This is a genomic window from Chryseobacterium sp. 22458, from assembly GCF_052044975.1.
Taxonomy (GTDB): domain Bacteria; phylum Bacteroidota; class Bacteroidia; order Flavobacteriales; family Weeksellaceae; genus Chryseobacterium.
Window position 1 is genome coordinate 114,358 of the sequence record NZ_JBQEOA010000007.1, and the last position, 47,952, is coordinate 162,309.

42 protein-coding genes (1 of these 42 only partly in view) are annotated in these 47,952 nt (G+C 36.3%); 30 read left to right on the top strand and 12 right to left on the bottom strand.

The window, feature by feature from the left end:
• The 8 genes from ACTJJF_RS20265 to ACTJJF_RS20300 form a co-directional block, all read right to left on the bottom strand.
• Positions 1-692: the 5' portion of a UDP-N-acetylmuramate--L-alanine ligase gene (locus ACTJJF_RS20265; RefSeq protein WP_312302698.1), read on the bottom strand. 646 nt of this gene lie to the left of the window's left edge; 692 of the gene's 1,338 nt are visible here — the first part of the coding sequence; it begins with the start codon at positions 690-692; the stop codon falls past the left edge of the window.
• A 6-nt stretch (positions 693-698) separates the two neighbouring features.
• Complete coding sequence (locus ACTJJF_RS20270; RefSeq protein ID WP_312302700.1) at positions 699-1,136, bottom strand: hypothetical protein; 438 nt, start codon at positions 1,134-1,136, stop codon at positions 699-701.
• 16 nt (positions 1,137-1,152) lie between these two features.
• Positions 1,153-1,959 carry a lysophospholipid acyltransferase family protein gene (locus ACTJJF_RS20275; protein WP_047098495.1) on the bottom strand — a complete coding sequence of 269 codons (807 nt, stop codon included), beginning with the start codon at positions 1,957-1,959 and terminating at the stop codon, positions 1,153-1,155.
• 27 nt (positions 1,960-1,986) lie between these two features.
• Complete coding sequence (locus tag ACTJJF_RS20280) at positions 1,987-2,616, bottom strand: NUDIX hydrolase (RefSeq protein WP_440700823.1); 630 nt, start codon at positions 2,614-2,616, stop codon at positions 1,987-1,989.
• Between the two features lie 150 nt (positions 2,617-2,766).
• Complete coding sequence (locus tag ACTJJF_RS20285; protein WP_440700824.1) at positions 2,767-3,234, bottom strand: OsmC family protein; 468 nt, start codon at positions 3,232-3,234, stop codon at positions 2,767-2,769.
• Between the two features lie 214 nt (positions 3,235-3,448).
• Positions 3,449-5,008: a ribonuclease E/G gene (locus ACTJJF_RS20290; protein WP_312302712.1), complete on the bottom strand. Its 1,560-nt coding sequence runs from the start codon at positions 5,006-5,008 to the stop codon at positions 3,449-3,451.
• Between the two features lie 369 nt (positions 5,009-5,377).
• Complete coding sequence (locus ACTJJF_RS20295) at positions 5,378-5,668, bottom strand: HU family DNA-binding protein (RefSeq protein WP_002984212.1); 291 nt, start codon at positions 5,666-5,668, stop codon at positions 5,378-5,380.
• Between the two features lie 283 nt (positions 5,669-5,951).
• Positions 5,952-6,623 (bottom strand): response regulator transcription factor, encoded by a 672-nt coding sequence (locus ACTJJF_RS20300; RefSeq protein WP_276160842.1) that lies wholly within the window; start codon positions 6,621-6,623, stop codon positions 5,952-5,954.
• Positions 6,624-6,803: 180 nt separating this feature from the next.
• Between ACTJJF_RS20300 and tssO the strand changes: the two genes are divergently transcribed.
• The 26 genes from tssO (at position 6,804) to polA (ending at position 37,108) form a co-directional block, all read left to right on the top strand.
• Complete coding sequence (gene tssO, locus ACTJJF_RS20305) at positions 6,804-7,340, top strand: type VI secretion system TssO (protein WP_312302718.1); 537 nt, start codon at positions 6,804-6,806, stop codon at positions 7,338-7,340.
• Positions 7,341-7,351: 11 nt separating this feature from the next.
• Positions 7,352-7,876 carry a type VI secretion system transmembrane protein TssO gene (locus tag ACTJJF_RS20310; RefSeq protein ID WP_312302721.1) on the top strand — a complete coding sequence of 175 codons (525 nt, stop codon included), beginning with the start codon at positions 7,352-7,354 and terminating at the stop codon, positions 7,874-7,876.
• A 54-nt stretch (positions 7,877-7,930) separates the two neighbouring features.
• A complete protein-coding gene (locus ACTJJF_RS20315; protein WP_065400751.1) occupies positions 7,931-8,842 on the top strand; it encodes a PKD domain-containing protein in 912 nt (303 codons plus the stop codon).
• A gap of 47 nt (positions 8,843-8,889) precedes the next feature.
• Positions 8,890-11,295 (top strand): type VI secretion system protein TssR domain-containing protein, encoded by a 2,406-nt coding sequence (tssR, locus tag ACTJJF_RS20320; protein WP_312302726.1) that lies wholly within the window; start codon positions 8,890-8,892, stop codon positions 11,293-11,295.
• 417 nt (positions 11,296-11,712) lie between these two features.
• Positions 11,713-12,126 (top strand): type VI secretion system tube protein TssD, encoded by a 414-nt coding sequence (gene tssD / locus ACTJJF_RS20325; protein WP_312302728.1) that lies wholly within the window; start codon positions 11,713-11,715, stop codon positions 12,124-12,126.
• 180 nt (positions 12,127-12,306) lie between these two features.
• A complete protein-coding gene (locus ACTJJF_RS20330; RefSeq protein ID WP_440700825.1) occupies positions 12,307-14,235 on the top strand; it encodes a type VI secretion system Vgr family protein in 1,929 nt (642 codons plus the stop codon).
• Positions 14,236-14,244: 9 nt separating this feature from the next.
• Positions 14,245-16,086 (top strand): hypothetical protein, encoded by a 1,842-nt coding sequence (locus ACTJJF_RS20335; RefSeq protein WP_440700826.1) that lies wholly within the window; start codon positions 14,245-14,247, stop codon positions 16,084-16,086.
• Positions 16,087-16,201: 115 nt separating this feature from the next.
• Positions 16,202-17,299, top strand: coding sequence for a hypothetical protein (locus ACTJJF_RS20340; RefSeq protein ID WP_440700827.1), 1,098 nt, complete (start codon positions 16,202-16,204; stop codon positions 17,297-17,299).
• 38 nt (positions 17,300-17,337) lie between these two features.
• Positions 17,338-17,946, top strand: coding sequence for a hypothetical protein (locus ACTJJF_RS20345; protein ID WP_440700828.1), 609 nt, complete (start codon positions 17,338-17,340; stop codon positions 17,944-17,946).
• Positions 17,947-18,131: 185 nt separating this feature from the next.
• Entirely contained in the window at positions 18,132-18,347 is a 216-nt protein-coding gene (locus tag ACTJJF_RS20350) for a hypothetical protein (protein WP_440700829.1), read from the top strand.
• Between the two features lie 461 nt (positions 18,348-18,808).
• The gene (locus ACTJJF_RS20355; RefSeq protein WP_312302746.1) at positions 18,809-19,480 is read left to right on the top strand and encodes a hypothetical protein; all 672 of its coding nucleotides are present in this window, start codon (positions 18,809-18,811) and stop codon (positions 19,478-19,480) included.
• Between the two features lie 229 nt (positions 19,481-19,709).
• Positions 19,710-22,205: an ATP-dependent Clp protease ATP-binding subunit gene (locus ACTJJF_RS20360; protein WP_440700830.1), complete on the top strand. Its 2,496-nt coding sequence runs from the start codon at positions 19,710-19,712 to the stop codon at positions 22,203-22,205.
• Between the two features lie 77 nt (positions 22,206-22,282).
• The gene (locus ACTJJF_RS20365; protein WP_312302751.1) at positions 22,283-23,149 is read left to right on the top strand and encodes a lytic transglycosylase domain-containing protein; all 867 of its coding nucleotides are present in this window, start codon (positions 22,283-22,285) and stop codon (positions 23,147-23,149) included.
• 80 nt (positions 23,150-23,229) lie between these two features.
• A complete protein-coding gene (locus tag ACTJJF_RS20370; protein WP_440700831.1) occupies positions 23,230-23,781 on the top strand; it encodes a YdcF family protein in 552 nt (183 codons plus the stop codon).
• Between the two features lie 365 nt (positions 23,782-24,146).
• The gene (gene tssD, locus ACTJJF_RS20375; RefSeq protein ID WP_047097882.1) at positions 24,147-24,560 is read left to right on the top strand and encodes a type VI secretion system tube protein TssD; all 414 of its coding nucleotides are present in this window, start codon (positions 24,147-24,149) and stop codon (positions 24,558-24,560) included.
• A gap of 200 nt (positions 24,561-24,760) precedes the next feature.
• Positions 24,761-26,932: a type VI secretion system Vgr family protein gene (locus ACTJJF_RS20380; protein WP_440700832.1), complete on the top strand. Its 2,172-nt coding sequence runs from the start codon at positions 24,761-24,763 to the stop codon at positions 26,930-26,932.
• Positions 26,933-26,939: 7 nt separating this feature from the next.
• A complete protein-coding gene (locus tag ACTJJF_RS20385) occupies positions 26,940-28,010 on the top strand; it encodes a LysM peptidoglycan-binding domain-containing protein (RefSeq protein WP_312302760.1) in 1,071 nt (356 codons plus the stop codon).
• Complete coding sequence (locus ACTJJF_RS20390; protein ID WP_312302763.1) at positions 28,003-29,373, top strand: PAAR-like protein; 1,371 nt, start codon at positions 28,003-28,005, stop codon at positions 29,371-29,373. Before ACTJJF_RS20385 ends, ACTJJF_RS20390 begins: the two co-directional genes overlap by 8 nt.
• On the top strand, positions 29,373-30,011 hold the full coding sequence (locus tag ACTJJF_RS20395; protein WP_312302765.1) for a hypothetical protein: 639 nt from the start codon (positions 29,373-29,375) through the stop codon (positions 30,009-30,011). The genes ACTJJF_RS20390 and ACTJJF_RS20395 overlap by 1 nt, the downstream gene beginning before the upstream one ends.
• Positions 30,012-30,013: 2 nt before the next feature.
• Positions 30,014-30,466, top strand: coding sequence for a tetratricopeptide repeat protein (locus ACTJJF_RS20400; protein WP_312302766.1), 453 nt, complete (start codon positions 30,014-30,016; stop codon positions 30,464-30,466).
• A gap of 384 nt (positions 30,467-30,850) precedes the next feature.
• The gene (locus tag ACTJJF_RS20405) at positions 30,851-31,303 is read left to right on the top strand and encodes a hypothetical protein (RefSeq protein ID WP_312302768.1); all 453 of its coding nucleotides are present in this window, start codon (positions 30,851-30,853) and stop codon (positions 31,301-31,303) included.
• 292 nt (positions 31,304-31,595) lie between these two features.
• Entirely contained in the window at positions 31,596-32,159 is a 564-nt protein-coding gene (locus ACTJJF_RS20410; RefSeq protein WP_312302769.1) for a hypothetical protein, read from the top strand.
• Between the two features lie 97 nt (positions 32,160-32,256).
• Positions 32,257-32,709: a hypothetical protein gene (locus tag ACTJJF_RS20415; protein WP_440700833.1), complete on the top strand. Its 453-nt coding sequence runs from the start codon at positions 32,257-32,259 to the stop codon at positions 32,707-32,709.
• An 86-nt stretch (positions 32,710-32,795) separates the two neighbouring features.
• On the top strand, positions 32,796-33,338 hold the full coding sequence (locus tag ACTJJF_RS20420; protein WP_440700834.1) for a hypothetical protein: 543 nt from the start codon (positions 32,796-32,798) through the stop codon (positions 33,336-33,338).
• Between the two features lie 310 nt (positions 33,339-33,648).
• Positions 33,649-34,062, top strand: a complete 414-nt coding sequence (gene tssD, locus ACTJJF_RS20425; protein ID WP_065400753.1) for a type VI secretion system tube protein TssD — start codon at positions 33,649-33,651, stop codon at positions 34,060-34,062.
• 211 nt (positions 34,063-34,273) lie between these two features.
• Positions 34,274-37,108, top strand: a complete 2,835-nt coding sequence (gene polA / locus ACTJJF_RS20430; RefSeq protein ID WP_440700835.1) for a DNA polymerase I — start codon at positions 34,274-34,276, stop codon at positions 37,106-37,108.
• A gap of 107 nt (positions 37,109-37,215) precedes the next feature.
• On the opposite strand, the gene ACTJJF_RS20435 is transcribed toward polA, so the two are convergent.
• Entirely contained in the window at positions 37,216-37,953 is a 738-nt protein-coding gene (locus tag ACTJJF_RS20435) for a protein phosphatase 2C domain-containing protein (protein ID WP_440700836.1), read from the bottom strand.
• Positions 37,954-38,043: 90 nt separating this feature from the next.
• Positions 38,044-38,442 carry an immunity 22 family protein gene (locus ACTJJF_RS20440; protein ID WP_312302781.1) on the bottom strand — a complete coding sequence of 133 codons (399 nt, stop codon included), beginning with the start codon at positions 38,440-38,442 and terminating at the stop codon, positions 38,044-38,046.
• Positions 38,443-38,622: 180 nt separating this feature from the next.
• Between ACTJJF_RS20440 and ACTJJF_RS20445 the strand changes: the two genes are divergently transcribed.
• Entirely contained in the window at positions 38,623-39,270 is a 648-nt protein-coding gene (locus tag ACTJJF_RS20445) for an MgtC/SapB family protein (RefSeq protein WP_440700837.1), read from the top strand.
• Between the two features lie 66 nt (positions 39,271-39,336).
• Here the strand turns inward: ACTJJF_RS20445 and ACTJJF_RS20450 are convergent, their stop codons facing one another.
• Positions 39,337-39,834 (bottom strand): copper resistance protein NlpE, encoded by a 498-nt coding sequence (locus ACTJJF_RS20450; protein ID WP_440700838.1) that lies wholly within the window; start codon positions 39,832-39,834, stop codon positions 39,337-39,339.
• 297 nt (positions 39,835-40,131) lie between these two features.
• On the opposite strand from ACTJJF_RS20450, the gene ACTJJF_RS20455 reads away from it, so the two are divergent.
• The 3 genes from ACTJJF_RS20455 to ACTJJF_RS20465 all read left to right on the top strand — a co-directional run bounded on the left by ACTJJF_RS20455 (position 40,132) and on the right by ACTJJF_RS20465 (position 44,417).
• Positions 40,132-42,270 (top strand): S46 family peptidase, encoded by a 2,139-nt coding sequence (locus ACTJJF_RS20455; RefSeq protein ID WP_440700839.1) that lies wholly within the window; start codon positions 40,132-40,134, stop codon positions 42,268-42,270.
• Positions 42,271-42,342: 72 nt separating this feature from the next.
• The gene (locus ACTJJF_RS20460) at positions 42,343-43,344 is read left to right on the top strand and encodes a polysaccharide deacetylase family protein (RefSeq protein WP_440700840.1); all 1,002 of its coding nucleotides are present in this window, start codon (positions 42,343-42,345) and stop codon (positions 43,342-43,344) included.
• Entirely contained in the window at positions 43,341-44,417 is a 1,077-nt protein-coding gene (locus ACTJJF_RS20465; protein ID WP_440700841.1) for a GNAT family N-acetyltransferase, read from the top strand. The genes ACTJJF_RS20460 and ACTJJF_RS20465 overlap by 4 nt, the downstream gene beginning before the upstream one ends.
• A 41-nt stretch (positions 44,418-44,458) precedes the next feature.
• Here the strand turns inward: ACTJJF_RS20465 and ACTJJF_RS20470 are convergent, their stop codons facing one another.
• Complete coding sequence (locus ACTJJF_RS20470) at positions 44,459-47,326, bottom strand: M16 family metallopeptidase (protein ID WP_440700842.1); 2,868 nt, start codon at positions 47,324-47,326, stop codon at positions 44,459-44,461.
• Between the last annotated feature and the right edge of the window lie 626 nt (positions 47,327-47,952).

Sequence of the window (47,952 nt, forward strand, 5' to 3'; positions counted from 1 at the left end):
ACTACTTTCACTACCTCAGGGTCTTCTTCATTATAAACAAGAACGCCTCCTGCAGTAATGCTTGCCACAAACTTTCTGAACTGTTCAATATAATCATCAAAAGTTTTGAAAACATTGATATGATCCCATGCAATACCACTCATCAAAGCGATATTCGGCTGATATAGTAAGAATTTTGAACGCAGGTCAATAGGGGAGGAAAGGTATTCGTCTCCTTCCAGCACCATAAAATCATTATCCTGGGTAAGCTTTACCATACAGTCGAAACCTTCCAGTTGTGCTCCTACCATAAAATCCACATCTTTTCTGTGGAAATTCAGAACGTGAAGGATCATTGAGGTAATTGTCGTTTTCCCGTGAGATCCTGCAATGACAACTCTTGTTTTATTTTTAGACTGTTCGTACAGGAATTCAGGATAAGAATATATTTTCAAGCCCAACTCTTTTGCTTTTGCCAGCTCAGGATTATCCTGATGGGCATGCATCCCAAGAATGACCGCATCAATATCCGGAGTGATTTTTTCCGGGAACCAGCCCATTTCCTGAGGCAGTATTCCTTTTTTCTCCAGTCTTGATTTTGAAGGTTCAAAAATCGCATCATCTGAACCGGTAACCTGATATCCTTTATCTTTTAATGCGATGGCAAGATTGTGCATGGCGCTTCCGCCAATGGCAATGAAGTGGGTTTTCAATTGTATTTACTGTTTTTTAACATTAGTATTAATGATCTGCTGGAAAGCCTCAAGAATATTATTCCAATTGGTCTGATAGTTTGGAGTGATCATGCTGGCATCTGATTTACTGCCTTCATTAGGACCTTTCTTGATGTTGATAGACGTAGAAATATTGTCGTACAATTTTTGACGGTCTTCCTGAATTCTTCTGAAATTATTCTGAGAAAGAGTCTGATCCAGTTTCTTTAAATCTTCATCTGAAATTTTAAAATCCTGTTTGTATTTTTTTCCCTGGCCTTCAAAAGAATAATGGGCATTATTTCCTTTTATAAGCAGGTTTTCGTATACAGGAGCATAGCCTCCGCTTTTTGCATAGCTGATATCAAAATCCGAATATACTTTCTGGCTGTTGCATGAAACTAATACTATGACTGCGAATAAGATTCCAAGTATTCTGTTCATAATTTTCTTTTTTACTTTAATTATTTGAGTCCTTTTGTTCTAATTTTTTAGCTTTAAGTTCTTCATCATAACTGTGTAATAGGTTGAAGTCTTCAGTCTGCTCAATGGCAGTCATGATCTTCAGTAAAATTTCCGGTGCTTTTTCATTATCGTAATCGATGTCAAGAGGGGCTTTAAACTCCATGGTAGGTTTTACACCGGTAACCTTTACCCGAAGTCCTTTTTTATCAAAAGCCCTTCTGAATCCGTTGATCTTGATAGGAATTACAATAGGGCGCTGATTTTTCACCAGTTTTGCGGTTCCTCTTCTTCCCTGTGCGAAAGCGGATGTTGTTCCTTGCGGGAAAGTAGCCACCCAGCCGTTATCCAATGCCTTCATGATGTTGTCTACTTCACTCATGTCTACCATCCTGTTTACGGTTTTCCCTTCAGCTCTCCAGGTTCTTTTAACCGTTACAGCACCTGCGATCTTAAAAATTTTAGGAAGAATACCTTTATTCATGGTTTCTTCGGCTGCAACGTAGTAAAAATCAATCTTTGGATTCAAAAGATAGATCGGATTTTTAATGGTATTTAAATATCCGTTGTTTACGGCACAGAAAGCGTGATACATGGCAGCAACATCTGCAAAATAAGTCTGATGATTAGACACAAACAATACATTGGAATCCGGAAGATCCACAAGATGCTCTGTGCCGGTAATTTTCAGTTTATTAAAGCCATTAAACCTTCTGTAGGATACAACTCCCAAGATAAAAATAATAAACCTTTTCAAAAAATAAGGGGTACCGAATGCATCGGTGAAAATATTTTTCTTCGCCATTTTTCAATTAAACACGGTAGTGCAAAGTTACATTTTTTTCAGCAACTGGCTGAATTCACTTAATATCATCGCTGTAGCACCCCAGATAATATACCCGTTAAAGTTGATGACAGGAACTTCCTTTCCTCCTGCACTCGGAAGTGCCATAATTTCAGGAGTATCCGAAAGGCTTAAAAATGAGGTGATGGGAAATTCGATAACTTCCACCGCTTCACTCTGTTGTAAAATAAATGTAGGATTCTTTTTGGTGTATGAAATATAGGGATATACATAAAAGTTGCTTGGCGGAATATAGATGGGAGACATCTCTCTGATGATCCGTACATAATGTTTATCAATACCTATTTCTTCAGAAGTTTCACGAATAGCTGTCTCTGCAAAGTCCCTGTCCATTTCCTCACGCTTTCCGCCAGGTAAAGAGATCTGCCCGCTATGCCTGTCATGTTCATTAATGGTTCTCTGGATCAATGGAAAATACCACTCGTTATCCTTCAGATACAAAACAATATTGACAGCAGCAAATTTGGGATTTTTGGCCAGCACTTCATCGTAGGTGAAAACGGGACGGTAGGGAGGGGAAAATACCCCATGGGCATGTTCGCCGGGAAGTTCTATACTTTTTATTTTCCGTAATAAATCTTTTCCAAAATTTTCCATAGCTCAAATTTAACAATATATCTTGAAGAAACGGGAGACTTAACATTAATTAACCTATGCGGATAAATGGAAAACCACATGTTAATAAACGAATGAATACAACAACTTGTATGCTTAGCATACTGATAATTTTCTTAAAAATCGAACGTCTTATTTAACTAAAACAGTAGGTATATGTTTCACCGGAAAATTAACGGAGTTGGCAATGAAACAATATTCGTTAGCTTTATGATGAAGTTCTTTTGCTTTTTCAATCATTGATTCTTCTGCTACCGTAACAGCAGGATGTAGGGTTACTTCCGTAAAAAGCCCGCTTCCATTGGCTGTTTCTTCCATGATACCCTTTGCTTCATCCGTATAATCTGTAACGATAATCCCGGCTTCTGAGCAGAAGTGAAGATACCATAGCATATGACATGATGAAAGCGAGGAAAGAAACAGTTCTTCAGGATTATGTTTGGTTCTGTCTCCACGGAATGAAGGATCAGAAGATCCCTGGATGACAGCTTTATGCTCTGCCGAAATAGTATGACTTCTTTCATAATCCCTGTAGCCGGTGGTTCCCGTGCCCTTATTTCCTGTCCATTGAATGGTAATTTTGTAATGGTGATTTTTCATGTTATTTAGATATTAGATATTAGATATTAGATATTAGATATTAGATATTAGATATTAGATATTAGATATTAGATATTAGATATTGTCGTTAAACAACTGTTATTCTTGTAATGTAATTGTCAGGATATCGGTATTAATAGGGCTTTGACTTAGATTTATGTTCTCTATTGCATCATAAAAAACCTCCGGTACAGCCGGAGGTTTGAATTTTGTCTTAATTAGAGAATTCTATCAATTCTTCTTTTTTGGAATTGTAGATTTTGTATTCTAAATATTTAAAAGAATCCCTTGGTACAATGGTTACCCACTTTTTGTATTTGATAAACCATTTCATCTGGATGCTTTTGATGCCTTTGGTTAAATAGGCTTCTACGAAAGGGTGTACGTGCAGGTAGATTTTTCCTTTTTCTTTCTGCAGGATGTTTCTTAAAGTTTCACCCATTCTTTCCACGATTACGATCGGAGCTACAATTTCTCCGTCTTTGTTCGGGTTTTCTTCTTTGGTTTCGATCTGCTTTTCCGGACGGTTTCTTTGTCTGGTGATCTGGATCAGTCCAAATTTACTTGGAGGAAGTATTTTATGGCGAGCCTTGTCGCGCTTCATTTCCTCTTTAAGATGTTCATAGAGATCTCTTCTATGTTCAGAATTCGGCATGTCGATGAAGTCAATCACAATGATTCCTCCCATATCACGGAGGCGAAGCTGCCTTGCGATCTCGGTAGCTGCCATTTTGTTCACTTTCAGTGCGTGTTCTTTATTGACAGCGGTTCCGGTGGTAATATTATTCCCGGAATTGACGTCTACGACGTGAAGAGCTTCTGTGTGCTCAATAACAAGATAAGCGCCTTTAGAACTTGGAATATTGACGTGCTTTCCAAAGCTCTGTTTAAGTTGTTTTTCAACATTGTAATATTCCAGAAGAGGAATATGAGAATCATAAAACTGGACAATATTTTTCTTTTCAGGAGCAATTACCTCAATGTAATTTTTCATTTCACTCACCATCTGCTCGTCATCACAGATAATATTGACGAAATCCTGATTAAAATTGTCTCTTAAAATAGCTGAAGCCTTATCTTCTTCGCTTAAAACTTTAGATGGAACCTTATTTCTCTGAATATTTTTAAAAGTGCTTTCCCATTTCTGAACCAGTTGATTCATGTCATTATGGAGATCGGCAACTTTTTTTCCTTCGGCCACTGTTCTGATGATTACTCCGAAACCTTCAGGTTTAATACTGTCAATCAGAGTTCTCAGTCTTTCTTTTTCTTCAGAACTTCTGATTTTTTTGGATATTGAAACCTTGTTGTCGAAAGGGATCAGTACCAGAAAACGTCCTGTCAGAGAGATCTGGGTAGAAATTCTGGGGCCTTTTGTAGATATTGGTTCTTTAGTAATCTGTAACAGAACCAGATCGTCTTTGGCGATCACTTTATCTACTGTTCCGTTTTTGTCTATTTCGGGTTGTATCTCGAAATTCTTTAAGCTTGAAGTGCTTTGTTTTTTAGAAATAGTATCTTTTAAAAACTTTCTGTATGTAAGATATTGGGGACCCAGATCCTGATAATGCAGGAATGCATCTTTATCATATCCGATGTTGACGAACGCCGCATTCAGATTGGGTGCCAGTTTTTTTACTTTTCCTATAAACAGATCTCCAACTATAAAATCGCTTTTGTCTTCTTGCTCATGAAGTTCACATAGTCTTCCGTCTTCCAGCAGTGCAATCTTTGTAAGATCATCTTCATGCGAAACTATTAGTTCTTTCTTCATTTTGTTATAAGATAAAATTGTTTAAGATTATAGGAAGTGGATGTTTTTTCTCGAATAATTCATCTAATAAATATAAGGATTTAGAATGAAAACCTGTATATTTTTATTAAAATAATATTTGAAATCTTCCGTTTTCCGCAGAATCTTATAGTTGCAAACAAAAATATAGTCGGTGAACTTTAAAAATATAAAACCACCAACTATATTATTATATTGTAAATCTCGAGAAGAAGAGATTATTTTTTCTTATGTCTGTTTGCTCTTCTTCTTTTCTTTCTTTTGTGAGTCGCAACCTTGTGTCTTTTTCTTTTCTTTCCGCTTGGCATAATTTTAATTTTTTAATAACTAGTTAATATTCAGTTAATGTTCTTATTTTACTGCAACTTTAGTTTTTACTTTCTCTACAAAAGACTTTGAAGGTTTGAAAGCAGGAATGTTATGAGCAGGAATCTCAATTGCAGTATTCTTAGAAATATTTCTTCCTGTTTTAGCAGCTCTTGTTTTAATGATAAAAGATCCAAAACCTCTCAGATAAACGTTATCCCCATTATACATAGAAGTTCTGATCTCCTGCATAAAAGCTTCTACAACTTTCTGTGTTTCATTCTTTTCTGTTCCCAACTTATTTGAGATGGTGTTTACCAATTCTGCCTTTGTCATTTCCTTATTTTAATTTTAAATTTTAGGTGTGCAAATTTAGTTAAAAAAATTGAATACTAGCAAATTAGTGGCAAAATATTTTTGTTCAGATACTTGAGATTTTAATGTATACACTATATTAAGGAGGTCTCGGGAGAATTTAACAATTTAATAATATGGCCCCGTTATAAGCCGGATTCTACAGATAATTAATTGAAATAATTTTTCTTAATAACTGTTAGACAATGATTTATTGTCCGGAAGTCCTATGGCTGCATACAATGTTTTCCCAATCCAGTCGGTACTACATACTTGAATTATAATAGCCGTTTTCTACACAAAAGCGGATCAGGTGAAGTTTTGTTTTCAGTCCAAGCTTTTCTGTAAGACGGTTGATATAAGTATCAATAGTTCTTGTACTCAGATTAAGCTTTTCGGCAATTTCTTTGTTACTGAAACCTTCATAGCAGAATCTCATCAATTGTATCTCGGCCGGAGAAAGCTCTTCCTGTCCTTTCTTCTGTCTGTCCATATACTCCTGTACTGCAAGAGGCTGCTGCTCCCATTCTTTGGAATAGGCGTGATAATCAAACTCTTCAGAGGCTATACTACCTTTGATAATATCTTTAATAATGGTACTCTTTTTCTCACAATAATAGATATTGGGTATTTTGGCAAGAATATCTGCCATATCTTCCTGATACGTACCGGAATAGGTGATAATAGGAGTTTCAGAATTGTTTTTTCTGATGTATTTGATCGCTTCAATTCCGCTTAATACCGGCATAAACAATTCGATGATGAACACGTCTTCCTGTCTTCTGTAGATTCTGTTCACCAGTTCATGCCCATTATTACAGTCATTCAGAAGCATATAAAAAGGATTCTCCATCAGTGTTTTGATCATTATTTTCTTAAAATAAAAATCACTGTCTGCAATTGAGAAACGCACGGTATTAGATAATATTTTACTCATTTTTCAATATCGATTTGGCGAATGATATTTAAAATTCCGAGGCCTAATTTATGAAAAACTTATTAAAGAGGAAATTAATATTAATTTAATCAGGGTTTTCACGAAACCGGCCTGGGGAAATTACGTATTGTGCATAAAATTTTTTTTTTATATTTTCACAGGCCAAACAAATCGCAAATTATGTCTTCGAACAGGGAAAAAAAATTAAACAAATCTGACGTCAGAATAGGCATTTGGAAGTTTATTCTGTCTTTTGCCATTTTGTCAGTGGTATCGTTTGCATGTCTGTTTCTCTTCTTTAAGAGCTATGATATGCAGCGGGAAGGGATCAGCAAAGACTCGGAAGCGTACAAAGAACTGATGCTTCGGAGCGACGTGCTGAAAAATCAAGTTGATGAAATCTATGATAAAATGACCCAGCTTAGTCTTAATAAGGTGGAAAATGAGGTATTTCTCAGAACCAGTATTATGGATAACGTAAGAGACGTTAAAAATATTATGAAAGCAGACAGTGTTCAGAATTTTAAGCATTATGCGGTACTGATGAAGCAGATAGAACCCATGCTGAAGTTAAAAGCTGACATTATGGTTGTGGAATCTCGTAAAAAATTTGCTAAAAGAGATCTTGAAGACTGCATGAATAAAATAGACAGGGCCAACAGTGAGCTTAGAAAAGATCCGACAAGAAATTTCACGGGAAGTAAAAGAAGAAAATAAAAAGAAAAGATATGCAAGGACAAATCACATTATCTAAAAAGGAAAGGCATTATCAGTTTTTTTATTTAATACTGATGCTGATCACTGCAATGATATTTTTGGGTATCATTTTTCTGAAAGGATTTGTATCCCCTTTTTCTGATGAAGATGTAAGAGGAATTCAGAACCTGGAACAGAAAGCTGAATTTGAACAGCACCAAAAGGTTATTTTACCGATCATGGACAGTACTTATACCATGATCACCAAACTTACGACTGACGGCCCACAACCTTTTGCTGAAAATAATATCCAGTTGGGAGTGAATGATCTTAACAGCTATTTCAGCAACAATAACGTCATTGATATCCGAAAGGATGCCTATCCTCAGATTGCCAAATTTTACAAAATGTATTTTGATGACAAAAAGGTAATTGCAACCACCACAGAAGATATTAAGATCTTTGAAAAACAGGTGGAAGACTGCAGAATCGGATTTAAAGACAAACAGAACAAAATTTACGAACGCGAAAAGGACCTGAAGGCAAGAACGCAGTAGGGAAAGCATGGAAATACTAGGAACTATAAATAAAACACATCACAATTATTAACTATGAATTATTTTCAAAAGAACAAGAAGAACATTATTATTGGTGTTATAGCAACATTGCTCATTGCGGCACTGGTTGCTTTGTGGCTGCAGAAAAAAGTGATTCACTCTGCCGATGATATTGTTGGAGTGGTTTACCCCAACTCTCTGGCAGTAGGAGATACTCTTTTATTTGAAGATAAAACCCAATTTGCAAAAACCAAAAGATGGAATTTCGGAGACGGTACAACTTCTGATAAAAGTAACGGTATACACTTTTACAATAAACCGGGATATTACCAGGTAAGTCTGATCATAGACAACAAGTATACGAAGTCTTTCCCGGTAATGGTAAACGCAAGAAGTATCCAGAAAGCGAAAGATACGGCACAGATCAAAACTACAATTGAGGCACCGGCCCAGGCAATGCAAAATGAAAATGTGTCTTTCCGTGCTGTTTCAGAAGCTAAATCATTTGCTTGGAAATTCGGGGAAACAGGTGGTACTGATGCCAAAGAAAAATTTGCTATTTATTCTTATAAACAGCCGGGCGATTATCTGGTAACCCTGCTTACCGAAGAAAATGAGAACCCTGTCTACCACCGCATCAAAATTCTTCCTGCTTATAATGCCCTTGCTGAAGAAGAAGTATCTGTAGAAGATTCTTATGCCAAAATAGATGATGATTTCAAATACCATCTGCAGCAGATTGCTAACGGGAACAGCTTCAATATGCACTACAATTACCTGCTGAAAACTTACCTGTGTAACAATGAAAATACTGTGGTAAAAGTAAATGACAGCAAGGTAAACAATTTCTATATGTATTGTGCAGGTCTTCAGTTTGACAAAAATACCGTGATTCAGACTGTAAAGGTGAATTTCGATGATAAGCAGAATTGCGTAACGAAAGTAGATATCAATCAAAGCAAATAATACCGTCCGGAACTCCGGATGCGCCAATCATAAAAAGATAAAATAGGATGAAAAATAAATTTCCGCTAGCAGCATATTATATAGGGTTATCAGTATTATTGACGAGTTGCCAGGTAAAGCTTCCGTCTAAGAAAACCCCCGAGCCTTCTCAATACAGTATGGTAGACGGCTCTCCTGTAGTCAACGGATTTCCTAAAAAGTCAGTGCCTTGGATTGTGGTTTCAGACCGTTCAAGAAATACAGCTTATCTGGATAAAGATGATGAAAAATCATACAAAGAAGTGAAATTCCTGGAACCTCTGATGGTTCTGAAACACAGGGATGGAATGGTAAAAGTAGCAGAATATGTTCCTGATGCTTTAATGAAAAAAGTTTCATCAAAATCTATCAAAACATATGGCTGGATTCCTGAATCCGACCTGCTTCTATGGAACAACTCCCTTAAGAGCGAAAGAACAGGATATCCTGTAAGAGTAGCAGTAGTCCCGAACAACAGTGAAGTCATCAGAAGTGCTGAAAGATACTATAAGAATGACTCTATCATGGTGTTCAACTCACCAAGCCTTATTGAAACAGCCAATGTAAAAATCCCTAACGGGCAGATGGTATATGTTTACAAACAGGCTGAAAATAACAAGAGATTCCTCGTAGGGAAGAAACCTACTATTGATATAGACAGCATTGGCACCAGCCTTTACGGTTGGGTAAGCTCTAATGTGATCTCCACATGGGGTGAGCGTTCTGCCATAAAGCTGAAAAATACCACAGGAATCAGTGATACCGGTTTAGGAATCCATGAAGGATATCCGGGAGGATCAGGATCAGATGCAGAAAACAAAACAGCTATTCTTCTTACAGATGTTAATAAAAGACCTCCGTTAGAAAATATTTTCCCGGTAACTTTACCGTTGGAAGGAACGCCTACTCCTGATCTTAAGACAAAATATTTCACCAATATTTTAGATTATAGTAAGAACTACGTATTCAACGTTTTGGGAGAAGAGATTTATTTTGACCGTTATAAGGAAATTACGGAAAGAGATAAAAAAATGAATATTGTTTTTGCATTGGATATCAGTGCTGCAAATGCACCTTATGCTTCCATTGTAAAATCATTATTACAGGATCTTCAGCTTAGATTCGAAAAACCTTCTTATTTCAGTACCGTAAAATATGGGGTGGTTTTATACAAAAATAATCCTTGCGGAAATAATGTTTCCGTTTCTAACCTGAGTACTGATTATAGCAAAATTACCACGTTTATCAATGAGAAGAGCAATGAAATGAACTGTGCGAGTAACAGTGGTTACCAGCCGGTAGGTGAGGCGCTTTCTGCTGCCGGAAACCTTCTTTCAAATGTTCCTGATGAAACCAATATTGTAGTGACCGTAGGTACTTCTGCCAGCCAGAGCGGGAATATGTACAGCGTGATAAGTTCCCTTACACAGGCTCAGGCAAGGCTGATCATGTTCCAGACCAATGCGAGATCTTCAGATAACTACAATGATTTCGTACTGATGGCAGAAAATGTGGTAACCAACACCGCAAAAAATATTGCTGAACTTAAAAAGCAGAAGATCACTGACCAGTATGATGTTCTTACCAAAAATAACTTCAGCCTGGTAGAGGGAGACGAAGGATTCTTCTCACTGGCTTATCCTAAGCAAAGTATGTCTCAGGGCTTTGTAATCTTCCCTAAAAAAGGAGATGTTGCAACGCCTGGATTCCTGAAAAAATCTGTAGACAGCCTTATTGCACAGGTAACGGTAGATAACCAGAATATTGATAAATCACTTAATAACTATTTCCACTCTTCTGTAGGAGCGGGTAAAACAGATGTTGATCTGAAGTACAAGTATCTGTATCCGGGGCTTACCAATCCTGTATCTGCAGGAATTGCTGCACAGCTGATCAACTACGGAAATCCGTTCCTGGTAAAAGGATACATTCCAAAAGATCTGAAAGATTATGAGCCTGCTATAGAAAAAGGGATCCTGATTTCTGAAACAGAATATGATAACCTTAAAGCTTTCTATACGGAAGTATATAAGAATACCGAAGCAGATCGTCCGAACTTTAACCAGGCAAAAGCTGTGAAAGAGTACGTGAAACTGCTGAAGAAGTACAATCCTACCATTAAATTCCTGGATAAAGGAGAGCTTTATGAACTGCCAATGTCCTATGCAATTGGAATGAGTACAGGATTCGACCTTTCAGAAGAAGAACTGATGGCAAAATATAAACTGAAAGGATGGAAAAAATCAAAAGTAGTTCCTAATGAGACGGTAAAAAATTATTTCCAGCATTATAAAAATCTGGCAGACAGAATGCTTGCGAACAGAAACAACCCTGCAGTAAAAATTCAGCAGAACGGACAGACATTCTACTGGCTTAATGAATACTTTACCCCAACAAGAATTCCAAGAGAACAGCCGGAGTATACTAAACATTAATTGTCAGTTTTAATAATATCAAAAGCAGAAGAGAGTACTTCTGCTTTTTTTGTTGAAGAAAAACTGAATCCAGAAATTTACTTTTGATGAATTTTCTATCCGGAATTATCTTATTACTCCCTTTGTTTTCCTTTCTTAATTTTCCCTTTTTTTGTTTAAATTTTCGTCTTTTATTTCTCGTTATAGTGTAAAAATAACGTTTTTCTTAAAATTGGGAAATAATTTAAAATGCTTTATTAATAGTGGTTGTATAGTGGTTTGTAAATCAAATGTCGTAGAATTACGACAAGAAATCGTAGAACTACTACAATTTTTCAGATTTATGGTGAAAAGTTTTTTTTAGAAAAAAAGAGCCTCTATATTTGCTACACAATCACCGAATCACAAAATATTATTAACGATTAAAATTTACAAATCATGGCAGAAAGAAATTCGAGAGGAATCTTAAAATTCAACAACGGGGAAGGACAGAAATTATTAAAAATGAACTATAGCGTATCGAGATCTACAGACGTATCCGGACGTGTAGCATCAGATCCTTCCAATGCATTGATCAAAGTTACAGTAGAAGCTACTGAAAAATCAGACATTCTTGAAAGCTTACTGAACGGAAAATACAAGCCTACGGTAGGAGAGATTGTGTTCAACAAATCTCACGAAGAAGGAACACTGATCACTTTGAAATGGGAGAACGGATATGTAATCCAACACGAAGTAGACTTCGATGCTATCGACAGCAACAGTATGTTGATTAGCTTCGTAATCAGTGCAGAAGGAATTGACTACGGAACTTCCCGTTTCGATGGTTTATGGCCTGCAGCTGGTAAATAAGCTGATGTATCTGAAAATTATACACATTATCAACATTCATAAAAAAAGACTGTCCTTATTAAAGACAGTCTTTTTTGCCTCAGACGAGGTTGATTAAATTTTTCTTTATTTAAATTTAACAGATACCCATTTCGTAGAATATTATTATCTTTAATACTCACCAAATCAAACACAAAGCATATGAAAACCGAATTGTCAACGAAGGGACCGTCTTTCCGGCCCGCTCAAAATGCAGATGCCATATCTGAGAATCATCATACAGGAATCAACCGGCTGGTAAAGCTGTCGCTGGTGGTGGAAGGTAAGATTATTAAATACTATAAACATTTCACCCTTAAGCAAAAAGCTAATCATCACCACGAATTCAGTCTTATTTTAGCCCATGATGCATTGGGAGACCGGCAAAGCCATACTCTTGAAGAAGCAAATAAGTTCCTGGGGAAAAGGCTCACAGCAGTTATTGCCTACAAAGATATTGAAAACAGCCCGGAAAGAAATTTCGTAGGGGTTATTACCAAAGTAGGCTTCAGCCAGGAAAAAATGAGCCTGGGCAATATTGTGATTTCAGGATACAGTCCTACTATTTTGCTGGATGGAGCTCCGCATATCCAGAGTTTTGGTGGCGGACAGGCTGTTAATATGGGAATCATTGCGGAAGAAGTGATCAAACAGGGAATTGATAAGGGACGTTTTGATATAAGAGTGGATACCAATGACTATTCTCAGATCATCTACAGCAGTCAGTATAATGAAACACATTATAATTACCTCGCAAGGATGGCAGAAGCCTATGGCGAGCAGTTTTATTATGATGGTGAAGTTCTGCATTTCGGAAAGCTTCCGCCTCAGAACAAGCCTATCAAACTGGTGTATGGAAGCAATGCGAATGATATCAGGGTAGAGCTGAAAGCTGTTCATACAAAACCGCAGTATTACGGTTACAACAGCAGTAAAAATGAAAAACTGACATCAGGAGAAACCCCTGTAAAACACTTGGGTGATCTTGCCAAAACAGCATACAGCCATAACGAAAAAATATATAAAACGCCGGCACTTCAGGTAGCCCCCATCAAGGCATCTACCCATCTGGATGTGGAACATTCCCAGAGAAGCACTGCTGGAAGTGAAGCTGTAAGTGTATTTTCAGTATCAGGTTCTACCACAGTTCCGTTTCTGCATCCCGGTTGCGTTGCAGATATCTATATGAGAAAACCTGACAGCAACGAAACCTCTTACTTTACCAAAGTGATGATTACGGAAGCCGTTCACGAAATTGATACCATCGGGCATTACACCGGAAGTTTTGAGTCCATCGCAGCCGATACAGGATTTTTACCCAAACCTGAATTTACGGTTCCTGTCGCTCAGCCTCAGATTGCAACCGTGGTAGCCAATGCAGACCCTGAAGGACAGGGAAGGGTGCAGGTGAGATTCGACTGGCAGATGAATGATACCACACACTTTGTACGGGTTATGAGTCCAGATGCCGGAGGAACGGATAGGATTACCCAAAACCGTGGTTATGTCGCCATTCCCGAAGTAGGAGATCAGGTCATGGTCAATTTCGTACACAATCATCCTGACAGACCTTTCGTTATGGGGGGAATGTTCCACGGTGGAATCGGCCTTGGCGGCGGAATTGATAACCGTGTGAAATCTATTCAGACCAGAAGCGGACACAAAGTTATCTTTACAGAAGATGAAAGCATCATCATCACCGATAAAAGCGGTAATGAGATCCATCTGGATACTACGGGAAGCAATATCACCATCACAGCACCGGAAACCATGACTCTGAACTGTAAGAATATGAATATTAATGTGGGGGAGAACATGACGACGACGGTGGGGATGAATAAGAGCAATTCTGTAGGAATGAATATTACAGAAACTGCAGGTGCAAATATCTGGCAGAATGCCATATTGGATTATTCTTTAATGGCTGCTAATATTATGAAAGTTGCAAAAGGAGATATTTCTTCAGAGTCAACAAATGTGAAAAGAAATGCCAGTAAGGATATTGAAGTGATTTCATCAGAAGGAACCATTCACCATAATGCGCAGAAAGAAGTGAAAAACAATAGCGGGGAAAAAGGTAGTAACTTTTAAATTGTTATCATGGGAAATATTACAGAAATAGCAGGTGGAAAAATTTCTGAAAGATCAAGTCAAGAGATTGAAAATAATGCAGGAAGTTTCATAAGCAATTTGGCTTCAAATTTTGTTAGACAAAAAGGAGATCAAAAGGGGGTTACATATAATATTCCTCCTGCAAATAAAAAAGAATTAAAGAACTCAATAAAAGGGGTGGCTATTTTTCGAAGAAAAGCAGATTATAGTAATAAACCGGATTTTGGATTTGATTGGTATGCCGGAAATAAATACGGAACTACATATAATGAACCTTATGATTTTGAAGACAACAAAACGGTATTGAGTGGGCGAAACAAGTTACAGAAAGAATATACTTCTTTTATAAAATATATCCCGATTAGGGAGTTAGGGTATATGGAGGCTGGTAAAAATTCTGGTGGTTCAATAATAAATCTCAATGGCAAAATTTATTTTGTTCCATGGTTCTCTGCATTTGCAAAAGATGACTCTGGAAATTCTAAAAGCTATGAACTGGATGTTTTTTTTAATATTGAGGAGCCGGTGGAAGGAAATATCAAAATCAGCAGTAAAAGTGATGAAATTGAAGTTGCTTTTATTGATAGTGGAGATACTTTTTTTAATATAGATGAGAGCCATCCTAAACTATTTTCTAAAACAATAAGAATCTCTTTTTTAGACTATATTTCAGATCACAGCTCAATCATTCTAACATTTCATAAAAAAAGTGAAGAAGAAAAAGCAGAGGAAAAGAAAAGACAAGACGAAATTGCAAGTGGAAAAACTCCTACAGGGCCTCAAACAATATATGTAAGTGCAGGGGAGCTATTGGGAATATTAAATGTTTATAACAATTCAGTGGAATATGAGGTAGTTTTCAGGTATGTTAAAGTATTTTTTAAAGGTTGGATATATATTGAAAATTTTGAAGATAAGGTTTATTTATCAGGAGCTTCAGTTGGTTACCAGGAAAATCGAAAGTTAGCAGAAAGGGAAAAGAATTTGACTAGAGGAATTGCTAATTTAAGAAGCTTACAAAGTTCATTACAGAACGTTGGAAATTCAATACGAGTGAAAGAAATTGAAGACATTATTCTGAAACAGGAAAAAGAACTTCAAGATATAAAAGATTTGGTCATAAAAAGACAAAAAATTTCTACTGATTTATATAATGAACAAATGCAAGCCATCAATCGGTATACAAGTTTTATAAGTAACAATAAGCAATCACTTATTGATATGATGTCTCAACCATTGATAAGATATAAGGAAAAGAACAGTACTAATTATGAACAACTTGAAATTGATGTTGAAAACATAGATTCTTTTTTTCATGAACTTAAGCTGAAAAAAGGACGAAGTAGTCATTATATAGTAAATGATAATGATAAAGAGTTCAATTCAGGAAGGATTAGAGATAAAATCAATGACACATTTAAATCAAATGAAACAAAAGATAAAAAAGAGCTTATAATATTTTTATTACCTTTTGGAATTAAAAGTAAAAACAATACTATTTTATTAGGAAAAGCAGAAGATGTATCATACAAGGCTGATAGTGCGATGCTAACTCCTCAGGCTGATGCTTCCACATTTATTCATGAAGCAGGTCATACATTTAATCTTCCTCATACTTTTTTAAAAAGAGGAGGTAGTTGGTTCAGTGAAGGTATTACATTAGAACAAGGAACAACAGATAATATTATGGATTATGACTATAATTTTAAGAATAATGATAAAGATCCTTCTAATGATGTAAATTTAATCACAAATAAAATCTCTTTATGGAAGTTTCAGTGGGATATTATGAGAAAGGATCCTAATTTGATAGAATTAGTAAAAAAATAAAACTATGAGAGTGTATTTTCAAATATCTTGTTTACTATTTTTGACAGGATCAGCCATGATTTCTTGTCAATCTAAATATAGTAAAGAAACTAATACTACTGCTAATCAACTAAAAATGAAAGACCAGTTTCCCAATCACAAAACAGCTTTTGAGAAAATAAACGATCAAGTTATAATATATAATCCTTTAGGTGAAAAACTTTTATATATAGATTTAAAAAGATCTATGTATACAGTATATAAACCAGATTTAAATTATGTAAATTATTTACTCAAAGTAAATGAATTTTTATATTTCCTCCCTAAAAAAGTACAACAGAACTATAAATTTTCAACTGGAGATTCAGAAACTTCTTTAGGTATTTTTTCTACTGAAAATACAGTAAATGAATTAGGGTTGATAAGTACTTCAAAAATGAACATTTCGGATCAGTCTGGAGAGTTAAAAATGAACAAGGTAGTTTATCATTATAATAGATTTGCAGAGCTTTTAAAGGTTGATGATGGAGGAAAGATAATTGCTGAATATAAATATGATGAGGGTGCTAATTTGTTAGAGTCTGAAACAGCTGAAAAAAGTATAAAATACTTTTATGATAAAGACAATCAAGTTATAAGGGAAGAAGGAAATAAAAAAGATAAAAAATATATTCTTAATTATGCTTATAATTCTGAAAGCAATCTAGACAAAAAGTTTAGTGATGATCAGAATTTAATTACAGAATATAAATATGATTCTTCTGGAAGACTTATTGAGATTATAGAATATTCAGGAATGCTTGACAAAAATGATTCACAAAAAATAATTAATCATTTTATCAAAAAAAATTATACATATAATAATGACAAGATCGTTGAAGAAATGCAATTTGAATATGATATTGTAAACTCTTCAGTTCTTATCGATAAAAAATGGAAGCCTATAACTATTGAAGAACAAAAGAAATTAAGCTGGCAACAGTTTAGAAGTAAATCTGAAATACCTTTTTCTGTAATTGAGAAAAAATACACTTATCAATCTGACAAGATAGAAGTAACAATTAATAAATTCAGTTTTTCAAATAAAATGAATAATGGCAAGATAGAAGGAAATAAAGAACTTCTAGATTATGAAATTATTAAATACAAGCTAGACAATATTGGAAGGATAATTCAAAAAGAAATATTTGGTAGAAACAAAGAACTTAAAGAAACAATGAAATTTTCTTACTAAAACCAGCTTAAAAAAGATAATACGCGTTAGAAAATAATATGATAAAATTAATTATCCTGATAGTTGCAGCAATAATCTTTTTGATTCTTTTCATAGTGATATTAATATTTACTTTTATTAAGAAGACAAAAAGCTTATTTATTCTGGCTGTTCTTTCTTTTTTGATAAGTTTTAGTATAGGGGCATATGCATTGTATCTGGGACTACAAAAAGGTAAAGAAAAAACAGTGCTAATTACCAAAAGTGCCGTTGAAAAAGTATTTCCAACATTTGACAGTGATATACCAGATACAGATGCAAACAAAAAGAATTTTAGAAACTTTGTAAAAGTGGAGATTACTCCTGATGTGAAAAATATATATTGTTTTGATGATGCTATCGGGCAAGATGCAGATTATATGTTTTCATTTAACTGTAATTCTGAAACTGCAACAAAAATAATAAACTATCATAGCCTGATGAAAGATAGTGTGAAGGGAAATAATCCGGAAGGGTTACAACACGATTTCTTTTGGTGGGACAAGAGGAAAATTAATGAGCTGGAGAGCTATTCATGGGATTCCACTAATGATGGGAAGAGTTTTCATAAAATGTTCTGGTATGATCATGAGAAACAAAAAGCTTACTATTTCGAATATGATTTGTAATAAAGTTTATATTTCAACTGTCAGAATAGAACAAACACTCATGAAAGAAATATCACTACATGCTATTATATTCCTTTTTTTGTATGTGCTAATTTATATTCACAGAAACATACAAATAAAGATAATTACACATTTCAGGTACAAACGGAAGAAGGCGACCTAAATAATGACAAACGAATGACCGGGTGATTGTAGAAATGGACCTGGAAGATGAAACCAGACCCTTAAGATTACAGATATTCCTTACGCAGCCCGGCCATAAACTCAAACGGGTGGTTTCTTCAACAAAATTAATAGAAAGCGAATATCCTAAAGATAAAAAAGGACAGCATCGCAGGAACACTATTCCGGATTTTCTTATTGAAGAAGGTAGCTTAAAAATGTTGACTGATAATCAATAACCGGAAAAGCAGATATGAATTCAGATATCAGCAGAACAATTTTGAACTGATTAAAATATCACGGGTAATTTGGGATGGGAAAAACACAACGTCTGAAACTGAAATTAATTTTTTAACAAAAACCATAGTAGAGTTTGATCAGGAATTGGGTTCAGATAAAATTCTAAACAAAAGAGAAAAAGGAATAAAAATCAATGCATTACCCAAAATTAAGGACTTGAGTTTCTCTGATTTGAAACAATATTAAAATAGTGTGATCTGAGTCTGGTTGAAAACGAGATTAAAATGGCAGCAGGAGGCAGGAAATTACTTTTCTATGCGACTTTCAAAACTTCCCTCTTCCAGCTTCTGGCTTCCTATCCTAAAAAATGTTAAATTAACTTTACAACCTAAATATCTATGTTTCATAATTTTCTTATCTTGAAAAGCGAAACCATAACTTGATACCTTCAACACCATCAATGAACAGAATCACCGATCACCTGAAATATTTCTCAAAACTGTCCGCTGTATTCATCTTCAGCCTGTTTAAGATCTATGCTATAGGCATAATTTCGACTATTACTGTCCTCGTACTGGGAATTTATATTCTGGCAGAAAGCTTAGGCTCATCACTGGGCCACAGTGGAGCTCTCGCATTTATAGTGGCAACGGTTATGGCTAAACCTGTATCAGCAGGACTTTTCTATCTGCTGATCATTATTGCCCCGTTTGTAATTGCCGTTTTTGCTACCAAATATGCGATGGCAGGAATCATCAGCAGACTGCTCAAAGACCATACGAAAACAATTCTGATTCCTTTTATTGATAAGGTACTGGATAAATTTAAAAACAATCAGCCCACAGTAGTTCGTACCAGTGCAGATTATGCGCTGGCCAAAGTGAAACTTCTGAACGAATTCAGGAACAGCTCAGAAAATAAAATCCTCAAACGTATTCTGGGCTATGCTTTGAATAAAATAAAATTTGAAGAACTGAATCTGGGAGATGAGCATGCCAACTTCTATGATATCATTAAAACAACCCTTATTGAAAAATTGCACGAGCTGGCAGAACCTTCGGCCATGATTTTCTATATCTATATAGGCCTGCAGTGGGTAAGTTTAATTTTATTGTACTTTTTGAATATTTAAGCTCATTCAGATCCTGAAATGGGTGATGTATAGATGGTTGCAGCAACCGTTTAAAAAAGAAAAAAGCCTCTATTACTTCTCTGATAGAAGAATTAACTATCTTTATCTCATTTAGAATAAAATATTTAATTTTAGAGACACTAAAAAATAATCTCCGGAACATGTTCAGATGATCCGGAAATAAGATCAAAAACAGAACGCAAATATATTAATATAAGAAAAATTATAAATGGGAGTACTAGTAACCAACGAAACAGTAAAGCAACTATTTCATATTGCTCAGTCGATAGCGAAGGAAAATTATAATGGAACTTATGGAGGTCCGCATATTCTGCAGGCTTTGATGCATAAAGATATCGGCCTCAATGAATTCCTGAAAAGCATAGATAAAGATCCGGGATATTTCTACGAATGGGCAGACGTCCGTATTGAAGAATATCCTAAAACAGCTCACCTGCCGGATGAAGTAGGACAGGACGATGCTGTAGATACCCTTATAGAAGAAGCAGATGACATCCGCTTAAAACTGGGGCTGGATGAGATTACGCCCATCTGTATTCTGACAGCCATTGTAAAACCTCAGGTGGTCTTTTCACTTCAACAGCTGAAATCACTTCCGCTCAGAGAATATGAAATCTTTAACCTGTATAGAAAAGATACACCCTTCACCGTTTCAGAAGATGGAGATTTCTCATCAATATTTTCCAACGGATCAGATTATACAGATTCCTCATTTCCTTCCATTAAAAGCTATTGTGTAGACAGAACAGCACAGGCAAGAAAAGGAGAGCTTGAAAACATCATCGGTAGAGATAAAGAGTTGAGAATGCTGGTAGAGATCCTTTGCCGGAGAAGCAAACCGAACGTAATCATTATCGGTGAGCCGGGAGTAGGAAAAACAGCATTGGTAGAAGGTTTTGCCATTGAAATTACAAAAGGGAACGTTCCTGAAATGCTTAAAAACGGAACTCTTTTAGAGCTGGACACCGGAGCATTGCTTGCAGGAACCTCTTATAAAGGAGAAATTGAAGACCGCCTGAAGAAAGTGATCAATGAATGTAAAAAAATTGAAAAAGCAATCCTTTTCATTGATGAGATCCACACCCTTTTAGACCCGAAAGGAAGCATCGGAAACGTAGCTAATCTTTTGAAACCTGAATTGGCAAGAGGGGAAATCACTGTAATCGGTGCGACTACCCAGGAAGAATACAGAAAAATTATAGAACCGGAACAGGCTTTCAACCGTCGTTTCGAGGTATTAACCGTTAATGAGCCGGATGAAAAGACCTGTGTGAAAATGATCGATGTACTTCTTGAAGGCTATAAAAAGCACCATGGTATCGAGGTAGAAAAAACAGCCCTTCCGGAATGCGTACGTCTGGCAAAAAGATATGCAAAAGGTAAAAAATTACCGGATGCTGCAATTGATTTATTAGACCGGACAATGGCAGCCATCAAAATGCTTGATGAGCTTTCAGAAAAAGAACTGGACAGCTGGAAAGAAAGCTATGATGCTATTTTAAAAGAAGAATATGCAGACAGCAAAGACAAAGCTGATGAGCTGATCTGGACGTATAACCTGCTAAGGGATAAAATAAGCCCTATTCTTTGGGGATCCCTGAGCGAACAGCCTGCCCTGGATAACGCTATGCCGGTAGACCAGATTCAGAAAATCATTGAAGATACTTATGCAGAGCTTTTACAGCATGCTGCAAAGAAAAGAGAAAAAGTAGACCGCCTGGAACTGGCTGCTGTAATGGCTGCCAAAACCAATATCCCGATCGGGAAAATTCAGGCACAGGAAAAAGAAAAGCTCCTGAATATGGAATCCCTTCTCCTAAACAGGGTTGTAGGACAGGATCATGCTTTAAAAATCCTTTCCGATGCTATCGTAGAAAACCGAAGCGGATTAAACAAACCGGGACAGCCGATAGGATCTTTCTTCCTTTTAGGACCTACCGGAACAGGTAAAACGGAGCTGGCAAAATCTATGGCAGAATTGCTTTTCAACGATGAAAAGGCCATGGTACGTTTCGATATGTCAGAATTTAAAGAAGAACATTCCGCAGCTTTGCTATATGGAGCGCCTCCGGGATACGTAGGATATGAAGAAGGAGGGATGCTGGTCAATAAGATCAGACAACAGCCTTATACCGTTGTTTTATTTGATGAAATTGAAAAAGCCCACCATTCCGTTTTTGATGTATTCCTTCAGATTATGGACGAAGGAAAAGTACATGATAAACTGGGCAAAGAAGGAGACTTCAGCAATGCTCTGATTCTCTTTACCTCCAATATCGGAAGTGAAGAAATTGTAAAACAGTTTGAAGAAGGAAAAGTTCCGGAATCATCAGCACTGATGCAGATCATGTCAAACTCAGGCAGATTCAGACCGGAGTTCCTTGCGAGAATTACAGAGATCATTCCTTTTGCACCGATCACGGAGTCCATTGCAGAAAGAATCTTCAATATCCAGCTGAAATCACTCCATACTTCACTGACGAGATTAGGAATTGCTTTACAGATCAGTGATGATGCCGTAAGAAACCTGGCATTGGGAGGATTCAGCAGCAAATATGGTGCGAGACAGATCTCAGGAGTGATCCGTGCACAGCTTGCCAGACCAATCTCTAAAATGATTGTGAGAGAAGAAGTAAAATCCGGCCAGACCATACACGTAGACTGGAATAAAGAAGAAGATAAATTAAGCTGGAAAGTAGATTAAATGATACCGTGAAAAGGCTTAACAGCAAACCTGCCTTTGAGCCTTTTTACCTTTTTTGCTTATTAAATACATTTAAAATGAAAACGATTGTCAGGAATATCTTTACAGGTTTACTGCTAATGGGAACAACTGTCTTTGTAAACGGGCAGTTTCTTGCTGCTTCTGATACCTCGGAAAGCAGTGTGAAAAAGTATAAGGGAATCATTAATGCCAATAAAGATCTTGTAGAATTTATTGAGCAGCTGCTTCTTCAGAAGGGGCTTCCAAAACATCTGAGAAATCTTGCGCTTATAGAATCCCATTTTAACAGAAATATTACTTCAGGAGCCGGAGCAGTGGGAATCTGGCAGTTTATGACCGCACATGCGAACCAATACGGGCTTACCGAGCAGGGCCGCACAGATATTTATAAAAGTACAAAGACAGCTGCAATTTCCCTGAGTAATCTTTACAAAAAATACAATAATTGGGTAACGGTAGTGGCTGCTTATAACTGTGGAGAAGGAAATATCGCTAAAGCCATGCAGGCAGCAGGTTCCTCTCAGTACCATGAATTTTCTAAATATCTTCCGGGAGAAACCATCAATCACGTGAAGAAATATCTGAATGCATGCTATGCTACAGGTGAACTTCAAAGTGTGTTGAGCAATTATAATTCTTCGAGACTTCATAAAGTTTTCTTTGAAAACGGAAACCGTAAAGTGGTAGATGAGGTTCTTTCCGAAACAGATATCAATGCCGGGTTTAATCTGAAGGTCGTTGCTGCAGAACTGAACGTAGATATTGACAAAATTCTTGCCTGGAATCCCGGAATTGAAGAAGAATTACAGAAAAAAGGAGAAAGTACCCTCTATCTGCCAACGGATCTGATGCCTGATTTTCTCTTAAGAAAGAATAAAATACTGATGCGTTCCATAAAAGAAGGAGCTGCTGTTCAGCAATAAGGTAGTACATGTTATCTGCATAAAATAGTAGGATCTTCTTTTTTAAAGGAGATCCTATTGTATTCTATAAAGCTTAAAGGATGAAAAATAAATTAAAATATATTCTCCTGTTACCGTTCCTATGGTTCTTTATTCATAGTGCTTACATCATCGCAGACGGATTGATTGACAGACAGGGAAAAGCAGATCTCGCTGTAGTTTTTGGAAATAAAGTCAATGAAGATGGTACCTTATCGGATAGATTGGCTGCCCGGATGGACCAGAGTATTGCATTATATACTTCAGGTAGGGTAAAAAAGATTCTCGTAAGCGGAGGATTGGGCAAAGAAGGCTATTGGGAAGGAAACAAAATGAAGGAATATCTTGTGAAAAACCATATCGCAAAGAAAGATATCATTGTGGATAATGACGGAAACAATACTGAAATGACCGTTAAAAATACCATCCGGATATCTGACAGTCTGCATTTTAAAAAAGTTATTTCCGTTTCCCAGTATTATCATCAGACAAGAATTAAAAAGCTCTTCAAAAAAGCTCAGTTCTATGCTATTGAGAGTTCAAGTCCGCAATATTTTGAAATAAGAGATTTTTACTCAGTCTTCAGAGAATTTTTCGCTTACTATTTTGGGTAGCAGGTCTTTGTTTTTTCAATTTTCCTGATTGAGTTAACATTTATTTTTTCAAACAGTGGTTTATTTTTTTGATTAAATCATTTGTTAAAAGATTGCTAATTTTTATTAAAAATTATTAATATTTCTCTTTTAAGTGGAAAAATATGATCCTTTTTGATTTTATGATTTATATTTAAAATACTGGTTTTTAGTTGTTTGTATTTATTGTTTAAGTCAAATGTCGTAGAATTACGACAAGAAATCGTAGAACTACTACAATTTTTCAGATTTATGGTGAAAAGTTTTTTTTAGAAAAAAAGAGCCTCTATATTTGCTACACAATCACCGAATCACAAAATATTATTAACGATTAAAATTTACAAATCATGGCAGAAAGAAATTCGAGAGGAATCTTAAAATTCAACAACGGGGAAGGACAGAAATTATTAAAAATGAACTACAGCGTATCGAGATCTACAGACGTATCCGGACGTGTAGCATCAGATCCTTCCAATGCATTAATCAAAGTTACAGTAGAAGCTACTGAAAAATCAGATATTCTTGAAAGCTTACTAAACGGAAAATATAAGCCTACAGTAGGAGAAATTGTTTTCAACAAATCTCACGAAGAAGGAACACTGATCACCCTTAAATGGGAAAACGGATATGTGATCCAGCACGAAGTAGACTTCGACGCTATCGACAGCAACAGCATGTTGATCAGCTTCGTAATCAGTGCAGAAGGAATTGACTACGGAACTTCCCGTTTCGATGGTTTATGGCCTTCGGCAGGTAAATAAGCCTATTCATCATCTTAGTAAAAATAAAATTGGTACAGAACAGCGGCTTGCAAGAGTATGCTGTTCTGTTTTTCCATGTACAGTGTGCTGGATTTTTAACCCAGTTTATAGAATACTAAGATTTCAACCTATATTTTTTGATTCTGTGTATGCTGTATTATCAGCAGTTTATTTAATAGTTAATTTAAACACAAAACGCTATGTTTCAGGATGACAAGACAATTAAAGTAGAGAACCCGGAGAATGATGTAAAAGGCAGCAAAGAGAAGTTGAAGAATGGAGTGAAGGAAAATATTGCCCAAAAAACAGATGCAAAGTTGAAGAAAACGGGAGAAAAAGTAAAGAATACCGTACAAGCCGGACAACAGGGGATAAGCACTGTACAGGGTGCAGATATGTTTATGAACCAGACTTTTGTTCCGAACAACCCGTCTATTGTTGAAAATAAAGTGTGGGCCAAACAGCCTACCTCAAAAATACACAATGCCGAAGCCATCCCCCAAAGTATTATTGCCGGTATCAACCGTGTGGTGAAGCTGGATATAATCATCGAAGGACAGATGATTAAGCATTTCAAACATTTCAAACTGGTGCAGAGTGCAGCCAAACATCATGAATTTCATCTGACACTTGCCCATGATACCTTAGGAAGTGCTGAAAATCATAACCTGGAAAACGCTCAGAATTTTTTAGGAAAAAGAATTACTGTCGTTTTTAAATATAAAGATATTGATAAAGGGGCAGAAAGAAACTTCGTAGGAGTAGTGACGGAAGTAGGCTTCAGCCAGGAAAAGGGAAGTCTTGGTAATATCGTACTTAAAGGATATAGCCCCACTGTACTTCTGGATGCCGCTCCGCATATTCAGAGCTTTGGAGGAAGCCAGCCGGTGAGCCTGAACAGTATTGCAGATCATGTGATCAGAGAAGGCCTCGGACAAAATAAATTTGACTTCAGGGTAGATGCCCAGTATGGCAATGTTTCCTACAGCTCACAATACGAAGAAACTCATTATAACTACCTTGCCAGAATGGCGGAAGCTTACGGTGAGCAGTTTTACTATGACGGGGAAGTGCTGCACTTCGGAAAACTTCCACCTCAGGAGAAACCTGTAAAGCTTACTTATGGAAGCACTGTAAGTGATATTGCCATCAAAATGAGAGCACAGCATGTAAGCCCGACTTTCTATGGCTATAACAGCAGCAAGAATGAAAAGCTTACCGCCGGAAGTTCAAAAATAAACCATACCTCTGATATCGCTAGAAGGGCCTATGAAATCTCAGAAAAGACCTTTACTACGCCTTCTTTAAGAGTTGCTCCCATCAAAGCTTCATCTTTTATGGATATCGATGCTTCTCAGAAGGGAACCGCAGGAAGTAAAGCCTCAGAAGTTTTTATTACTTCAGGAACTACAACAGTACCTTTCCTTTATCCGGGGTGTACCGCTGATATCGAAATGCGTAAGGCAGACAGTAGTGATACGTCTTACTTTACCAAATTGATGATTCTGGAAGTTACCCATGAAGTAGATGCAAGAGGATATTATGACGGCCAGTTTGAAGCAATTGCTGCCGATACAGGTTTTATCCCACGGCCGGAATTTGAAACCCCAAGAGCAGAAGCCCAGTTTGCCAAAGTGATTTCCAATACAGATCCTTTGAATCAGGGAAGAGTTCAGGTACAGTTTGACTGGCAGAACGGTCCTGATATCTCAGAATTTATCCGTGTCATGTCACCCGATGCGGGAAGCAGTGATAAAGTCAATAAGAACCGTGGTTTCATGTCTGTACCCGAAGTAGGAGACCAGGTAATTGTCAATTTCGTACACCAGCACCCTGACCGCCCGTTTGTAATGGGAGGAATGTACCATGGAGGTATTGGAGGCGGTGGAGGCGCCGGAAATAATATCATGAGCTTAAGCAGTAAAAGCGGAAATATTATCCAGTTTCATGACGGATGCGGAATTGAGATTAAAGACCGAAGCGGAAACCATGTTACTTTGAGCGGAACGGGAAATATAGATACAAAGGTAAGTAACAACAGCAAGGAAGACATCGGAAACGACAGTACAGTAAAAATTGGAAATAACAGTACTGTTAACGTCACCTCAAAAAGCACCCATACTGTGGGAGAAGAGCAAAGTGTTCTTACAATGGGTAGTGATGGAGTTATTGATCTGAGTGGGAAAACCTCAGTGAAGATAAAAGTGTCTGATACCAGCTACATTGAAATTACAAGTGGGAAAATTACCATTCAAAGTGATGTTATTGAAATAAAGGGAACAACTTCATCATCAATAGAAGGTGCAAGCCCGGCAAAAGCTTTATTCAGCGGAAATACTATAATATCGGGAAGTCAAATCGTAGAAAATTAAATAAGCATTGGAGCTGCATAAATATTACTTAAAGAATGGAGATACCCTAAATTCAATTGCAGATGAATTGGGGCTAACAGTTTCTGAAATAAGAGACTATCATAATAATTATTCAAGACCTCATGAATGGATTAAAGATGATTTGTCATTGCCTATTTGGTCAAAATTTATTATTATTCCTGACTCTGTAGAGATTCTGAAGAAGAGAAAAGAAGATTTATTATCTACTGAAAAAGTTTTACTCATACAGAAAGAAATCAGCCCTAATCAATATTTGATCAGGCAGAATATAGATATGCAAGTTTCCGGAAATAGTATGATAGATTCGGAAACAGAAATAGTGTGGGAATACAGCAAAATTAAAAAAGAGAATGTTTTTTACGGTGATATTCAGCAGAAATCACATCAGGTAAAATATATTAAATCTATTTATCGTCAGTTTGCTGAGTACATGCAGAAATTTAATAAACCAATGGAACATTTGGTTATTGAGCTTTTTCCTACGGGTGCTATGAAATCTCTTGTCAATCAGGATGAAATAAATAAGGCCTGGGATAATTTGAAAGAAGAATTGAATCCAGAAATAGGAAATACTTTGGAAGAAAAGAATATGATTGAAGGTGGAGATAAAGATTTTAGTGATACTTTTCCCCTAATAAAGAATAATACTCTTTATACTTTGTTTCATAATGATTTTTTTCATGAGTATTCAGAATTAAATACTTTTATCGAGTTAGACAAGGAAGAATATATGTCACAGATTTTTGCCAATGAAAAAGTGATTCTTATTAAGAAAAGAAGAGTGGAAAAAGAAGGGAGTCTGGTAAAAATAAAATTTTATTCAGAAGCTGATCCTAATAAAAATAGGCATTTAAGAGAGATCTATAACACTAAATTAAAGGCTTTTTTAGAGGAAGAATATAATTATTCATTGACTTGGTCTGTAGAATACCATTTTGATATATCACAGAGTAAAATGATATTTTGCTATTCTAAAATTAAAGAACAGGCATCTGGAAAGTACAGTCATCTGACAGAACATAAAATCGAACCCTTAAAAATTAACAAAAATGGCTAAGTTATACGTACCAGATGGGGCATGGCTGGTGTGCTCCAACGGAATGAAAAAGCAACAGATAAAAGTAACCAGTCAGGGAAAAGTAACTATTGCCGGGGGATATCTTAAGGCAACTGTAGATGACAGACCTGGAGGCAATTTTATGTGTGGTAAAATGATTCTTATAGGTGCCATAGTGGGTGCGGTAGCAGGACTGGCTCTTGTTGCCGGATCTGTAATATCTGGTGGAGCTTTAGCTGTTGCAGCTATTGCCGCAGCAGGAGCTGCAGCAGGAGCAGGCATCTCCTTAATACCGTCAATTTGCGGAATGTTCCTTCATAGTTGGAAACCTTTTGATACGAATGTTCTAACTGTTGGAAAGCATCCGTTGCTGGAAAATTCTCAAATACCATGTAGGTTAGGAGGCAATGTCATGATCCTTTACTCTGAAAAAGCAGCTGATGAGTTTACTGATCTTACAATAGGCAGAACCATCATAAATACTGTGGGGGTTATAGCTCTTTCTTATATCCTATATCCGGCATTGGCAGCAATAGGTACTACGGCAGTTACAGCTAAAACTACTTTTGTAACCTTTGGAGCTACGGCTGGATGGAACTACTTAGGAGGCATTGCTTTGACAACAGGTACTGCATACGGTGTAGGCTGGGGAATTGACCAGACTAAAGGTGGATTATATTCTATTATTCCCACTGGTGATGGAAACACAGTTAAAAAATATGTAGATGGCTTTGAGTCTGATCCAGGACAGATAGTGGAAAATCATAGAATAGCTAATTCCAATGGTGATAAGGCTCTTTATGAACATGCAAATGATGTAGGAGGAGCAACAGGAGTTGGAAAGGAAACGATAGGAAACAGGACGTCTACCTATTATGAACAGACAACATCCCAGTCTGTCCGTTTAGATGATATTGAAGAGAGAGGACCTGTACAAACATCAACCGGAAATAGGATTGATGGCGCAATACCAGGAAGAAATCCTAATGTCGGTGAGTCTTATAGAGTGGTGACAGGTTCAGATTATGGAGGAAGGTATCAGGTTATTGAAGAAAATCAATTTACTTCTAATTCTCAATATTCCAAAAATGATTTATCTTTAAAAGGATCTGGTAATATGGCATATAATTCAGGGATAGGAGCTTTAAAAGATAACTTTGGAAGGCCTAAGTTTGATCCCGCTAAAGGAGGTGCTAAAGGAGGTGTACAAGGAGGTGGTTTCTACATGGGATTGTTACAGGATGCTTATAAAGGAGTAACAAATTTTATTTTAAAGGGACAGGCTGAGGACTTAATGAAAGCATTGCAAAATGAAGAATCAGCTGCCAAAGCAAAAATAACAGTACTAGCTGGAAAAGATTAATGAGAAAACTTAATTTAGATTTTTTACATCCTCTTTTTATCTATTTATGGGTACTATATACATTTTATACCATTGCAGCCTCTCTTTACGATTTTTCTCACATAAAATATATAACCTGGAGACAAGCTGAAAACCAAAGTACAGTATATTCAAGCAGAAGAAGTACAACAGTTACCTATAATTTTGTAAAGGATCATGTAAGAATCAGTCGTGTATATCCTGGAATTTTGGAAGGTGTGAATACATGGATATGGGGAATTAATAAGGAAGATCAAAAACTTGATATTTCATTTTATATTCGGGACAGGGATTATATGAAGATTGAAAACAATGAAATTACATACAGAAAAGATATTTTTGGAGGGAAACTAAACGAATTAGAATCAATTCCTTTTTTTGGACTTCGAAAAATTAATGTAAAGGCTAATAAATTTGTTCTTCTGTCAGATATATGGAAATATAATTATCGCTGGTGGGTTTTTCTAATTTTTCTATTAACCCCATTTGTGTTAAAATTATTAATTAAAAAGGTTGGATTTAAAACTCTTGAAATACAGAGTGAATTAAGATTTACTAAACTGAATGATTATATTTTTTGGATTTTATCATTTATAAATATTATTAATTTTATTATATAGTAATGAAAAAAACATTCCTCATACTTATCGGAATCATTGCCTTAGGCTTTATTATTGTTATTGCTAAAAATGCAATTTTTACAGATGCAGATACCCAGTTTTATGATGATGGATGGACTGCGCATGAAAAAGGGCAGTATGAGCTGGCAGCATTTTATTTTAGCAAAGTAGACAAAGCCAAATATCCTGATGCACCTATGGCTTTAGGAGCTTCCTATTTAGAACTAAAAAACTATGATAAAGCAATAGTTAACTTTGAGGAGGCCTACAAAAATAAAAAAGCTTACAGTTTGGAGGATTATAGTAAAATTTTAAATTCTTTAGGATACTGCTATCTTCAGACAGGAAATCTGAAGAATGCAAAGTTTTTCCTTCAGGAAGCTGAAAAATCAGGAAACCCAAACAGTAAAAGAAATCTGCAGATTTTAGATTCATTGGAACAAACAATAAAGTAAGAGACCTGAAAAGGTCTTTTTTGTGCTTTAAACTTTAAAATAGAGTCTTCTGACAAGCCGTGAACTGGCTGCAGACATTGCTTCCCGTTCTTTTTTAGATTATAATTGGAAAGACGCTCTGAAGGGGGATTGAGAAAAATAGGCGAGTCACCGTCTAAATTTCTACTTTTTTGGGATCTATGGAAATATAATTATTCTCTTTGGATTTCCTTATTGATTATGTTTATGCCAATACCATTAGCCGTATTTATTAAAAAAGTATTTAATCATAAAGACTTTGAATTAGAAGAAATGTACAATATAAAAGGGTATAAAAAGTTAAATCAAATATTTATCCTATTTTTAATTACTTTATTTTTGAGATTTTTAGTTTAATAAAATTATATGAAGAAGTTGACAATTATCATTATAGGCATAATAGCTGTTTTAGGTATAGTAGTTATTGCAAAAAACAATTATGTTTTTTCATTCGGAGATCGTGAACGTTTGGATAAAGGTTGGAAAGCTTATGAAGGTAGAGATTATAGTTTTGCGATTACCCAATTTGTGTCGGTGGATTTAAAAGACCATCCTGAAGTTGTAATGCCACTGGCAGATTCATATTTGGAGATAGGAGAAGCATATAATGCTATTCAATATCTGGAACCTGCGTATCATGGTAAAAATTATAGTGCAGATGAGCGTTCAAAAATTACAAATATGTTAGGAATTGCTTATACGAAGGAAAAGAACTATAAAAAGGCCAGACTTTTTCTGGAGGAATCTAATAAACTTGGAAACCCAAACAGTAAAAGAAATCTGCAGATTTTAGATTCATTGGAACAAACAATAAAGTAAGAGACCTGAAAAGGTCTTTTTTGTGCTTTAAACTTTAAAATAGAGTCTTCTGACAAGTCGTGAACTGGCTGCAGACATTGCTTCCCTTTCTTTTTTAGATTATAATTGGAAAGACGCTCTGAAGGGAGTAGGACTTGGTTTAGGAGGTGCTGTGGTAGGTTTTGCATTAGAACAGTCGGTGAATGTGTATGAGAATAGTTTGCAGTCTGAAGCAATGCTAAAACAAAGAGAAATGGATAAAGCGGATAATAAAAATAGTATTGGAGTGATTGCACATAGAAAATAATATTTTATGAAAAAAATGGGTTTCGTAATTGGTCTATTGATAGGTATACCTTTATTTATAATTCTTATTAATTTCTTGTTTTTCAGAGGAAATGATCCTTCAGAAAAAGAAGTAAACAGTTATATATCACATTCAAAAAAAGAAATGATCACCTTACCACAAAATGCTAAAACCGAGAATAAACAATATATTGTTGGCTTAAGCAGGCGAGGTCAGCCATCTGCTTTTTTAAATAAATATTATTTTTATGACAGTCGGCATAAAAAGTTTTTTGCTCTATTGATTTTTGATGGCTTTGACAAAAAATCTAATGATAGATGGTGGGTATTAGGAGATAATGAAGAAGGAGATAAAATCTCTGTTCAGATCAACCAGAATCAGCTTAACGATCCCAAATATGGTACTGAAAATAATCCTGTTCCTGTATTTCCAAGAGATATACACAATTTGAAAGGAGGTTTTACATCAGATCCTTTTCATGTTTCGGATCCTTTGAATTTTATATTTGTAGAGCAATATTTGAAATTTTTTATGCCTGAAGATGAGTTTGCAAAAATGTTTAAACAATGATATCAATTCCGTATTTATTCTAATACTACATCATATGTAAGAAAAACTTCTGCATTTTTTATTTAATATATTTTGTCCGGAATATTTTGCCTTAATTATGGAAATAATATTTTTGATTGTTTTTATTGTATTATCATTATTTTTAATGTTTAAAGCTCCAGCAATAATTGAAAAGAAAAGATTAATCATTTTCTATGGAGTTGGAATGGTACTGACTGTTTTATTATTTATTATTAGTCCACTTATTATTTTCGGAATTTCAAAAGTAATTACTATCGATCATAATGAGATAGATAAAGTTCTTAAAGGTTTATTTTTATCATTTCTATGCCTGTTTTTTTTGAATTTGTTTATTCTCTTGGTCGTTGACAATTTAATTGATTTTCTTATTCGCTTTCATCAGACAAATAATCAGGCTAATCTTAACCGCAATCCAATAAGAGCTGTTACTGAAAACAAATCTAGAATATTGACATTTTCGAAAATTATTTTCTTTATTTTAGGTCAATGTCTTCCTTATTATGGTATTTGGATTGGTTCGTATAAATAACATTGAAAAGTATAAAGGTTTTTTATAACATCAGCTTTGGAAGCAAAGCAGGAATAGCTCTATTTTTGAGGAATATTATGTATAGAATGAAAAAAAGAAAAGAGTTCATCTTCAAAAATGTTTTGCCTTTCCATATGATCTGGACAATATTCATCATCATCCCTTCTATGGCTTTTTATGGAGCGTTATATTACTTTTTACTGCAGGGTAATTTCAATCTTGCCTTTGTAATGCTTTTTACACTGCTTTATTTCGGGACCTGCTACCTTATTCTGAAAGCTGTTTCTGTAGAAGTGACCTTGTGGTTTGATGATCATTATCTTTATATTAAAAAAGGAAATCGCAGATTTGAAAAATACTTCAGGGCCGATATTACCGGATTTTATGCCCATGATTATGAAACAGAAAATTCACAGCTGCAAAGTTCAAAAATATATTTTAAGTTCTGTCTGAAGGATAATAAAAACATCCATTTATATGATGTAGAATACAAAAATCTGTTTGAAGAAGAAAAAGGCCTGGAATTGAAAAGGTTTTTGAAAGAAGCTCAGAATGAACTGAAATTTTCAAAGAAAGAAAGGAAAAATAATTATCAGAATATTTATTGGTACTCGGGTGATCAGCTTTAAACATCATTTGGATGTCCCATCCTGTTCAGGGAAAAAATCCAATAATATGAGCTTTTTGCTGCCCATATCTCTCCTGATGGTGGAATAATAGAGGTTCTATTTCTGTTTTTAAATTGTTGTTAAATCATTTATTACTAGTTGTTTATATTTTGTTTGAGGTCCGATATCGTAGAATTACGACAAGAAATCGTAGAACTACTACAATTTTTCAGATTTCATGTCAAAAGCTTTTTTTTCAAAATCAACCGCTTTATATTTGCTATATAATTATTGAACAACAAAATATTATTAACGATTAAAATTTACAATCATGGCAGAAAGAAACTCAAGAGGAATCTTAAAATTCAACAACGGTGAAGGACAGAAATTATTAAAAATGAACTACAGCGTATCGAGATCTACAGACGTATCCGGACGTGTAGCATCAGATCCTTCCAATGCATTAATCAAAGTTACAGTAGAAGCTACTGACAAATCAGACATCCTTGAAAGCTTATTAAACGGAAAGTATAAGCCTACAGTAGGAGAAATTGTATTCAACAAATCTCACGAAGAAGGAACACTGATCACCCTTAAATGGGAAAACGGATATGTGATCCAGCATGAAGTAGACTTCGACGCTATCGACAGCAACAGTATGTTGATCAGCTTCGTAATCAGTGCAGAAGGAATTGACTATGGAAACTCCCGTTTCGATGGTTTATGGCCTGCAGCTGGTAAATAAGCTATTTACACTTAAAAAAACTACCGGAACAGTATGCTCACAGAGTATACTGTTCTTTTTTATTAATAAACCTTCCCAATATTGTCACCTCATAACGAGGGCATCTCACAATCCATATCCCGTTAATCTTTCATACTTTCTCAGCTCTGAATCCCCTCCAAAACTAGCAATTTATCTTCCTATTTTCTTATATTTGTTCATTATAGACAATATGGACGCAACACAAGATAAAAGGCTGTTTCTCATCGATGCTTATGCGATGATTTTCAGAGGATATTACGCATTAATCAGGAATCCGAGATTGACCAGCAAAGGGCTGGATACTTCTGCTATTTTCGGTTTTACCAATTCTTTGATCGAATTGATCCGAAGAGAAAGACCTACCCACCTGGCAGTTGTTTTTGATGTAGGGCAGGCCAGTGTAAGAACGGATGATTTTTCAGACTACAAAGCCAACAGAAGTGAAACTCCTGAAGCCATCAAGATTGCTGTTCCATACATTCACAGGATCCTTGAGGCCATGCACATTCCTATTCTTGGGGTGGAAGGATATGAGGCTGATGATGTCATAGGGACGATTGCCTGCAAAGCAGAAAAAGAAGGCTATACCACTTTTATGGTAACACCGGATAAAGACTTTGCACAATTGGTGACAGACAAAATCAAAATTTATAAACCGGGTTTAAAAGGCGGTGATATAGAAATCCTGGGGGTAGAAGAAGTAAAGGCAAAATATGAGATCGAAGATCCTAAGCAGGTCATAGACTTCCTTGCTATGATGGGAGATGCGGTGGATAATATTCCCGGTTTGGAAGGAGTAGGAGAAAAAACTGCGATGAAGTTCCTTAAAGAATTCGGAAGTATAGAAAACTTACTGGCCAATACAGATAAGCTGAAAGGAAAGCTGAAGGAAAAAGTGGAAGCTTCCGCAGAACGTGGGATCTTATCCAAAAAATTAGCAACCATCATCTGTGACGCACCGGTAGAATTTCACCAGGAGCAGTACGATCTTGAAACTCCGGACTTTGAAAAAGTAAAAGAGGTCTTTGATGAAATAGAATTCAGAAGACTCTACGAAAACCTATACAGAGCTTTTGCTCCGGCAGCCACAGAAACTGTTATTGTAAGTGAAGTGGAAGTGAAGCAGACTCCGGCAGGAACAGAAGTAAAAGGGCAGGTAATGCAGCTTGATCTTTTTGCCAATTTCGAAGAACTGGATCAGGCCACCTCTACAAAATCTACCATTGAGCATAATGATCACCTGTATCAGTTCATCAACAATCCAAAAGCCCAGAAAAAACTCGTAGACAACCTTCTGAAGCAGAAAGCTGTCTGTTTTGATACAGAAACAACCTCACTGAATGAGCTTGAAGCAGAACTTGTAGGAATGAGTTTCTCCTACAAAAAAGGACTTGCCTATTACATTCCTTTGTCTGAAGACAGAGGCGAAGTTTTACAGACACTGGAAATTTTCAGACCGTTTTTTGAAAAAGAAGACCTGCTGAAAATTGCTCATAATCTGAAATTTGACTATAAAATATTAAAGCAGTATGACATCACCGTAAAAGGTGCCATGTTCGATACAATGATCGCCCATTATCTGCTGAATCCGGATGGAAGACACGGTATGGATTATCTTTCAGAAGTATACCTGAATTATAAACCCGTATCTATAGAAACCATCATCGGAAAGAAAGGCAAAAAACAAGGGAATTTCAGAGATGCAGACCTGAGAACCCAGACCGATTATGCTGCAGAAGATGCAGATATAACCTTCCAGCTGTATGAATTGTTTGCTCCACAGCTGAAAAAAGAAAACCTGGAAGACCTTTTCTTCAACATAGAAATGCCTCTGATGGAAGTGCTGGCCAAAATGGAGCTGGCAGGAATCTCACTGGATGAAAAATGGCTGGCTCAGGAAAGTATTGATCTTGAAAATGACCTGAAGCAGCTGGAATCCACTATTTTTGAACTTTCCGGAGAAGAATTCAATATGAACTCTCCAAAGCAATTGGGGGAAATCCTGTTTGAGAAGATGCAGCTGGATCCAAAAGCTAAAAAAACGAAAACAGGCCAATATGCTACCTCAGAAGATGTACTTCAGAAACTGGCATCAAAACACGAGATCATCAAACATATCCTGGAATACAGAACCTATCAGAAGCTGAAATCTACCTATGTGGATGCTTTACCTTCACAGATTGATAAGGAAGACAATAGGGTACACACCAATTTCTCGCAGACTACAGCCGCTACAGGACGTCTGGCAAGTGTAAACCCGAATCTGCAGAATATCCCGATCAGAACACTGAGAGGCCAGCAGATTCGTGGAGCCTTTGTTTCAGGAGAAGGGAAGAAAATTATCTCTGCCGATTATTCCCAGATCGAACTTCGTCTGATTGCAGAGATCTCAGGAGAGGAAAATATGATCAAAGCCTTTCAGGATGGGGAAGACATTCACGCTTCCACAGCAGCGAAACTCTTTAAAATTCCTTTAGAAGAAGTTTCTAAAACACAGAGAAGCCAGGCCAAAACAGTAAACTTTGGAATTATCTACGGCCAGGGAGCTTTTGCTTTGGCAGAGCAAACCGGATTATCCCGTACAGAAGCCAAACAAATGATCGAAGCCTATTTTGAAACCTATCCGAAGCTGAAAGAATATATGGCAGAACAGGTAAATAAAGCCAGGCAGATAGGATATGTGGAAACCATTTTAGGCAGAAAACGCCACTTAAAAGATATCAATTCCAATAATTTTGTTGTAAGAGGTCATGCCGAACGAAATGCTGTCAACGCCCCGGTTCAGGGAAGTGCCGCAGATATTGTAAAAATTGCCATGATTAAAATCGACAGAGAGCTTGAAGAACAGCAGCTGAAAACCAAAATGCTGCTTCAGGTACATGACGAATTGGTTTTCGAAGCCCCAGCTCATGAAATTGAAGCCGCTTCAAAATTGATTAAAACAGAAATGGAAAATGCTTTAAAAACACAGGTTCCGTTACTGGTAGAAATAGGAGTGGGAGACAACTGGCTGGAAGCTCATTAAAGATAAGAACGTTATCAAAATAAATGAAACAGGCTACTTCATATGAAGCAGTCTGTTTTTTATTTTACCAAATGATGCACGAATTAGTGGCAACAATATTAAATACTTTATTTTTTTATTAAACGTATTATCGCAAGATCATCTGTGGGCTTTACACCATATTGATGCTCCAGGATCTTAATCTTTTTGTTAAGCATTTCTTCAGTATCATCATTAGACAGGTTGGTCATTAAATATTCCATACAATTGATGACTTTATCAAATTCTACTTTTTTGATTTTTGAAAAAGAAAGGATTCCATCAGTAGCTATAGATACATCATGCATATGTTCGAAAAAAACTTTCTGTTGTAATGAGTCATACCAATGTTCAAAATCTTCATGAAGATGATAAGCGAGATAATCAGGTTTATTATCACGGTCAAATTCAGTGATTTTTCCATTAATACAAATAACGCCGTCACCAATAGCTAAAATAATTCCTTTGTCAGCTTTTCTATCGTAAACTAAAATGATTAAAGTTGTTAATAACTCTTTTTCATTCAACATCAGGTGATTCTTAATAAATAGAAGCTCTTTGAATAAGCTCCTTACAATATCTCTAAGTTCTTCCTCCAAATTACGCTGGACCTCTTTCTCATATAATTCTTTATAACCTGCTTCAACAATGGCTTTTCGTAAAATTTTAGCAAAAAGTGTTGAGGCAAAATGACTGTCCATAGCAGTAGAGCAGCCGTCCATTACTGCACAAACGATTTTATCAGCATTGATTTTTTTAATCAGAAGATCGTCTTCACAATGAAGAGTATGATAATCACCGATTTGTAATGAGGAATATGTTTTCATGAATTTTGTGAGAAACCGAACCCAAAGCTATAATATCATCAGTAATATATTATACATACTTAGGAATGAAGCTAAAGTCTCCGATATATTTTAAGTATTGAATTCAATTTCCCCCATATAATAAAGCTTATTTTCTTCCCCATCCACAGAAACCGGGTTAGGAATAGCAAATCTGCTGGCGAAAATAATGGCATTGACCGGAGTGTCCAGGTTCATTTCATTAAGTCTGTTTTCAAGAACCGGAAGCCATTCGTCTGCATAGGAATACTCAGAAAATTTCTCGTAAAGCCCAAGATTTTCATCTTCAAAACCATATTCCATAAAATCATCATCAAACCACTTGATCCCCTGTGATTCTGCAAATTTTGAAACATACTGGTCTTCAGTTTCTTCGTCTATATAATAATTTTCATCCTCTTCTACGAAACTATAAAAGTCCTCTTCATCTTTAAAATATCCTAACCAGAAGTGTGAAATTTCTTTATCCATTGGAAAATATATTGAATGTTTAATTGTTTATTGATACCCCTGTATCATGTAATTGAGACTGTAATATTACGAAAGTTTTTCAGTCAGATAAAATCTTCTTATCCCCAAACACTATTGAATGACTGAATTTACGGATAAATTTTTTTATTGTAATTTTATTCTATGTTTAAATTGTAAAAAATGGATTTTCTTCAGGATCATTACGTTGTAAAAAATGAATTAATGCTCATTCTTATTTCCGTCATTCTGGGACTGTTTATTGGTGCCGAACGGGAATACCGTAATAAATCTGCAGGCCTCAGGACTTTTATTCTCGTTTGTTTTGGTGCCTGTCTGTTTACGATCCTTTCCATCAAAATAGGAGTGGAGAATCCGGACCGTCTTGCAGCTAATATTATTACCGGGATCGGTTTTTTGGGGGCAGGTGTGATTTTTAAAGGAGATAATAAAATTGAGGGAATCACGACTGCGACTACCATCTGGGCAACCGCTTCAATAGGAATGGCCGTAGGTTCAGGTTATGTATACTTTTCCCTGTTGGGAACCGCTTTGGTGCTTATTGTTTTAAGCGCTTTAACGTATCTTCAGAGTTTTATAGACAACTATAATAAAGTAAGAGAATACAGAATAACAATTATCAGTTCAGGAGATGTCAGATATTGTGAAAGTATCTTTAAAGAACATCATTTAAAATATCTTATGATTAAGCAGCAGTACACTCAGGGAAGTCTTACAGTTGTATGGCGGCTGACAGGGAAAAATACCCATCATGAAGAAGTTATCAGACGGCTTGTAGATGATCCGAAAATTACAGCTTATCAGTTTTAAACAGATGACTCAAATCTGTTAAAATTAACTTTACTGCAAAAAAATAAAGGCCGAAGCCTTTATTTTCTATTTCTTCTTGAATACATACAGATCTTTGTTGGGACCGGTGATTTCTTTTCCGTCCATATCCAGCTGGATCAGCATGCCTTCACCTACTTTGTATTTATAATTGGCAGTTTTACCTTTTAAAGTGATAATGCTTCCTGTAGTATCCCAGGTAAAAGATCCCTTATCTTCATTTTTTGACTTCCTGTCGATATACTCTTCAGTAATGCTGAAGGTTTTATCATTGTTCAATGTCAGTGAAGTCTTGATTCCGGGGCAGTCGGCACAAGGAACTGTAGCTTCATAAGTACCGTTCCAGTCTAATGCATTTTCAGAGGTATCTCCCTGTGCACTTGTTACTACATGTGTACTGTCTGTTGCAGTGGGTTGCGAAACAGCGGTAGAATCTGTTACAACGTCTGCAGGTTCACCTACCTGGCCGTCTTTTTTATCTTTTGCACAAGAAGTAAAAAATAAAGCAGCTCCAATTCCAAGGATAAGCATTTTGTTTTTCATCATAATAAATAGTTTAAGGATGTTTATTAAGTACGTAACAACAGACAAAAATCGAGCCAGATAGGGTGGTTGGGGGATGGAGAGTAGGAGAGTGGAAGGGCTAATGAGTAATGAGTCGCAGGTTTCGGATTCTTACTTAAATTTCAGGTCCCTTCTTTCTTTGTCTGTTATATTCCGTCTCTTGTTTTCAATTCAAATCTCTTTCTGTCCGTTTTGTAAAAAACTCCATTAGTAACTTTTCCGTTTATTTTATGAAGTCTATTCCTATTTTTCTTCGTAAATTGGGGCAAAATTTTGATTATGACAAAAAAGATACTTTTATCTGTATTTCTTTTGCCAGCTGCAATGGCATTTGCACAACAATATGGAGGAATGTGGATTCCTACAGAGCTGAATGAAAAGGAAATGAAGGATTTGGGAATGAAAATTTCTGCTAAAGATATTTTTAACCCTCAGAAACCAAGCATAAAGGATGCGGTAGTACAGTTTAACGGTGGATGTACCGCAGAGATCATCTCCCCTAAAGGATTGCTGCTTACCAATCACCACTGTGGATATGGCCAGATTCAGGCGCACTCTACAGTACAGAATGACCTTCTTTCTAATGGCTTCTGGGCAAAAAATATGCAGGGGGAACTTCCTAATCCGGGAGTAAAAGTAGATTTTATCGTAGATATAAAAGAAGTAACAGATCAGATTTTAGAAGGTACGGATAATCTTACGGAGCCTGAACTTACTAAAAAGATCAATAACAATATCGAGGTTTATAAAAACTCTCAGAAAATAGAATCTTACCAGTCGATCATGGTAAAACCTATGTACTATGGAAACAAGTATTATGCTTACACAACCGAAACGTATAAAGATATCCGTCTTGTAGGGGCACCGCCTCAAAGCATCGGGAAATTCGGTAGCGATACAGACAACTGGGTTTGGCCGAGACATACCGGAGACTTTTCAATGTTCAGAATCTACGCAGATAAAAACAACAGACCTGCAGAGTACTCAAAAGACAATGTACCTTATGTGCCTAAGCACTACCTTCCGGTTTCTATCAAAGATAAGAATGAAAATGACTTTACATTCGTATTCGGATTCCCCGGCAGAACTACGGAATATCTTCCGGCAGTAGCAGTAGAAAAGATCATGAAAGAAATTGATCCTGCAAGAATTGCCGTACGTGATGTTGCTTTGAAAACTTTGGACGAAAAAATGCGTGTGGACAATGAAACACGTATCAAATATGCTTCAAAATATGCTTCAGTTGCCAATTACTGGAAGAAATGGATCGGGGAAGTGGAAGGATTGAAAAAATCCAATGCCGTTGAGAAAAAAGTAATGTACGAGGGATCTCTGGTTGCTAAAAATCCTGAGATCAAAACAACTCTGGATCAGCTGAACAAATTCTACAACGAGCAGGCCCCTTATGCATTAAACAATGCCTATTATACCGAAGTGGTAAGAAATGCAGAGACTTTGAAGCTGGCAGGCGATTATTATGATTTTGTAACAGCGGTGGAAGCAGGCAGAATGGATGAGAAAGAGCTTGCCAAACTAAAAACAAAATTAACTTCATTTTATAAAGATTACAGTGCTGAGCTTGATGCGAAGGTAACTGCTAAACTATTGGCTTTATATGTGAATAAAACTGCACCACAGTTTTTACCGGCAGGTTTTGCTAAGTACAAAGATGAGGCAGCCAATATGTCTGTAGTGGAAGATATGTCTAAGAACTCTATTATCACAGGAAGAACTACTGTAAACGGAGCGGCTTTGAATACAGATATTGATAAAGCTTTTTCTAATCAGGATAAGCTGATCAAGACTTTGAAAAAAGATTCTGTGTATCAGTTGTATGTTTCTATGAAAGAAGGATATATGAAAACTGCGGATCCGCAATACACCGCTCTTCAGACCAAAATTGATGCTTTGCAGAAGAAATTTATGGCACAGCAGATGGCAACTGATAAAGACCGAAAATTCTTCCCGGATGCCAATTCTACCCTTCGTGTAACCTATGGAAAAGTGAAAGGTTCTGCACCAAGAGACGCTGTTTCTTATGGCTACCAGACACATCTGGCAGGAGTGATGGAGAAATATGTTCCTGGTGATTATGAATTTGATGTTCCTAAAAAGCTGATCGATCTTTATAACAAAAAAGATTTCGGAATCTATAAAGATAAAACGGGAGACGTTCCGGTAGGATTTACTGCCACCAACCACACTACAGGAGGAAACTCGGGAAGCCCGGCCCTTGATGCCAACGGAAACCTGGTAGGTCTTAACTTCGACAGACAGTGGGAAGGTACAATGAGTGATATCAACTACGACCCTCGTTTCAGCAGAAACATCATGGTAGATACAAAATACATCCTTTTCATCGTTGAAAAATTTGCCGATTCCAAATGGCTTGTAGATGAAATGAAAGTGATAAAATAATTTATAAAAGTTATACCTTTAAGAATCTATTTGAATTGAGTTTTGAATAGATTCTTTTTTATTTTTAACAAGATGAAAGATAGGATCATCAACACTTTGACCGCCTTTGAAAAAGATAATATCGGGAAATCTTTTCCGTTGGAATATTGCCTGCCTCTTTATCATTCGGTTTCGGATCAGGAGCTGCCCCATATCAGGCATGTGATCCGGTATAAAAATACCAGGCAGTTTGAAGATGATCTTGATTATATTTCGAAATACTTTCAGTTTGTAGACTGGCAGGAGTTTAAGGACTTTAGTTCCGGAAACTTCAGATCAGGAAAAAAAATAGCTTTGCTCACTTTTGATGACGGCTTCAGAGAGTTTTATGATACGGTAGCACCTGTATTGGAGCGCAAAGGAATTTATGCCTGTAACTTTATCAATCCGGCTTTTATTGACAATAAAGACATGATGTTCAGGTGTAAAGCCAGCCTGCTGATTGATCTGCTGGAAAAAAAGAACATGGTAAATCCTGAAATCTACCAAATCCTGTCTCTTCAGAATAATTCTTCGAAAGAAACTGTTCAAAAGCAGATTTTAAAGATCACTTATCAGGAAAAACATATTTTGAATCTTCTTGCTGAAAAACTTGAATTTGATTTTACAGCTTATTCAAAAGAATTCAAACCTTATTTAAGTACTGACGAGTTAAAAATACTTACTGATAAAGGATTTGGGATTGCATCCCATAGCTGGGACCATCCGAAATACGGAGACCTGTCTTTAAAAGAACAGATGGAAACTACAGATCAGACTTTTGCTTATTTAAAAGAAAACGGATTCCTGTATGAAACTTTTGCTTTTCCGTTCACTGACTTCCAGGTAAAGCAGGATTTCTTCGAAGAACTTTTTAAAAATAAAGAGATCTATTGTAGTTTTGGATGTGCCGGTGTAAAACTGGACAGCGTACGGAAAAATTTCCAGAGAATACCAATGGAAATGGGGGAGACTGGTGAAGCAATACTGAAAAAGGAAATCGCCTACTTCAGACTGAAAAAACTGATGAATAAAAATACCATTATAAGAAAATGATACAGCTGAAAACATTCAACAGGAAAGAACTGGAAGACTTTGTGCTGTCCGGTGCTTTTCAGCAGTACGATTTTCTTCCGGTCACAAAACATCGTGCTTTATCCCAGATCAAAAATCCTGAGGCATCAGATGAAGATACACTTCTTATTCTTGCTTTCTGTGAAGATAAACTGGCAGGTTATGTGGGGTGTTTTCCGGATGGTTTCAAGGTAAATGGTGAAAAGATCAGCTACGCATGGCTCAGTACGTTATATGTAAACCCGGAATTCAGAAAAGAAAGACCTGCCAAAAAATTGCTGAAAAAAGTTTTTGAAGAATACGAAGGAAGAATTGCTATCACAGAATTTACCAGAGAAGCAGAAGCACTTTATAATATTATGGGTGTTTTTGATTATGCCTTTCCGAAAGAAGGGAAGCGTTATTACTTCAGGACTGATGCTGCAAAAATGATTCCTGAGAAAAAGCCGGGGACAGAAAAACTGAAACCTCTTTTCAAGCTCATAGACACAGCGGCCAATTCTTTAATTTCAATCAAAAACCTTACAAAAGGAAAACCGGATTTTCATTATGAAATTCTTAACCGTATTGATACGGAAAGTGCTGATTTTATAGCTGAATTCTCTGGTCAGCGTGATGCGGCAGCAATCAACACATTCATAGACAATCCGTGGGTGCTGGAAGGGAAAAAAGACAGCAGATATCTTTTCTCGAGCTTTGCTGAGGTTTTTCAGTATTTTTGGGTGAAGATTTATGATGAAAATAACAAGCCTGAAACATGCTTACTATTACAGCTTCGTGACGGATATCTTAAAATTCCCTACCTTTTTTCAAATACTGAGCCGGATAAAGCAGTTCACTTTTTAAATTATTTCATTGTTAAAAATAAAGTGAAAGCGTTTACCAGTTATCAGACAATGCTTAATAATGCTATAGAAAAATCCAAAGCATTCCCGGAAATCTACAAACGTGATTTTAAAAGAGAATATCTTTTTCATAAACAGCTCTTACAAATCCTGCCGGAGAATTTTAATCCCCGGTACCAGGATGGTGACGGAGATTGCATGATGACATAACTTTATAAAAAAACGCCTGAACTGATCAGGCGTTTTTTATTCTAGTGTCCGAAAATATCTTTCAGATCTACTTCTTTGAAGGTTCCCATTTTTTGAACAGCTTCCATATTCAGATTTTCTTTCTTTCCGATAATGGCTGTATTAAATTGAACAGATTTGATTTCCGTTTCATAAAATTGTCTGATATCTTCAAATGTCAGCTTCTGAATCTGCTCATAAATATCTTTTCTGAAATCATGATAGATATTCAGTTTTTTGAGTCTTAAAGTATTGAAGAATATATTATTTCTGGTAACTCTGGTTGAGGCGATCTGCTTCAGAGCTGCATTTCTGGCATTTTCAAACTGAATGGTCACTTCCGGAAGCTCATTCATCAGCTCATTCAATGTATCCACGGCAATCATCAGCTTGTCAGGCTGCGTTCCGATGTAGGTAGTGATATAGTCAGGATGCTTCAGCTCTGCATTGGCTGCATAAGAAACATAAGCAGAGTAGGCAAGACTCTTACTTTCCCGCATTTCCTGGAAGACAATCGAAGATAATCCTCTGCCGAAATATTCATTAAAGACATTGATCTTTCCGAAATGCTGGGGATTCACCTCGTTTCCTTTTCCTATCTTACTCATTTCCATCTGAACCATATCGTAAGTGGTAAAATAAACATTACCTCCTGTAGCCGGTTCAGGATATTGTTTAGGCTCAGGAACCTGAAGGCTTTCCGTTTCCATATACTGACCGATATACCCTTTAAAACTTTCAAAATCTTTTCCATAGAAAAATACCTGATAAGGATATTTGAAAAGCTTTTTCATTCTGTCGGTAAAAACTTCAGGTCCGCTGCTTTCAAGCTCTTCTTTGGAAATCACATCCGTAAAACGTGATGTAGTGCCCAGTTTCGTATAATTAGTCAGGGCAGTCATGATGCGGTTCTTATCTTTTTTCATGGCCTGGCGGTTTTCCAGAACAGTTCCTACAAACTGGTTGTAAATGTTCTGATCCGGCTTTACATCATGCATCCAGTGTTGCAGAAGATCAATTCCTTTTTCTATGTTTTCTTCCAGCCCGCTCAGGGAAATCAGCAGCTGGTCATTGCTTGTTTTAAAATCATTACTGACCCCGATTTTAAAGAATTCCTTTTTCAGATCCTCAGGAGAAAGATTGTCTGTTCCCAGATATTGTAACAGTTGAGTAGATATTCCCAGATCCCTGTCATGATCACTTCCGAAAGGGAAAATAAAATGTACCTGGGCAATATCGTTGTATTTGTTCCTTACAAAACTTAGCTTCTTTCCTTTAATTTCATCAATCGTGATTTCCTTTTGATAATTGATGAATTCAGGCTTTATGTCTTCAGTAACATCAGATAAAATCTCCTTCAAAAACTCAGACTGCGCATCACGGTTGATCTTTACAGGAGTGATGCCAGGGTTTTCAACCCTTAGAAGCCTGTCATTGATTCCTTTTTCCTTATTAACCACAACATAATTGTCTTTGAAAAAAGTATTGGCAAAACGGATAACATCTTCCTTAGTAAAACTTGCATACTCATCCATTTCATTCAGTTCCTCTTCCCAGGTTCTTCCTTTTATATAAGAATCGTAAAGAGTTGTTGCCAGTCCCTCTGCTGTTTCAAGACCCTTCATTCTTTGAAGTTTAAAATCATTGATGATCGCAGGAAGCATCCAGTCCGGGAAATCTCCTTTTTTGATCAGTTCGATCTCTTCAAGAACCATTTGCTTTGCTTCTTCAAGGGTTTGAGTCTCTTTAGGAACAGCAACAATAGAAAAATAACCATACTGCTTAAGCCCTACAGAAAAAGCCTGTGCCCAAAGCATCTTTTGAGTCTGATTAATATGAAGGTCTAACAAACCTGCTTCTCCTCTGTTACTGAGAATATTGGCAACCACATCGGCCAGCATAGCTTCTTTTGTTCCGTAGCTATCTGTTCTCCATGCCAGCTGAACCCGTGGAGTAGTAGGACTTTTTACCGTTCTTTCTACAATTTCGGTGATAGGTCTTTCAATAACGGGTGTTTTTTGGGGAAGTTGCTTATAAGGTAAAGCTCCAAAATACTGATCTACGAGCTGAATCGTCTCTTCAAAATCAAGATCACCTACAAGAACCATTGCATAATTATTAGGAACATAATATTCATCAAAATATTTATGAATAGCCTTCATGGAAGGGTTTTTCAAATGTTCCGGTTTTCCCAGTGTTGTTTGCTGACCGTTAGGATGAGTTGGAAAAAGAGCATCCATCAGTTCATAGCTTACAAGTCTCGTGTCATTGTCCTGGGCTCTGTTGAATTCCTCATACACAGACTCCAGTTCCGTATGGAAAAGGCGGAGGGTCATTTCGGAGAACCTTTCTTTCTCTATTTTTAGCCATTTTTCAAGCTCATTGTTCGGAATATTATTTTTATATACCGTTTCGTCAAACCAGGTGTGGGCGTTGGTTCCGGTAGCTCCAAGGGAAGAGATAGCCTTGTCATATTCATTGGCGATCGCATATTGGCTGGCTTCCTGGGATACTTCATCTATCTTTTTATAGATGGCCTTTTTCTTTTCAGGATCCTGTTCAGCTTTATGATCTTCATAGAGTGCAGAGATCTGGTTCAGAAGTTCTTTTTCCTTTTCCCAGTTTTGAGTCCCGATTCTGGAAGTTCCTTTAAACATCATATGTTCCAGGTAATGGGCTAATCCAGTATTGTCGGCCGGATCATTATTGCTTCCCGTTCTTACCGGAATAAAAGTCTGAATTCTGGGTGCGTCAAAATTTTGGGCAAGAAAAACCTTAAGTCCGTTTTTTAAAGTATAAATTCTGACTCTGTTCTCATCGTGGGTTATGGTGATATATTCGTAATTGTTGGGGGCAGTGTGAACTGTTTCTTTATATTTTCTGTCAATCATATAGTAAACTCATTTCATTCCTTAAAATCCGGAATGTGTTACAAATGTAAGCAATCAAAAAAATGTTTTCTGTTTTTTTATGACGATTACATCTGTTATAATGATTGGAAAAACAATAAAAGTCCAGTATTAAAGACTATCTCATAGTAATTTATTTTTTTTATAATTCTTTGGAGTGGTAAGAATATAGAAGTTTTATTTTTCAGGAGCTATTTCCTGCTATCCACTCATACTCCTCACGCCTTGCGCTTCCAGGGGTCAATCCAGCATCTCTCCATCCATGTTGCGGGGTAACCGTTCCTATCAGGGCTAGGGGGAGAATACACAAGTATAAGTAATAAGTAATAAGTAATAAGTAATAAGTAATAAGTAATAAGTAATAATATAGTAAGGTACATTGTATTCAATAGGAACGGGCTTTAGCCCGTTCTCCTCAAAAAGAATAAATTCCACAGGCTTTAGCCAAAACCTGAAAACACAAACTGCCCATGTGAGGCATATGCGACCAGTTTGTCATGCCTTAAGCATGTCAACACTCATTTCTTACACGCTTCTTTATATTGAATAGCACAGTATAATATTAAAAGCATCTATAATATAAGTATGCCCATCACTTATACCCTCAT

Coding starts and splice junctions, on each gene's coding strand:
- ACTJJF_RS20410 (WP_312302769.1), top strand. CDS start 31,596: ATGAAAAAAATGGGTTTCGTAATTGGTCTATTGATAGGTATACCTTTA.
- ACTJJF_RS20280 (WP_440700823.1), bottom strand. CDS start 2,616: ATGGAAAATTTTGGAAAAGATTTATTACGGAAAATAAAAAGTATAGAA.
- tssD (WP_312302728.1), top strand. CDS start 11,713: ATGGCAGAAAGAAATTCGAGAGGAATCTTAAAATTCAACAACGGGGAA.
- ACTJJF_RS20420 (WP_440700834.1), top strand. CDS start 32,796: ATGAAAAAAAGAAAAGAGTTCATCTTCAAAAATGTTTTGCCTTTCCAT.
- ACTJJF_RS20380 (WP_440700832.1), top strand. CDS start 24,761: ATGTTTCAGGATGACAAGACAATTAAAGTAGAGAACCCGGAGAATGAT.
- ACTJJF_RS20415 (WP_440700833.1), top strand. CDS start 32,257: ATGGAAATAATATTTTTGATTGTTTTTATTGTATTATCATTATTTTTA.
- ACTJJF_RS20365 (WP_312302751.1), top strand. CDS start 22,283: ATGAAAACGATTGTCAGGAATATCTTTACAGGTTTACTGCTAATGGGA.
- ACTJJF_RS20330 (WP_440700825.1), top strand. CDS start 12,307: ATGAAAACCGAATTGTCAACGAAGGGACCGTCTTTCCGGCCCGCTCAA.
- ACTJJF_RS20285 (WP_440700824.1), bottom strand. CDS start 3,234: ATGAAAAATCACCATTACAAAATTACCATTCAATGGACAGGAAATAAG.
- ACTJJF_RS20390 (WP_312302763.1), top strand. CDS start 28,003: ATGGCTAAGTTATACGTACCAGATGGGGCATGGCTGGTGTGCTCCAAC.
- ACTJJF_RS20465 (WP_440700841.1), top strand. CDS start 43,341: ATGATACAGCTGAAAACATTCAACAGGAAAGAACTGGAAGACTTTGTG.
- ACTJJF_RS20360 (WP_440700830.1), top strand. CDS start 19,710: ATGGGAGTACTAGTAACCAACGAAACAGTAAAGCAACTATTTCATATT.
- ACTJJF_RS20400 (WP_312302766.1), top strand. CDS start 30,014: ATGAAAAAAACATTCCTCATACTTATCGGAATCATTGCCTTAGGCTTT.
- ACTJJF_RS20290 (WP_312302712.1), bottom strand. CDS start 5,008: ATGAAGAAAGAACTAATAGTTTCGCATGAAGATGATCTTACAAAGATT.
- polA (WP_440700835.1), top strand. CDS start 34,274: ATGGACGCAACACAAGATAAAAGGCTGTTTCTCATCGATGCTTATGCG.
- tssD (WP_065400753.1), top strand. CDS start 33,649: ATGGCAGAAAGAAACTCAAGAGGAATCTTAAAATTCAACAACGGTGAA.
- tssR (WP_312302726.1), top strand. CDS start 8,890: ATGAAAAATAAATTTCCGCTAGCAGCATATTATATAGGGTTATCAGTA.
- ACTJJF_RS20460 (WP_440700840.1), top strand. CDS start 42,343: ATGAAAGATAGGATCATCAACACTTTGACCGCCTTTGAAAAAGATAAT.
- ACTJJF_RS20340 (WP_440700827.1), top strand. CDS start 16,202: ATGAAAGACCAGTTTCCCAATCACAAAACAGCTTTTGAGAAAATAAAC.
- ACTJJF_RS20470 (WP_440700842.1), bottom strand. CDS start 47,326: ATGATTGACAGAAAATATAAAGAAACAGTTCACACTGCCCCCAACAAT.
- ACTJJF_RS20300 (WP_276160842.1), bottom strand. CDS start 6,623: ATGAGTAAAATATTATCTAATACCGTGCGTTTCTCAATTGCAGACAGT.
- ACTJJF_RS20355 (WP_312302746.1), top strand. CDS start 18,809: ATGAACAGAATCACCGATCACCTGAAATATTTCTCAAAACTGTCCGCT.
- ACTJJF_RS20405 (WP_312302768.1), top strand. CDS start 30,851: ATGAAGAAGTTGACAATTATCATTATAGGCATAATAGCTGTTTTAGGT.
- ACTJJF_RS20270 (WP_312302700.1), bottom strand. CDS start 1,136: ATGAACAGAATACTTGGAATCTTATTCGCAGTCATAGTATTAGTTTCA.
- ACTJJF_RS20345 (WP_440700828.1), top strand. CDS start 17,338: ATGATAAAATTAATTATCCTGATAGTTGCAGCAATAATCTTTTTGATT.
- ACTJJF_RS20435 (WP_440700836.1), bottom strand. CDS start 37,953: ATGAAAACATATTCCTCATTACAAATCGGTGATTATCATACTCTTCAT.
- ACTJJF_RS20445 (WP_440700837.1), top strand. CDS start 38,623: ATGGATTTTCTTCAGGATCATTACGTTGTAAAAAATGAATTAATGCTC.
- ACTJJF_RS20315 (WP_065400751.1), top strand. CDS start 7,931: ATGAATTATTTTCAAAAGAACAAGAAGAACATTATTATTGGTGTTATA.
- ACTJJF_RS20310 (WP_312302721.1), top strand. CDS start 7,352: ATGCAAGGACAAATCACATTATCTAAAAAGGAAAGGCATTATCAGTTT.
- ACTJJF_RS20295 (WP_002984212.1), bottom strand. CDS start 5,668: ATGACAAAGGCAGAATTGGTAAACACCATCTCAAATAAGTTGGGAACA.
- ACTJJF_RS20370 (WP_440700831.1), top strand. CDS start 23,230: ATGAAAAATAAATTAAAATATATTCTCCTGTTACCGTTCCTATGGTTC.
- tssO (WP_312302718.1), top strand. CDS start 6,804: ATGTCTTCGAACAGGGAAAAAAAATTAAACAAATCTGACGTCAGAATA.
- ACTJJF_RS20335 (WP_440700826.1), top strand. CDS start 14,245: ATGGGAAATATTACAGAAATAGCAGGTGGAAAAATTTCTGAAAGATCA.
- ACTJJF_RS20450 (WP_440700838.1), bottom strand. CDS start 39,834: ATGATGAAAAACAAAATGCTTATCCTTGGAATTGGAGCTGCTTTATTT.
- ACTJJF_RS20275 (WP_047098495.1), bottom strand. CDS start 1,959: ATGGCGAAGAAAAATATTTTCACCGATGCATTCGGTACCCCTTATTTT.
- ACTJJF_RS20395 (WP_312302765.1), top strand. CDS start 29,373: ATGAGAAAACTTAATTTAGATTTTTTACATCCTCTTTTTATCTATTTA.
- tssD (WP_047097882.1), top strand. CDS start 24,147: ATGGCAGAAAGAAATTCGAGAGGAATCTTAAAATTCAACAACGGGGAA.
- ACTJJF_RS20440 (WP_312302781.1), bottom strand. CDS start 38,442: ATGGATAAAGAAATTTCACACTTCTGGTTAGGATATTTTAAAGATGAA.
- ACTJJF_RS20455 (WP_440700839.1), top strand. CDS start 40,132: ATGACAAAAAAGATACTTTTATCTGTATTTCTTTTGCCAGCTGCAATG.